Genomic DNA, 57,671 nt, shown 5'->3' on the forward strand with positions numbered 1-57,671 from the left:
GAGTCGCATGGGAGAGGGCTCGGGTTGCGGTGTTCCCCCACGAACCTTGAGGACGGGGCGGGAGGAGGCGTGCCGGACACACCGCCGGCTCCCGCGGTCCGCGTCGATCCGTCGGGAGAGGACAGGCTTGCGCGGACGGCGGGACCACCCGACGGCCGTCGGCGAGGAAAGGGGCGTTCGTACGACGGAAGGGGCGCAGGGGGTCCCCGGGATCAGAGGGGCGTGGCTGTTCCCGAGGCCATGGCGAAGCCGCCGGGTCAGCGGGGGAGGCGAACCCGGGGACAGCGCCGGCTCTCTTGGGCCATGAGGAAGGGGCGAAGGACCTCTTCGATCCTCGCCGAGGCGTCCTCGAAGGCGGTGCCGGACTCGATCATGCGCGAAGCCTTGTGGATCACGGCGTTGACCAGTTCCGCCGTTGCCGGGGGATCCGGGACCCCCAGAAACTCCAGCGCCTCCGTCAGAGGGGCCGCGAGCTGTTCGTGCATCTCGCGGCTGCGCTCGGCGAAGTCCGCGCCGGGAGAGGCGGCGGCCAGTGCTCCGGCCACCGCGTGCTCTCCGTCGGCCACCAACCGCAGGTTGGCGTCGGCGTAGGCGAGCACGCGGAGGGCTGGAGAGGCTTCCCCGGCCATCGCGCCGGTCACCAGTTGCGACCAGCGGGGGAAAAGGTCCTCGACCAGCGCGTCGAGCAGGTCCTGTCGGGAGCCGAAGTACTGGTAGAGGCTGGAGCGGGCCAGGCCGACCCGGGCGGCGACCCTGCTCAGGGAGAAAGCGTCGCCGCCGACCTCTGCCAGGACCTCCTTCGCCGCGTCGAGCACGGCCCGGCGCTGGTTGGCCTGGTGATCAGCGAGCGTGGCCGCTGTGATCCGAGGCAAGAACCCCCTCCGTGCTCATTCCGATAGGCGACCGTCCGTCATCCGCACTGTCCGGTCGCAGTACTCCAGGACATCGTGGTCGTGGGTGACCATCATCGTAGCCACATCGGACCGCTTGGTCTCCTGTGCGAGCAACCGGACGATCTCGTGGCTGCGGGCGCGGTCCAGGGCCGCCGTGGGCTCGTCCACGAGCAGGACCGCGGGCCTGCCCATCAGGGCGCGTGCTATCCCCACCCGTTGGCGTTCACCGCCGGAGAGCTGGTGCGGTCGCCGGTTCGCCTTGTCGCCCATGCCGACCTCTTCCAGGAGGCGCTGGACGTCCTGCTGTGTGCCTCCTCGTCCGAGGTGGGTCATCATGCGTAGTTGGTCGGTGGCGGTGAGGGCTCCGAGCAGGTTGCCCGACTGGAACACGAAGCCGATGTGTTCACGGCGGAAGCGCGCCCGGGCCCGCTTGGACAGGCCGGTGATGTCCCGGCCGTCGGCACGGACCGTGCCGGAGTCAGGCACGGTGAGGGCGCCGGCGACGGCGAGCAGACTGGACTTCCCGGCTCCCGACGGGCCGACCACTGCGACCAGTTCTCCGGGGCGGACGGCGATGGACACCTCGTCCAGGGCGGTGACCGTGGTGTCCCCGTCGCCCAGGCGCAGGGTCACGCCTTCGAGAAGGAGTCCTCTGTCGCCCTCGTGGATGGGTTCTGTGTTGGATGCGGCCGTGATGGTCATCGTTGTCCTCCCAGGGCGGTCAAGGGGTCGATCGAGGAAACGCGGATGATGGCGGCCATCGCACCGAGCAGTCCGAGAACGATCAGCAGGACCACCGCCGTTGCGACCGCGGCCCCCTCCAGGAGGAAGGGCACACCCGAACCGGTGATCAGGGAACCCGTTCCCATCCCCACGCCGAGCCCGATGGCGCAGGACACGACCAGGATGACGAGGGCCTGCCCAAGGCCGTCGCGCACGAGGTAGCCGGTGGAGGCGCCCATCGCGCGCAGCACGGCCAGCTCGTGCTTGCGCTGGATCGTCCAGACGGTGAAGAAGGCGCCGACGACCAGCGCGGAGATCGCGTAGAGGAAGGCCTTGATCAGGTCCAGGGTCGAGGTCTCCGCGCTGTAACCGGGGGATGCGGCGAAGGTCCCCTCCAGGGGCAGGCTCATGGTCCCGGCGGCGCTGTCGCCCGCGGAGTGGTCGATCTCTTCGCCGGGCTCCGCGAGCAGGGCCACGGCGGTCGCCTCGGTGTAGACGGCGGGGTCGGCCTCCTGCCCGGTGGAGACACCGGCGTAGATCTCCTGCCAGGTCTTCAGTGGCAGGTAGGCGACGTCGACGTGGCCGTAGGTGTGCTGGTTCTCCAGGGCTCCGACGACTTTCAGTTCGGCCCCCAACCGGTCCACTGTCAGAACGTCTCCGACGGCGATGCCGGCCTCGACCGCGCTCTGGGAGACGACCAGACCGTCCTGCCGCCCCAGACCTTCGCCCTCATGGACGGCGGGTTCGAGGAAGGAGCCCTCCTCGACACCGAAGAGGGCCAGGTCGATGGGGACATCGTTGTCGCTGCGGGCGTTGACGAGCAGGTTCCCGAAGAGTGCGGCTTCTGCGACCTCGGGCTGGTCGCGCCACTCCTGGAGCTGCTCCTCGTCCACGCGGCTGCGGGAGAAGGAGGAACCGATCTCTGTTTCCTCCTCGAAGGCGAAGCCGTCGACGGGGAGCTGTTTCAGGCCGGACACCCCGTCCTCCACGAGGCCTGAGGACAACCCCGACAGCAGGACCATCAGCACCGCGATCAGGGCGATGACTCCTCCCATCAGTCCAAAGCGCGAACGCGCGAACCACAGTTCGCGCATGGCTAGAAACATGTCCGACCTCTCTCAGTACATGCGGGAGCGCCGCTTCCCGACGCTGTGTCGGTAAATATACCGACGTAGCGTCGGGAAGAATTTCGGGGGTACTCCAAGACGTGTCCGGTGGCTCCTGGGCGGCGGGTCGGTCAGGGCCCGCGCGTCGCTGGAGGAGGGTCGGCGACGATCCCGAGGGACGCTCGGCGGGACGCAGTGGACTCCCCCCAACGCGTGGTCGGAGTCCTGGACCGCCTACCCCCTGTTCACCGGCCGCTCGGCCCTGACACAGCGGTGAGCGATCCCGACCACCCCGCCGTGGCGAAGCGAGGGAATGGCCGGCAGGTCGTCGACGTACCCGGATGGCGAGAAGTGTGGACGGATCGGCGAACCTCGGCCATGGACACGCCAGGCCGGACGACCTGCTCCTGGTCGGGGGCTTGTCCTGGATCACGCCCAATGACGTCGGACACCACAGACGGTGACGGCGTACAAGCGTGGTGACCGAAAAGGGGGTGTGTCCACTCCCTGCCTCGACGGTCGACGGACTCCGATGTCACCTCCGACCACCGAGAGCGCCCACAAGAGCAGGAAGTCACCACAGGTCATGGCCCTTGCGTCGCATCGGCATCGTTTCCGGACACACGGGGCGGGTCAGTGGCGAATCGAGGACTCCTCCGGGCGAACCCGCACCAACTGGCTGAGGAGCGCCAACACCGGGAGCTCCAGCAACGGACCCACCACCAGGGCCACCGCGATGAGCGGGCGGTCCGGAAAGGCCGCCACGGCGATCGCCAAGGCGGTCGGCGAGTTGCGTGCCACCGTCGTCATCGTCAACGTGACCCGCTGGTCGGCGGGCAGACGGAGCAGGCGCGCGGCCAGCACCGCCACCAGCGGAGCCACCACGAAGAACAGCAACAGAGGCGGCAGCAGCGCGGCCAGTTCCCCGAAGTGGGAGAGCACCGTGCGCGCCTGCCAGGCGAACATGGCCAGCACCGCCGTGTACAGGAGTGGAAGCACGGCGCCGGCGACCCGCGGGATCAGGACCGTGTCCCGCCAGTCGGTGCCCTTCCACCGGCGCGCCACCCCGCGCAGCACCACCGCCAGTAGCAACGGCACCAGCAGGACCAGCAGAACCGCCTCCAGCAGTGTCCCGGCGTCCACCATCGCGGCCTCGCCACCGAGCAACAGCACGTACACCGGCAGCAGGAGCAACTGCAGGACAAGGTTCACCGGCAACACCGCCGCGGCCACACCCATGTGACCCCGGGCCAGGCCGGTGAATACCAGGTACCAGTCCGTGCACGGGGTGACCAGCAGCAACAGCAGGCCGATCCGCAGGTCCGGGGAGTGACCCAGGAGCCCCGCACCCAGAGCCCAGGCGAGCAGGGGGGTGAACACGAAGTTGAGCACGAGACTGGTGACGACCACCCTGCCCGCGGATCCGGCCTCGCGCACCTGACCGACGTCGACCTGCGCGAACACCGCCGTCAGCATGAGCATCAGGGCGGGGAGCACCAGGTGCCCCGCCGCCTCGCCGACCGGCGGGAAGAGGCCCGCACCCAGTCCGGCGAGGGCGGCCAGCGCGACGAACACGCTCTGGAACTTCTCTGACGTGGACACGTGGCTCTTCATGGTGGGGTTCGGGACAGGACGAAACCACGCTAGCCGATGCCCGCTTCGCCTCAGGCGTGCCCGGACGTCCCCGCCGGTGCGAGCCCCGGCCCGCCCGCGGAGAGGTTCGTGTCCGAGCGTCCCGGGAACGAGGACCGCATGATCGACCGGACCCAGGCCTTCGACCGACTCAGCCGGGACTACGGCCGCTTCCGCCCCGGGTATCCCGCCCCTGTTCTGGGCCGCCTCCGTTCCCACGTCCGGGAGGGGGCCCACGACTCCTGGCCCCGACCCTGGCTCCTGCTCGACGTCGGCTCGGGAACCGGGATCTCCACCCGTGCCCTGCGCCGGGCCTTCGGGACCGAACCCCGTGTGGTCGGTGTCGAACCCGGCCACGCGATGCGCGACACGGCCGACACGGCCGACACGGCCGACCGGATCGAGTACGTGGACGGACGCGCGGAGGAGATCCCCTTCCCCGACGCCTCGGCGGTCCTGGTGCTCGCCGCCCAGGCCGTCCACTGGTTCGACCGGCCGGCCTTCTACGCCGAGGCGGCGCGCCTGCTCGTGCCCGGAGGCACCGTCGCCGTGCTCGCCAACGACCGCGACTGGACCGTCGGCACGTTCGTCGACGCCTACGAGTCGCTGATGGAGGAGCACGGTGACGACTATCGGCGTGACTACCGCGTCCACGACACCCTGGGGGAGATGGAGGCCCAGGACGGCCTCGGCGAAGCGGTCGGGTTCACCACCTCCTGGACGCGTGAACTCGGTCTCGAACAGTTCCTCGGCAACGCGATGTCCTCCACCAAGATGGCCGCGGTGAGGCGCGGCCTGGGGGAGGAACGCACCCGTGACGCCCTCACCGCGCTCGCCGGTGAGCACTTCCCCGACGGGAACGTCCGCATCCCCTACGTCACGCGCCTGTTCCTGGCCCGCAGAACGTCGTAGCCGCTCTCCGGCGCCGTGACGAACACACGGCCCGGCGCGGGCCCACCCGCCCCCTCATGGGGGCGGATCTGAGGGGAACGCACGTCGAGGACGCTCTCTGGCCCGGCGAGCCGAGTCCACGGGGACCGCGTCGGCCCCGCTCACGCCGAAGCGCCTCCGAGCTCCTTCTTGAAACCGACGTGGGAGGCGGTGTACCCCAGCCGCTCGTAGAAGCGGTGCGCCTCCCCACGGGAGGCGTCCGAGGTCAACTGCACCATGGCCGCGCCACGGCGCCGGGCCTCCTCCTCCGCCCAGAGCAGGAGGTCGGTGCCCAGGCCACGGCCGCGCTCGCTCGTATGCACACGTACCGCCTCCACCTGGGCGCGCACGGCGCCCCGGCGGGACAGGCCGGGGATGAACGTCAGCTGTAGGGTCCCCACCACGCGACCCTCGCGGCGGGCCACCGCCAGGAACTGGTTCGGGTCCGCGTCGACGGCCTCGAAGGCCTTCAGGTAGATCCCAGGCTCCTGCGGGCTCTCACGTCGAGCGCCCAGCGTGTCGTCCGCGAGCATGGCGACGATCGCCTCCACGTCCTCCGCCCGCGCGCGGTCGATGATCAGGCCGTTGTCCATCTGCGAAACTCCCTGGGGTTCGGGGCCGGTCAGGGCCCGGGATTCGGGGGCCGGTCAGAGCAACAGCCCGGCCACGGCTTCGAGGTCCTCCACGACGGTGGTCGCGTGCGACAGGTCCGTGGGCGCGACCGTGGAGGCCACTGCCACCACCGGCATCCCCGCGTCCAGTCCGGAACGGACGCCGGAGGCGGAGTCCTCCACCACCACACAGCGTTCGGGCGGTACCCGCATGCGTTCGGCGCCCAGGAGGTAGGGGGCAGGGTGGGGCTTTCCCTCGGACACGTCGTCGGCGGTCACCAGCACGCGGGGGAGGGGCAACCCGGTCGTCGTGATCCGGGCATGGGCGATGCGATCGCCTCCGGAGGTGACGACGGCCCAGGGACGCCCCCGCCCGTCGAGTGCGTTCAGCAGCTCGTGGGCGAAGGGCATGGCGCGCACCCCGTCCCCGGCCGTGGCCTCGTGCGCCTCGATCCGCGACGCCTCGGACACCGGGTCCAGATGCGGGGCGAGGAGTCGGACCAGGTCCTGGTCGGTCCGCCCGTGATGGTGCGCGAGCACCGTGTCCACGTCCAGACCGCGTTCGACCGCCCACGCGGTCAGCCCCGTGACGATGCTCTCGGCGGAGTCCACCAGAACACCGTCCAGATCGAACAGCACGGTCGTCCCGTCGTAGTCGCCCACCTCGTCCCCCGTTCCGGTGATGCCTCGTAGGTGCGAAGAGACTATCCGTGAGCACGGATCGTGCGGGGGCGGGCCATGCCGTGCCCGACCCCCGCACGTTGATTACCTTTGACACATGGACGCCGAACAGATGACCGCCCTCGTTCTGGCCACCGAGGACGAGGACCCGCTGGCGGGGCTGGACGCCGCGGTGCGACTGCGCAGGGAGATGGAGCGCGTCGAGGCCGTTCTCGTCCGACGCGCCCGCAACCAGGGGTCCACCTGGGCGGAGATCGCCGGAGTCCTCGGGGTGTCCAAGCAGGCCATCCACAAGAAGTACGGCGGGCGGGGCCTGTTCCGGTCACAGGAGTAGGTTCCGCACCGACGGACACGCTCCGGTCGGCCGCTCAGCGCAGGGCCGCGGCGAACCGCTCCATACGCCCGCCGAACCCCTCCGCGTCGCCGAACCACACCGCCACCGCGTCCGCCCCGGCAGCGGCCAGTTCTCGGAACATCCCGACGGCGTGGTCGAACTCCCCGCCCTCTCCCGCGCAGGAGAGTCGGGTCCCAGCCGACACGGGCCGGGGCGTCAGCTCCCTCAGCCGGTTCCGGGCCCTGACGAAGCCCTCGGAATCCAGGCCCACGCCCTGCCAGGCGTCGGCGAACTCGGCCGCCCGCCGCAGCGCACGCTCCGACGTCCCGCCGACCATCACCGGTACACGCCGGGTCGGACGCGGCTCGAAGACGCCGTGTTCATAGGAGTGGAAACGCCCGTGGAAGGCGCCCTCCCCCTCGAACAGGTGCCGCAGCAACCGCAGGGTCTCGTCGGTGCGGGCCCCGCGCGTGGTGAAGTCCGAGCCGACCGCGTCGAACTCCTCCCGAGACCAGCCGGTCCCCACTCCCAGGACGAAACGCCCCTCCGCGAGGGCGTCCAGGGTCGCCACCTGCTTGGCCAAGGGGAAGGGGTCGCGCAGGGGCGCCACGAGCACCGACGTGCCGAGGCGGATCCGCTCGGTGCGAGCGGCCAGGTACGACAGGGTCACCAATGGCTCGTACACGCCTCCGAACGTCGTGCCGTACGGTGCGGGCGGCAGCAGGTGGTCGGGCAGCCACACCGTGTCCACGCCCAGCTCCTCGGCCCGTACGCCCAGATCGACGAGGACGCGCGGGGGCATCCGCGGCGACTCGTCGGGCAGGACCACCTGGAGGCGGGTGCCCGTCATCGGTTCCGTGAGTTCGCTCATGGGTCGACGGTAGACCGTGCGCCGGCGCCGAGGCGGACCCGCCCTCGGAGGAGCCGTTCGCCGGATCGCCCTCGGGCAGGGCGATCTCGACGAGCGGCGAAGGCCCGATCCGCCGACATTCCCACGACGCACCCCACCGGACCCGTCGATGGGCGGATACGTTGGCGCAGAGCGTCCGCCGAGCCGCGGACCCCGCGAGCACCACCGCCCGCATGACGGCTCCGCCGTCCACTCGATCACCGAAAGGTCGCCCATGTCCGTCACCAGCAGGGAGATCCACCTGGTCTCCCGCCCCGTCGGAGAGCCCCGGCCCAAGAACTTCGCCCTCGTGGAGACCACCGTCGAGGACCCCGGACCCGGACAGGTCCTGGTGCGCAACGACTGGATGTCCGTGGACCCGTACATGCGCGGACGCATGAACGACGTCAAGTCCTACGTGCCGCCCTACCGTCTGGGCGAACCGATGGAGGGCGGTGCGGTGGGCGTGGTCACCGCCTCGGGCAGCGACGACCTCCCGGTCGGCACCACGGTCCTGCACTCGGCGGGGTGGCGGGAGTACGCTCTGCTGCCCGCCGAGGTCGTGCGCGCGGTGGACGCCTCGCCGGCCCCCGCCCAGGCCTACCTCGGGGTGTTGGGCATGGTCGGCCTCACCGCCTACGCGGGCCTGACCGAGGTCGCCGAGGTCCGACAGGGCGACGTGGTGTTCGTCTCCGGCGCGGCGGGCGCGGTCGGCTCCCTGGCCGGGCAGATCGCCCGCCGCCTGGGAGCCTCCCGGGTGATCGGCTCGGCGGGAGGGCCGGAGAAGAAGCGTCGCCTGCTGGAGGAGTTCGGCTTCGACGCCGCCATCGACTACAAGGAAGGCGGATTGGAGGAGAGGCTCGCCGAGGCCGCCCCCGAGGGCGTCGACGTCTACTTCGACAACGTCGGTGGCGACCACCTGCGCGCCGCCATCGCCGCGATGCGTCAGCACGGCCGGATCGCCCTGTGCGGCGCGGTCTCCCAGTACAACGCCACCGAGCCCGCCCCCGGCCCCGACAACCTCTTCCTCGCCGTCGGCAAGCGCCTGACCCTGCGCGGGTTCATCGTCAGTGACCACGCCCACCTCATGAAGGAGTACGCCGAACGGGCCTCGGGGTGGCTCGCCGACGGGGACCTGCGCACCCAGGAGACCGTGGTCGAGGGCATCGACAACGCGGTGCGGGCCTTCCTGGACATGATGCGGGGCGCCAACACGGGCAAGATGCTGGTCCGTCTCACGTCCTGAGGACAGGCTCGAAAGGACCTCGGGCGAACGCGGGCCAGCGGTGGGGCCGTCTTCGGGGAGGCGGGGACACCACTCCCGGGGGGAGGCCACCGTCTTGGTCGAAACGGACGTCCAACGCTTCTCCCCACCGGGAAAAGGGCCTTGACGGGACCCGCTCCACACAGGGCGGGTCCCTTGGGAGGCGGGCCTGACACACATTCCCGCCCCGAGTGGCGTGGTGCCGGACGGAGGCGTACAGTCCTCTCTGGTGCGTCGGTGAGCAAGGACGACGACACCGCTCTCTTCTAGGCGAAATCAGATCCGATGACCGTCGTTCCCCTTCGCGCAGCACGTGTTTACCGTTCGGAGGACGCCGAGCGTGTCGTGCACGCGTGGTGTCACCAGGCTCTGAGCCGGTGGCCCGAGCTCGTTCCCCTTCCTCCTGTGGAGACACGGCTGGGAAACACGCAGGCCTTCCGTGCCGGGGGTGGCCTCGGCACCCCGGTCCTGATCCTGCCGGGCACCAACCTCAGCGCGGCCACCACGGTGCCCGCCGCCCGTGAACTGGCCGCGGACCGTTCGGTGCTGCTGGTGGATCTGCCCGGACACCCCGGGCTGAGTTGTAGTCGGCGCGTCGGTGGTGCCAGGACCGAGACCTACGGTGCCTGGTTGGAGGAGCTCCTGCCCCGGATCACCGACCGACCCGTGCTCGTGCTGGGACACTCGCGCGGCGCCGCCGTCGCACTCGCCTCCACCCCCTCCCCGCTGATCGCCGGGATGCTGCTGCTCAACCCCGCAGGACTCACCGCGGCCGGTGTCAGCTCGGAGTCGATGCGCGCCATGCTCCCGTGGACGGTCCTGCCCAACGAGCACACCAGCGCCAAGCTGCTGGAGTTCCTCAGCGGTTCGTCCACGACGTGCGACTGGAAGGCCGAGGTCGAGTGGCTGACCCTCGTGGCCCGGTACTGCCGCACGGGTTCCGTCCCCGGTCCGTTGCCCGCCGAGCACTTCGGCGCCTGGGCGGACACCCCGGTCGTGGTCGCGACCGGAGCGAACGATCCACTCTTCTCCTCGGCACGTCTGCACGGGCCGACCCGCCGATTCCTGGACACCGACGTCCACACGATCGAGGGAGCGGGCCACCTGTCGCTGCACGAACAGCCCGGAAGGGTACGGGAGCTGCTGCGGGGACTCGACGCCTGACCCCGCCCGAGAGGATGTCGGAGGCGTCCCGGGCGCCTCCCGAAGGCCGGCCCGTGGTCGGCGGTGGGTCGCCGGTGCTTCCGCCGTGCGGTGCGAGGAGGCGAGGGACGGTCGGAGCGCTCTCGCGACACGTCGATCGTACGCGGGACACGTGCTGCTCCCCCGAACCGTCAACGCATAGTATGCACAGCCGTGCGATAACACTGCCCGTGCTTTCTTCCATGCATTTTCCTTGACGCTTTCGTGTGTCGACAATTCACCTGGGTAAGAACGGCTCTGACTTCTCACGAAGGGAAGGAGAAGCAGGGAAGCCCTGTTCAAGGCGGGTTCTTGTCCGAAGTCGGCGTGGGCTGACGGGATTCCATCCCCCGTGGAAAGCCTCCGAAACATCAGAAAGCGGTCGGCATGCTTGAAAAGCTGGCACAGAAGATGGGCCTCAACACGAACCCGGCGATCTTCTTCACGTCTGCCGCGTTGACCGTCTTCTTCGTGGTGTCCGCCGTTCTCTTCACCGACACGGTGGACCTCGTCTTCGGTAGTGCCTCGAACTGGATACTCACCCACCTCGGCTGGCTCTACATCCTCGGCGTGACCACCTTCCTCATCTTCCTGATCTGGATCGCGGCCGGCCGGTACGGTCACGTGCGCCTGGGACCTCCCGACAGCAGACCCGAATACAGCAACGGCAACTGGTTCGCCATGCTGTTCGCCGCGGGCATCGGCAGCATCCTGATGTTCTGGGGCGTGGCCGAGCCCATCAGCCACTTCGCCGAGCCGCCGCAGCGCAACGTCGAACCGGAGTCGATCGCCGCGGCCCAGGAGGCGATGGGATTCACGCTCTACCACCTCGGCCTGCACACCTGGACCATCTTCTGCCTGCCCGGGCTCGCCTTCGCCTACTTCGTGTACCGCAAGGGCCTGCCGTTCCGGGTGAGCTCGATCTTCCACCCCTTCCTCGGAGAACGGATCCACGGACCCCTGGGGCGGACCGTCGACATCATCGCGGTCCTGGGCACGCTGTTCGGGGTCGCCGTCACCATCGGCCTCGGCACCCTCCAGATCAACAGCGGTCTGCACACCCTCTTCGGAGTGGAGGAGAGCCGACTCACCCAGCTGATCCTCATCGCGGTCGTCACCACCATCGCGGTGATCTCGGTGGCCACAGGGCTCGACGTCGGCATCAAGTGGCTGTCCACGATCAACATCGTCATGGCGGTGGCGCTGCTGATCTTCGTCTTTCTGGCGGGGTCCTCGCTCTATCTGGCCAAGGGCGTCATCGAGACCACGGGCGTGTACCTACAGTGGCTCATCCCGCTCTCTTTCTGGAACGACACCTTCGGTGACACCGGCTGGCAGGGCTCTTGGACCGTCTTCTACTGGGCGTGGACCATCACCTGGTCGCCGTTCGTCGGCATCTTCATCGCACGCATCTCCAAGGGACGCACCATCCGCGAGTTCGTGCTCGGAGTGCTGGCCGCGCCCACCGCGTTCAGCATCGTGTGGTTCAGCGTGTTCGGGCTCTCGGCCTTCGACATCGAGATGAACCAGGGCGGCGAACTGGTCCAGGAAGTGGTGGTCGACGAGGACATCCCCGGTGCCCTCTTCGCCTTCCTGGAGCACTACCCGCTGACCACGTTCGTGTCGGCGGTGAGCATCCTCATCGTCGTCATCTTCTTCACCACCTCCTCGGACTCGGCCTCCCTGGTGGTGGACATGCTCTGTTCCGGGGACGCCCAGAGCCCGACCCGACAGAGGGTGTTCTGGGGGATCACCGAGGGCGTCGTGGCCGCGACGGTGCTCACGGCCTCCGGTGTGGGAGGCCTGGACGCACTGCAACAGACCATCATCGTGTTCGGCCTGCCGTTCTTCGTCATCGGTTTCTTCATGATGGCGGGGTTGGTGCGCTCACTCCAGGCCGAGTTCGCGGAAGGATCGGGCGTCCAACGCGAACGCAACGCCCCGCTGACCACCAGGGCGCGCAGGCTCAAACGGCGGATCGCACGCGGCGAGACCGGGAAACGTTCCGGCGGCCGAAACGGCAACGGCGGCGAGGGTAGAGGCGGGCCCCCGGAGCGTTGACCGGAGACCCACCGTAGGAGGAGCCCGGGACGGAGACGTCTTCGACGGCGGCGCCCGGCCGCGGCGGGGACGGACCCCGCCCCGGCGCAGGCCTACCCCTGCCAGGCCATGTTGACGACACCGCCGAGCGTGACGTACCCGGCCCTGGTGAAGGCCTCCGCCATCGGGACGTTGCCCAGGTCGGTCGCGGCCCGTACGAGTTCGGCGCCCTCCTCGACCAGGACGCGCGTGCCCTCGGCGAGGATGCCGTCGACGTATCCGTTCCCGCGGTGCTCGGGCAGGACCGCGATGTAGCCGATCATCGGGTGGTAGTCGTTGCGCGCGGGCAGCACGAACCCGACCGGTTCGCCGTCCGGCAGCGTCGCGATCCGCCACCACTCCCGGGGCGTGGTGTACCGGGCGAACTCGTCGGCGTAGTTGTCGGCCGCGATCCGCTCCGCGCTCCTGTGCGCGAGGTCGGCGCGGTCATGGGCGTCCAGGGTCCCCTCCAGCGCCCGGACCATCAGACCGAGGATCTCCTCCTCGTCCCGGATCGGCCGGAACAGCAGGCGGTCATCGGGTCGCGGCGACGGACACGCGGAGGTCCACTCGAAGCGCAGGCGTTCCACGAGCAGGGACCCGCCGGTGCGTTCGACGGCGGTCATCCTCTCGTGGACGGAACGCCGGTCACCAGGATCCTCACGCCAGTCGGCGGGGACGAAACGCAGATACTCCGGAGGGGTCCGGCCTTCGGGCAGGGTGGCCGCCGACGCGGTGCGCAACAGCCGTTCGAGGACTTGCACGCGGTCGACGTCTTCGGCGGTGTCGTCCACGTCCAGGACGTCCAGGAGAAGGGGCTCGGTGTCGCTGTTGCGACACCACCAGGACAGGCGGGCCAGGAGTCGGTCGCCCTCCAGGGCGACCCACATCCAGGAGGGGTGGCGGCGGCCCTCGACCAGGTCCGCGGTGAATTCGGGGTTCTGGGGGTAGGGGAGCCGGTTGAAGAGGTCCAGCTCCTCCGCTCCGGTGATGGTCCGGATGGTCAGGTCGGGCGTGTTGAAGGTCAAGGCGACACTTTCGATCTGTGCGCCCGCCCACTCGGGGATCAGCTGTCGTGGTCGTCCCCGGAGGACACGAGCGCGGTGGTCACGGTGAACACGGCGGTGCCTCCTTCCGTCGTCGGGTCCCGGCGCTTCCGTGGCCGGGTGCCGCTCATTCCTACCAGTGTCCACGTCGTGGGCACAAGTTCTTTTCCGCGCCCGGACGTACGAGGATCTCCGGCGCTCCGGCCGAAGGCGGACTATTTCGGTGGCGCGTGCACCCGCGACCGGGGAGGATGCCCCGCATGCGACGATCCTTCGACGAACTCGTGGCCGAGGCCGAAGCCGAACCGACCGAGGGGTGGGACTTCTCCTGGTTGGAGGGCAGGGCCACCGAACAACGCCCCTCATGGGGTTACCAGCGCCTCATGGCCGAACGCATGGCGCGCGCCGACGCCGCACTCGACATCCAGACGGGCGGAGGCGAGGTACTGGCGGGTGTTCCCCGACGCCCACGCCTGACCGCCGCCACGGAGTCCTGGCCGCCCAACATCGTCAAGGCCACCCGGCTGCTCCACCCGCTGGGCGTGGTGGTGGTCGCGGACGAGGACGAACCTCCGCTGCCCTTCGCCGACGGGGCCTTCGACCTGGTGGTCTCCCGGCATCCGGTGAAGGTGTGGTGGGAGGAGATCGCCCGGGTCCTGACGCCGGGCGGCACCTACCTGTCGCAGCAGGTGGGACCGGCCAGCGTCTTCGAGGTGGTGGAGTTCTTCCTGGGACCGCAGCCCGAGGAGGTCCGCCGGTCCCGCCACCCCGACCGGGAGCGGGACCGCGCACGGGCCGCGGGGCTGGAGGTGGTGGACCTGCGCATGGAGCGGCTGCACACGGAGTTCTTCGACGTGGGCGCGGTGGTGTACTTCCTGCGCAAGGTCATCTGGATGGTCCCCGGATTCACCGTGGAGGCCTACCGCGACCGTCTCCGGGACATGCACGAGCACATCCGTCGCGAGGGTTCCTTCACCGCCACCACCTCCCGGTTCCTCATCGAGGCCCGTAGACCCGGCTGACCTGCCCGCCCCGGGAGAGGGCGGGCTCCGGCTCAGGACCGGGCGGAGACCCGCTGCACGACCTCGAAACCCCACAGTTCGCTGTCGGTCGCGGCGGGGCCGCCCCGTCCGTGCCCGTGTCCGTGCCCGCCCGGCGAGCCCTCCTGCCGGGACTCCGTGGCGGCCTGGGCGTGGCCCCTCTGGAACGCCTGGCCCTCCACCCAGTTCCGGAAGTCCTCCTCCGACCGCCACCGGGTGTACACCAGATACTTGTCGGTCCCCTCCACCGGACGCAGCAGCTGGAACTCCTCGAACCCCGGCTGCCCCTCCACCAACCCGGCCCGTTTGGCGAACCGCTCCTCCAGCGTGGCGCCGGCGCCCTCGGGAACGGTCAGGACGTTGAACTTGACGATGCTGCTCACGCGGCATCCCTTCTTCGGTCGTTGTCGGCCTGCACGCCCAACCTAACGGGCCGAAAACACCTGGGGCGCGAACCGGGGGCCGCGTCGGACCGGGTCGTGTTCATCCCAGCCCGTGTCTGCGGGCGACCATCCGCAGGATGACCGATCGGGGAAGGAGCCTGCGCAGGGCGAACACCACCGGGGCGTTGCTGCCCACCGCGTAGAGCGGCCGGGGAGGATCGGCCTCCACGGCGCGCGCCACCGTCCGGGCCACGGTCCCCGCGGAGATCCCCTTGGCCTCGTTGGCGTTGAGCGCTCTCAACATCGTGTGGTACTCGTCCGTGAACGGTGAGCCGTCCCGCAGGTACTGCGTCCGCCGCTCGCTGATGCCGGTGTTGATCGACCCGGGTTCCACCGTCGTCACCCCCACCCCGTAGGGGGACACCTCGCGGCGCAGTGCGTCGGCGAAACCCCTGAGCGCCGCCTTGGACGCCACGTACGAGGAACGGTAGGCCAGCGGGAAGCTCGCCAACATCGACCCCACCATCACCACCCGCCCGTACCCGCGGGTCCGCATCCCCGGCAGCAACAGCTGTGTGAGACGCACCGCGCCGAACACGTTGATGCGGAACAACCGCTCCAGCGCGTCCGAGGGCAGCTCCTCGAACGGTCCGCTCTGACTCTCACCGGCGTTGTTGACCAGCACGTCCACCTCGCCCACGGCTTCGGCACAGGCTCTGACGGACGACTCGTCGGCCAGGTCCAGGGCCAGGTACTCCACCCCCGGGACCGGATCGGCCACCGCATCAGGTCTGCGGCTGGTCCCGTACACGCGGTGGCCACGACGGAGGAGTTCGGCGGCCACGGCCGCGCCGATGCCGGAGGAGGCGCCCGTGACGAGCGCGGTCCGCGAAGGGGAGGGCGTGTTCATGGTGGGTCCTTCAAGGGTCGGAAGGGAGTGGGCGGGCGCTCGCGCCGCGCGTGAGAGCGATGATCGCACGCCGTCCCTGCCCGGTGAAGGGCACCCCGTCGCACCTCGACGTGATGACCGTGCCCCGTTCAGTCCCACCGGTGGGGGTCGAACATGGCGATCGGCATGTCGGTGCGTCCGTCCCGGGCCAGGTCGGCCAGGGCGATCCCCACCGCGGAGGCGAACTTGTAGCCGTGCCCGGAGAAGCCGCCCGCCAGGACCAGCCCGGGCAGCTCCCGCCGGTGTCCGATGAGGAAGTGCTCATCGGAGGTCATGGTGTACATGCACGCCGCCATGCGCTCGGGCAGCTCGGCGACACCGCGCAGCCCGGCGGCCAGGGCCCCCAGCCGCCGTGCGTCCGCGGCGTCGGGTGCGCGCGGTCCCACGTCGGGGTCCACCGGCTCGCCCCACTGCGCGCCCTCGGCCCTGTTCCCGGGGGTCTCCGCGTGCACACCGATCTTGACGGTCCGACCGCCGTCCAGGCTGGGGAATCCGTACCACGTACAGTCGTCCTCGTCCCGGGCGAACACCGGCCCGTGGACGTGCGGGGAGGGGTCCTGTGTCGTACGGAACCATCCCAGCACCCGGCGTTCCACACGCAGCCCGCCGCCCAGGTCCGCCACCTCCGGCAGCAGACGAGGCAGCCAGGAGCCGGCGGTGACGATCACCCGACGGGCCAGGATCCGGCCTCCGTCGGACAACAGTACGCTCGGACGGTCGGGGTCCGGCACGATCCGGGAGACCGTGGTCCCCGTGCGCACCCGTGCGCCCGATCGCTCGGCGAGCCGCACCGCCGCCCGGATCGCGGCCTCGGGCAGGACGGCACCCGCCTCCTCCTCGAAGACCCCCACCTCACCCGGACGCGTCACGTGCTGGGGGAAGCGCCGCGTGAGCCGTTCGTGGGACAGCACCTGGTGGGCGAGGTCGTGACGCTCGGCCGCGGCGATCGAACCGGTGACCGCGGGGTCGTCCGGGGAGCCGAGCATCAGTGCGCCCGTGCGTACCAGCAGGCGCTCGGCCGCGGCCTGTTCCAGTTCCTCCCAGGCGCGCCAGGCCGCCCTGACGAACGGCACGTACTCGGCGCCCTCCATGTACGCGGTGCGGATGATACGGGACTCCCCGTGGCTCGATCCCCGGTCGTGGCCGGGGGTGAAGCGCTCGATCCCGATCACGTCCACCCCGCTCCGGGCCAGACGCCACAGGGCCTGCGCCCCCATCGCCCCGAGGCCGACCACGACGGTGTCGGTCTTCGTTGACTCCGCCACGCTCTTCCCCCATGGTCGTGCTCCATCCCTCGTCGGAGGGCTCGACGGTCATGATCGCAGGTCCCGCGCATGGCGGACGCCCGACCACCCCACAGGGCGGCCGGGCGTCCCGTCTCGGAAGGGGAACCGAGGATGCGGACTACTGGATGGGCGGGTGGGCGTTGGCCAGCAGCTCCTGGAACTGCTCGGAGAACCAGTGGCCCGAGACCGGCGCGTTGGGCAGCGCACCGCTCATGTTGTTGCCGTTGCGCGGGTTGCCCTCATAGGTGGGGTCGCACATCCGGTCGAAGCCCTTGCCCTCGTCGTTGGGGATCTCCGTGCTGGACCCGTCGGACTCACCCGGGGGCTTCATCCACACGTAGGCGTCAATGCCCGGCTCGGGAGCGGCCTGGGGACGCTCGCCCAGTCCCGCACCGGCCTGGTTGCACCAGTTGCCGGAGTTGATCCGTCGGTCGAAGCGGCCGCCGTCCACGTAGGCGTCGACGTCGGTCTGCGGACCCGGCCCGGTGGGACGGTCCGGTCCACCCCACCCGTTACGGGAGGTGTCGATCAGCATGCCGATCCCCGGGTCGAAGCCCTGACGGACCAGTTCCTGGCGCAGGCCCTGGGCGAAGGACAGCTCGTCGATGTAGTTGTTCCAGTCCACCCAGCTCGACTGACGCACCGGCGTGCCGGCGATGGTCTGGCCCAAGGAGAAGTGCTCCTCCTTCAGCGCCGAGTAGTTGGCGGTGTTGGCGATGAACCCGTGCACGTCGTCCGGGGTGGCTCCGGCGGCGTTGGCGGCCTGGTAGAACAGCTGTGCCGAGGGCACGAAGTTGTCCTCCCAGCCGATCCAGCCGTGGTGGCCGGCGTCGACGTAGTTGTACACGTTGTCGATCGCGCCGAGCTGGGCCAGGGCGTAGCCCACACCCTCGACGTAGTTGCCGTTGGCCAGCATCACGTCGCACTCGGGGGTGGCGGTCTCACGCGGGGAGACGTTGGTGATCAGGTTGGGCAGCGAGTCGATCTCGATCGTGGTCACGATCCGCAGCTCGGTGTCCTCGTAGTCGGACAGGATGTCGGCGATGGGATCGATGTACTCGTGCTTGTACTTGTCGATCTCGTCCGGGCCGAGTTCGCCGTTGGAGGCCAGGGCGGCGCAGTCACGGCCGGGCAGGTTGTAGATGACCACCTGGAACACCAGGGGGTCGCCGTCGGCCTGCTCCAGGGCCTCGTCGAGGTGGTCGCGCAGGCCCATGTTGCCCGTGGTGGGGCTGTCGTTGCCCTCGATGGCGCTGGTGCGGTCCAGCCACACGCCGGTGGGCTGGTCGGCGATGGCCGCTCCACCGGGCTCGGCCGCGGCGTTGGCGGACCAGATGGGGTTGACGTACACGTCGGCGCCCACGTACGGGTTGTCCACCCGGTCACCGGTGCCGGGTTCTCCGGGCTCACCGGGTTCTCCAGGTTCTCCGGGCTCTCCCGGCTCCCCGGGTTCACCGATGTCGCCGCTGCACAGAACACCGTTCAGCGTGAATGCGGTGGGCACCGCGTTACTGCCGGAGTAAGAGCCCTGGAAACCGAATTCGACGCTTCCATTGGTGGCGATGGAGGCGTTGTGTCCGACGTTGGTCATCGCGACACTCTGCCCGGACTGGGAGGCGGTCGCGTTCCAGGCATTGGTGATCTGCTGGTTCCCGGAGAATTCCCACTCCAGGGTCCATCCATTGATCGCGTCACCGAGGTTGCTGATGTTCACGTTCGCCGTGAAACCCGAGCCCCAGTCATTGAGCTGGTAGTCGACCTCGCAGCCGGTCGCCGCGGACGCGGGTGAGGAGGCGGTGACCGCGAGGGCGGCGCTGAGCGCCAGAGCGGAGGTCGCGGCCAGGCCGCGTCGTGCCCACGAACGTAGGTTCGTGCCACGGGGGGGTGTGGTCATTTCTTCTTTCCTTGTGGAAGCGGATTGCCAGAAGGAGCATGCGGAAGGTGCCGGGAAGGGACACGGCAGACGTGGGAGCGGAAATTCCCTGTTTTCATGGAGGCGAGCGGGACATGTTTCTCGTGCCCTTGGTTCAGAGAAAAGCCTGGTGAAGGGACCGGAAGGGTGGGAGCGCTCCCAGTCAGAAACGAGCGGGGTTGTGGAGGATGATTCGAACGAGGTGCGCCAGAGCGCTGTCGGTTCCGCGACTGGGGGTCGCGGGCCGAACTGCTTTCCTGAACGGTAACCTTCTAATGGTGATATGTAAACACCATAGAACGTGAATATTTTCGGTACGCCGTTCCTTTATGGAAGAAGTGCAGGTGGTGACCTGGTTCACAACCGTTCAGTAATGACCTTCCGGTGTCGCGCGGGAACGCAGAGTGCTCGCCAGGGCGTGGTCCGGAGCCGGGCTCGTGGTGACGGGCGCGCGGCACGGCGGCGTGCGGGCACGGCGGTCGCCCGACGACGGCGATCCCGGCGTCATCGCGGGGCGGTGAAGGCGGCGCCGGAGGGAGGTCACTCCAGGTCGTCCCTCGGGTCGGGTCGCCTGGTGGCACGAAGGGGCGGACTCCGCGACAGCGGGACGTGTGTGGTCAAGGCCGCGAACCTTTTGACCTCTCTTTGTTTCGACGCGACTCCAGTGGGTAACATTCGGCCCGGGAGCGCTCCCCGTCGGTCGGCCCCTCAGGCCGAGGAAGACGGAGAACGCAATGAACAGCACGACGACCACAAGCCGTAACTGGATCGCCCGCGCGTTCGTCCTGGCGTCCGCGCCCCTGCTCGCACTGACCACCATGTCCGCACCGGCGGCCGCACACGGCTCGATCATCGACCCGGCCACCCGCAACTACGGTTGCTGGGAGCGCTGGGGCTCCGACCACCTCAACCCGGACATGGCGCAGGAAGACCCCATGTGCTGGCAGGCGTGGCAGGACAACCCCAACGCCATGTGGAACTGGAACGGCCTGTACCGCGACAACGTGGGCGGCGACCATCGGGGGCAGATCCCCGACGGAACCCTGTGCAGCGGTGGCAACACCGAAGGGGGTCGCTACGACTCCCTGGACGCGGTCGGTCCCTGGAAGACCACCGACATCGGCACCGACTTCACCCTCCACCTGTACGACCAGGCCTCGCACGGCGCGGACTACTTCCAGGTCTACGTCACCAAGCAGGGCTTCGACCCGACCACGCAACCGCTGGGATGGGACGACCTGGAACTGGTGGAGCAGACCGGTTCCTACCCGCCGGCCCAGAACATCACCTTCGACGCCAGCGCTCCGGGCAGGTCGGGCCGGCACATCGTGTTCACCATCTGGCAGGCCTCCCACATGGACCAGGTGTACTACCTGTGCAGTGACGTGAACTTCGTCTGACCCCGGGTCGGCTCCCTGGTCCGGCCGAGCCGCTCCACGAAAAAGGGTGACCGGGCCCGTCGGGACACGGCGGGCCCGGTCATGGTGCGGCCCCAGCCGTCTCCCGCACTCGACGCCCGTCCTCCCCGGCGCGGTCGATCTCCTCAGCCGTCCTCGCCGAACAGACGGTCCCGTGCCGCGTCCGCGGCGGCACCGCCCGGGTCCTCCAGGACCCCGCCCACGGCGTCGGCCCGCTCCTGGAGTCCCTCGGCGACCCCGGTCGCACCGCCGAGGACCTCCTCACCGAACCCCTGGGCGGTCTCCGCGGCCCCGCCCACGACCTCCTCGCCGAACGCCTGAGCGGCGTCGGCGGCGTCCGCGACCGTCTCCTCGGCCACCCCGCCGAACAGACCCCGGAACCAGTTGATCACGTCGTCGAACATTCCTCGCCCCTCCTGTGGTCATCTCTGTTTACTCTCGCGAGATAAACCCTGAGTAAGGGGTGGATGCGCAGGGTGATCATGGTGGGCCGAAATGCGCCTTCCGTGCCGTGGTCCCGCACACGAGTGGGGTCCGGCACGCGCCGGACCCCACCGTCATCGAAGCGATCCTCTACCTCACGGCACGTACCTCGGGTTGCTCGGCGCACTCTCGTGGTGCAGACGGTCCAGGGCGGTCACGTAGTAGGTGCGGGCGCCGCCCCCGTCGGGTGCGATGAAGACCGTCTCGCCGCCCTCGGCCGCGCGTACGGTCCCGACCATGGCGCGCGGGTCCTCGATCCCGCACACGACCCCGCTCCGATCGGGAGCCCCGTCGAAGGCGTAGACCGCGTAGTAGGCGGTCTCCTGGCCGCGACCCTGGCGGATGGTCAGCCGGACGCCATCGTCACCCCGTTCGGCGGCACCGACCTTGGGCGGCATGGGCGCGCCGCCGCCGAGGTCCTCCTTGACGGGGATCAGCGCGGGCCGGGAGTAGTGCTGCTCGACCACGGCGTCCATGGCCGTGCGCGCGTTGGTGCGCAGCGACGTGGCGCTGAAGTAGACGTCGCCGTGCACCCCTGGATGAGCGCGGTTGAACTCCAGGTGCCGAGCCAGCTCCTGCGGATCGGACCAGGCGCCGGCGTTGCCCACCTTGTAGGCGGCCTGGCCGATGTACAGGTGCACCCCGGTGCCCTCGGTGACCCGCTCCCACCACGGGACCAGGACCGCGTAGTCGGCCACCGGAAGCCCGATCTCCCAGTACACCTGGGGGTTGATGTAGTCCACCCACCCCTCGCGCACCCAGGCGCGGCTGTCGGCGTAGAGGGCGCTGTAGGACTCCAGGCCGTTGGTGGCCGATCCCGCCGGGTCGCTGGAGGCGTTGCGCCAGATCCCGAACGGGCTGATGCCGAACTTCACGTGCGGCTTGACGGCGTTGATCGCCTCGTCCATCCCCGCGACCATGCGGTTGACGTTGTCGCGCCGCCAGTCCTCGATATCGGAGAAGTCCCCGCCGTGCTCGGCGAAGGTGTCCCGGTCCGGAATGGCCGCGCCGCTCACCGGATAGGGATAGAAGTAGTCGTCGAAGTGGACGCCGTCGAGGTCGTAGTTCTCGACGGCGTCCATCATCGCTTCGATGACGAACTCGCGGGCCTCGGGGATCCCGGGGTCGTAGTAGAGCTTTCCACCGTAGGAGAAGACCCAGTCGGGGTTCTGCCTGGCCGGGTGGTCCGCCACCAGGCGTGAGGGGTCGTCGTGCATGGCCACCCGGTAGGGGTTGAACCAGCCGTGGAACTCCAGGTTGCGGGCGTGGGCCTCCTCGACGGCGAACTCCAGGGGGTCGTACCCCGGATCCTGCCCCTGCCGGCCGGTGAGCCACTCGGACCAGGGCTCGTGCGGTGAGGGCCAGAAGGCGTCCGCGGTCGGCCTGATCTGGACGAAGACGGCGTTGAGGCCGTCCTCCTTGGCCCGGTCGTACAGGTCGGTGAGTTCGGCCTGTTGTGCGGCGGGTGTCAGGCCCTGCTCACTGGGCCAGTCGATGTTGACCACCGAGGAGATCCATTCGGCGCGCATCTGCCGCTTGGGCGGCGCCTGGGGATCGACCACGCAGGTGTCGTCCTGCTCCTGGACCTCGGCCACGGCCGTCGGCATGTGGAGCAGGGACGCGGCGACCGCCGCGGCGAAGGCGCCACACAGGGCACCGGTGCGGGGGATCGAGGTCCGGGCCCCGGCGGCTCGGGGCGCGGGACGGCTCCGGTTCGGGTACGCCAAGGTGGCTCCTTCCGGCTTCTGTCGTCGGACAGGGGTACGGGCCGGACACGCCTGGACACGGTCGCCGAGCGACGCCCGACCGAACCCCTGGAGAAAACCTTCATGATTTGACCGGAATAAGCAAGACTCCTACGGCTGTTCGATGCGTATGTGTCGCGAGGGAGGGGGTGGGGACGGGGTAGGACCCGTCACGGGCCCACCCGCCTCCGCGGTGGGCCGGACGGAAGCAGGGAGGGCGTCGTGTTCGTCTTCTTCAGCGGTCGGCTGGGGTGTCTCCTGTCCCTCATGATCTCGACGGCGCTGACGATTCTTCTACTGTTGGTCCTCGGCGTTCTGGGATGAGACACGGGCCCCGGGCGGCCACGCTCGCCGCCGCGGCACCGGAGGGAACGGGCGTGGTGTCCCGGAGCGGGGACCCGCTCGCCACCGCGCACGACATCGGTGAGGGACGCGGCCGGAACCGTTCCTGAGGGGGAGCCCCCCTTGCGATGGCCGGGCGCTCCATGAGAGGTCCCATGCCTCAGGGGGTGGACCCGCCCGGTACGGGGCCGACCACACCGGGTTCTGGGGCGGGGGTCGCCCGGGATCCGCCCTCACCCGCTCCCGAGCCCCGCGCTCCCCTGTGAGGTCGCCCGACCGGGGCTGAGGTCCACCTGCCCGCCCTGGCGGGCACCGCCCCCGCCCCCGCCGTCGCTCGTCGACCGCCTCTCACGCCGGCTTCGTCTCGCCGCGCGAACTTTCCCTGAATGTATCTTGCAAGGAAGATATTTCCTTGTTATCTTCGAGGGGAGAGAAGGGCCGCCCCCTGAGGGCGGATCCCCGAGGGCGCGGGTCGCGTGGTGGCGAGCCTTTCCCCGTCTCCTCCCTCCCCCGGGCACCGGAACCGACCACCGAAGGAGCAGACCATGGCGATCAGGACGAGCGGATTGCACCACGTCACCGCGATCGGCGGCGACCCGCGGCGCAACGTCGACTTCTACGCACGCGCCCTCGGGCTGCGGGTGGTCAAGACCACCGTGAACTTCGACGACCCTGGCGTGTACCACCTGTACTACGGAGACGAGGAGGGGCGGCCGGGCACTCTCATGACGTTCTTCCCCTGGCCGGGTGTGACGGGAGGCAGGCACGGCACCGGGCAGGCCACGAGCACGGCCTTCTCCGTTCCCGAGTCCTCACTCGGCTGGTGGGAGCGGCACCTGGCGGAGGCCGGGGTCCACACCACCCGGACCCGTACCCATGGGGAGGAGGAGGCTCTGACCTTCCTCGACCCGGACGGGTTGCGGCTCTCCCTGGTCGCACACCCCCAGGGCGACCCGCGTGATCCGTGGGACACGCCGGCGGTACCCGCCGAGCACGCCGTCCGCGGCCTGCACTCGGTGACCATGCAGGTGGCGAAGGAGGAGGCCACCACGGAGATGTTGACCGACGGGCTCGGTCTGCGCCACGTCGGCGGCAGCGGCGACCGACTACGCTTCGCCGCGGGGGACGGCGGCCCCGGCGCGCTGGTGGACGTACTGGTCACCCCGGACGCCCCGCGAGGCCTGGTGGCGGGAGGCACGGTGCACCACGTCGCCTGGCGGGTCCCCGACGACGCAGCCCAGCGCGCGTGGCGCGAGGAACTCCTCGGCAAGGGCGTGCGGGTCACCGAGATCCTGGACCGCCAGTACTTCCACTCGATCTACTTCCGTGAGCCGGGCGGCGTCCTGCTGGAGATCGCCACCGACGACATCGGCTTCACCGTCGACGAGCCCCTGCTCGAACTGGGCCGCGCGCTGAAGCTTCCGCCGTGGCTGGAGCCCAGGCGGGAGGAGATCCGAAGCGCCCTGCCCGCGCTGGGCCTTCCGGACGAGAACAACCCCGAGGTCGCCGAGAGGGCGGCGCAGCGGGAGGCCGAAGAGGTCGAGGCGGCGGGATGAGGATCCCGTGGGACCGGTGACCGCGGACGGCGGTCACCGGATGCGGGGTGGTGCGGTCGTCGCCGACCTCCTCAGGGGCGGCCCTCCGTGGACCCGCCGCCCGCTTCGGCGAGTCTCGGTTCGGGACCGCCCATGTCCAGGCGGAAGGGCGGATAGCGGTCCGTCATCAGCGCGCTGTAGACCACGACCCGCATCACCCAGCGGTTCAGACCGACCACGAGGTCGAAGATGCCCCGTGGGTAGAGCCCGCCGAAGAGCAGGGAGAGGGCGGCGAACAGCACGAGGAGGCCGATGAGTCCCGGCGACTGGTACACCATGTTCGTCGCGGTCTCCGCGGTCTCCTTCGCCGTCCCTCCGGTCCCGTCCACCCTGAAGCCCATGCCTCCGCGGACGAAGAGGGACAACACCAGGTAGTGGGGGACGGCCAGCAGCCACCACTTGATCAGGACCAGTCCACGGGACAGCCGTTCCGGCGGCCGTATCGTCAGCCGCGCGGGGTAGTCGACGTCAGCGGACAGGGTGAAGGGCGGGTACCGGTCGGTGCCCAGCACCCAGTAGGAGTAGAAGCCCACCCTCCAGCTCCAACGCAGGACCCCGGTGTTGAACTCGAAGATGCCCCGCGGGTAGCGACCCGTGAACAGAATCGCGAAGAAGGCCACCACGGTCAGGACGAAGAAGGCGATCCAGAGGAAGAACAGCACGACGTAGTGGGGGAGCGCGAGCAACCACTTGATCAGCCAGAGCCAGCGCCCCACCGCCGGGTCCCGTGTCGCCTCCATCCGCACCGGGTGGGGTATGCGATCCGCCATGTCGGACACCTCTTTTCGGGGCGGTCCCGCCAAACCACGGTGGGTCGACCGCGAGGTCGGGGCGCCCCGAGCGTCCGGCCACCGCGCCCGCCTCGTCCGCGACCTCGACGCCCTCCCTTCGGGGAGGGACGTGATCCCGAGCCGCGCCATGTCGTGATCGTCGACCAGGAAGACGCGGACCCCCCGTGTTCCCCTCCGGTGCCGGCCCCGTCCCCTCTCCGAGTACGCGTCCGGCACCCCGGCCGGCCGTCTCCGTCCGACTCCGGCCCTCGGCCCGCGCCTTGTCCTGCGTTCTTCGCCCCTACCCCCGTGAGGGCCCTCCACCACCTGTCATCGGTCTCCTGACCTGGACGAGAGGTTCTCGTGACGGTCACCGTGGGAAGCGGGTTCCCTCGGAGGGAGAGGGGACCGCCGGAGGTCGGCGTCCGGTGTGATCGGTCGGGGGAGGAGGCCCGCGGACACCTTAGAATGCGCCTGCATTCGCCATCCGGTGACAACCAGCGGACGGAGCATCGGGCGTCCCCGTGGGACCGCCCGGTCACGACACGTTCCGGTCACCCGTCCCAGGAGGGGTCTTTCGTGGTCGGAATCCGCCGGCAGCGCCAGAGGCGCACCCGCGAGGCACTGCTCGACGCCGCCGCGTCGGTGTTCGCCAGTCACGGCTACGTCGGAGCCTCGGTACCACAGATCGCCCGTGAGGCGGGGATGTCCACGGGAGCGATCTACGCCAACTTCGCCGGTAAGCAGGAGCTGTTCCTGGCCATGATGCGGCGGGTGGTCGAGGCGGGGGCGACCGCGCGTGAACGGTCCTTCGAGGACATCGCCGACCGCGACGAACTGCTCGAACGGATGGTCACCACCTGGACGTCCACGGTCGACACCGCTCCCCACGTCGTCCTCCTGATGGCCGAGTTCTGGCTGTACGCCCTGCGCAATCCGCCGCACGGTCGGATCGTCGCCGAACTGCTGGCCGACGTGCGGGCCAACCTCTCCGCGAGCATCCTCGCCGCGGGTGTGGTGGGCGACGCCGACAAGGCCAGGAGGATCGCCGGCGCGGTGCAGGCGGCGGCCTACGGTTACGCGATGCAGCGCCTGGTGGACGAGGAGTCCGTGTCCCCGGAGCAGCTGGTCGAGACCGTGGGGTGGATTCTGCGGGGGGCCGCTCCCGCGCGGTGAGGGGTTGTCGTCGTGACCAGCACCACATAGCATCTATTCGCCGAATGATCATTATTTGAGGTGGCGGCGTAGGAGGTCGTGGTGAACGGTGACGGACGGCGGGCCCCGGACCCCGCGAAGGGACCCCCGGGCGGCCCGCCCCTGGAACGCTTCGAACACCGCGGACTGGAGATCGCCGTACGCCGGGCCGGAGAACACGGCCCCGGTGTGCTGCTGCTCCACAACGGCGGCACCTCACACGGCATCTGGCGTCACCAGATCGCCGACCTGGCCGCCGACCACCGCGTGGTGGCCGTCGACCTGCCGGGTTTCGGCGCCGCTCCGCTGCCCAAGAAGCCCGTCGACCTCGCGGCGCACGTCGAACTGCTGGCGGCCCTGGTCCAGCACGACGAGCTGTCCCCGGTCACGCTCGTCGGCAACTGCATGGGATCGACCATCGCGGCCGGCATGGCGGCCCGCCGTCCCGGTGCCGTACGCGCGCTCGTCCTGGTCAACCCGCTGACGGACGCGACGTTCCGCGCGGGAGGGCTGGGCCTGCTGATGGACCCCGGCGGAGCGTGGTCGGCGGTGACGACACCGGTGCGGGCGGCGCTCCGCCGCCTGCGCGTCCCCCGCGCGGCTGTCCCCCTGGCCCTCCGCTTCCAGGTGGGCCCCGCCGGTGCGCGCGCCGGAGTCCACCGGGACCCCGAACTGACGGCGTGCATGCTCCGGGCCGAGCAGGCACCGGCCCTGACCGACGTCCTCGCCGACCTGCCCGACAGCTACCGCATCGTGCGAGGCCCCGACGGGCCTCCCCTGTGCACCATCTGGGGTTCCCGCAACCGGATCCTGTCCCCGAACGTCGGCGCCCGCCTCGACGCCGTGCTGCGTCCCGAACGCCGCGCGCTCGTGCTGGACACCGGCCACATGCCGATGCTGGAACGGCCCGACGAGGTGACCGGCGTGATCCGCTCCTTTCTGGCCGACGTCGCCGCCGCCGAGGGTGGACGGCCCACCCCCAGGACACAGGTGATCCGATGACCGACGCGGCGGGCGACAGGGAACACCGGGCGGACTCCGCCACCGCGCACGACCCCATCCGGGTGGCCGACCTGGTCCTGGAGGTGGCGCGCACCGATCCCGGACGCGTCGCCCTGACCCGGGTCACCCGGCGCCGCCACGGTGGCCTGCTCCACCGACAGTGGACCTACGGCGAGCTGTCGGACCGCGCGGAACGGCTGGCGGTCGGCCTGCGCCGGGCCGGTGTCCGAGAGGGCACCCTGTGCTCCTTCATGGTGCCGCCGAGCTTCGACGCGCTCGTGCTCGGCACGGCTCTGTTCCGGGTCGGTGCCACGCTGGTGGGCATCGAACCGTTCAGCCACGGCCCGAGGCGGGTGACCCGCTGTCTGGACCGGGTCGGCCCCGAGGTGTTCTTCGGCACGCCGCGCGCGCACCTGGCCAAGAGCCTCTTCGGCTGGGGGAGGCGGACCGTGCGCCGGCAGTACGTCGTGGACGGCCGGTGGCCCGGCGTGAGGACGCTGGACGATCTGCTCGCGCTGACCGCCCCGACCGAGCCGGAACCGGCGGACGTCGACCCCGGTGACCCGGCCGTCATCGCCTTCACCACCGGCAGCACCGGAACGCCGAAGCCCACCGTGCTCCGCCGGCGCAACTTCGCCGCCATGGTCGAACTGGTCTCGGGGCAGTGGGACCTCGGTGACGGCCGCGACGTGGTGGACATGCCGACGTTCCCCATGTTCTGGATCATCGCGCTGTCCTCGGGCGGACAGGTGGTGGTCCCGCCGATGGACTTCACCATGAAGGGACCCGGCGACGCCGACCCGGCCGCGCTGCTGCGCACCATCGAGGAGCGCGGAGTCCGGTCGATGTTCGCCTCGCCCGCGCTGCTGCGCAACCTGTCGGCGCACGCCCGCCGAAGGTCGATCACGGTGCCGACCGTACGCCGCATCGTGGCGGGCGGAGCCGAGGTCCACGGTCCGCTGTACGCGGCGGTGCGGGACATGCTCGGCCCGGAAGGGGAGCTGTACTCCAACTACGGCGCCACCGAGGCGCTTCCGCTGTGCGAGATCGACGGGACGACGGTGCTGGAGGAGACCTGGGAACGCACCGAACGCGGCGAGGGTCTGTGCGTCGGCCCGGGGCTACCCGGTGTCGAGTTGCGGATCGTACCGGTGACCGAGGGGCCCATCTCGCGGATCGACGACGTCGAGGCGCTGCCACCGGGCGAGATCGGTGAGATCATCGCCCGGAGCCCGCACATCAGCGAGGACTACTTCCAAGACCCGGACGCGACGGCCGAGAACAAGATCGCCGATCCGGACGGGTCGGTGTGGCACAGACTGGGCGACGTCGGCTTCCTCGACGAGAAAGGACGCCTGTGGCTCGGCGGGCGACGTTCGCACCGGGTGCCCACCCCCGAGAGGGTCTACCTGCCGTTGCAGGTCGAACCCGTCGTGGCGACCCACCCGGCGGTCCGTCGCGCGGCACTGGTCGCCGTCCCCCGGGCCGGAAGCGTGGTCCCGGTGGTCTGTGTCGAGCGCACCGACGACGATCGGCGCGACGCCGCGACGGTGGCCGCCGAGCTTCGCGAGTTGGTGGACCGCCATGAGACGACCCGGGGCATCACCGAGTTCGTCGAGGTGGAACGCCTGCCGGTGGACCGCAGGCACAACGCCAAGATCGACAGGCCCGCGTTGGGCGCCAGGCTGGCCCGTCGTCGAAGGTGAGGGAGCGAGGGGCCTGACGATGCCGGAGGCAGGACCGACATCGTCGGGTCGGTCGCGTTCCCGGCCGACCCCGCCAAGGACCGTCGTGTCCCGATCGGCCCTTCGGCCAGGCGCTCGCCCGTCGTGCGGCTCAAAGCGGTGAGGGCTCGCGGCGCCGCCCCAGGACTCCGGAGAAGACGATGACCACGAGTCCGACGGCGGGCACCAGGGTCAACCCCCAGCGCACGCTCGTCGACTCCGCGATCACACCGATGATGGGCGGCGAGAGCAGGAACCCCATCCGCATCAGCCACGAGACCACGGTGAGTCCGGTGCCGGGACGTAGTCCGGGGAGTTCGTCGGCGGCGTGCATCGCCGCGGGCACGAGGGTGGCCACCCCGAGACCGGCGGCGGCGAAGCCCAGGACCGTGCCGGGCACGCTGGGGAAGGCCAACGCCAGCCCCATGCCCACCACGGTGAGCAGACCGCCCGCACGCGCCACCGCGCGCTGACCGAACCGGTCGACGCACCCGTCCCCGATCAGCCGCCCGACGAACTGGGCCCCCACCAGGGCGATGAAACCGCTCGCGGCCACGGCGGCCGAGGCGTTCAGCGAACCCGAGAGGTAGACCGCGGCCCAGGAGTTCCCGGCGTCCTCGACCACGGTGCCCGCCGTGGCGATGAGAACCAGCGCGGCCAGGGTCCCCACGAGCCATGCGCGTGTTCTCTCCGGGGCGGGGGTGGAGGGTGCGGGCCTCCCGGAAGAGGCCGGCTCCTCCGCGGTCGGGCTCTCCGGTCCGGGCAGGCACCAGCGCAGGGCCACGACCGCGACCCCGGAGAAGATCACGGCGCTCAGACCCAGATGGATCTGGCGGGGCAGGTCCAGGGCGATGGCACCCGCGGCCATGACACCGCCGGTGACGGCGCCGATGGACCACACCGCGTGGAAGGAGTTCAGGATCGAGCGGCCGTAGCGGCGCTGCACCCGTAGGCCGTGGGCGTTCTGCGCCACGTCGGTCAACGCGTCCATGGCCCCTGCGAGGAAGAGCGCGACGGCGAACCCCCACAGTGTCGGTGCGCTCGCCGCAGCCAACACGCAGACACCGGTCAGGATGGTGCCCAGGACCGCCAGACGGGCCGAGCCCAGGCGGCGGACCAGTACACCGGCCGCCAGTCCCGCGGCGATGGCCCCGGTGGGGAAGGCCGCCAAGGCCAGGCCGTAGGCGCTCTCGCCCAGACCCAGGTCCGCCTTGATCTGGGGATAACGCGGGATCAGGTTGGCGAACAGGGCCCCGTTGGTGAGGAACAGCGCGGCCACCGCTGCCCGTGCCCGGCGGTCCCGCGTGTCCGGACCGATCGCTTCTTCCAGTTTCACGGGTACGAGCGTACACATGGAAGCGTACGAACGTACACATGGCTTCGGCCACTCCTGCCACCACCCGAAACCGGGCGACGGCCGCGAAGGTCGCCCGGTCCGGCCACCGGGGCGCGAGCGCTGAGGGTACGGTTCCTCCGATGCCCTCGAAGGTTCCGCCGCGCCCATGCCCTCCCCGCTCGCGGGCCGACGGAGGAACACGAAGGAAGGGGCCGACATCGGAAGGGTGTGCCCGTGTCCAAACGTCGCCACGATCCCCACCGCCGCGACCGCATCGTCGAAGCCTGCCTGGAGGTCATCGCCCGGGAGGGGGTGGGCGGCACCTCCCACCGCAAGGTGGCGGCCGTCGCCGACGTGCCCCTGGGCTCGATGACGTACCACTTCACCGGAATGGACCATCTGCTGCGCGAGGCGCTGACCCGCTTCGGCAAGGAGGTGAGCGACCGTTTCGAGGAACGCATGACCAAGGCGAGGAACCGGGAGGAGGCCGTCCGTGAAGTCGTCGCCCTCATCACCGAGGACGTCCTCGCCGATCACCGCGACCTGGTGATCACGCACGAGCTCTACACGTTGGCCGCCCGTGACCCCTCCTACCGCGACATCACCGTGGACTGGATGAGGCGCAGCAGAGCGGCGCTGGAACGGCACTTCGACCCGTTGACCGCGCGCATGCTCGACGCCCTGATCGAGGGACTGACCATTCACAGTGCCCTGGACACCGTCCCCAAGGATCGTGCGGAGGTCGTCGAGGCGGTCGAGCGCGTCACCGCCCGTGCCTCGAAGGCCGGTGGTCCCGCCACCGTGTCCGGATGAGGGCGCGAGGATCCGGCCGGGCGGAAAGGCGGGACACGCCCCGCTCGGCCCGCCAAGGATCCCTGATGTCGGCGGACGCGCAGCCCCCATGACGGAAGGCGCCCTCCTCCACACGTCAAGACGGGGTGGACGGGCCGTCCCCGATGGAGTACAGCTCTTCGTCGCGCATGGGACGACTATGGGGTCTCAAGCGGCTTGAGGTTCAAGCCCCGACCACGTGTCCCGCGCTCGGAGGGTCACCGGAGACGAGTACCTTTCGAACCGGTGGAGGGAAGGCCCCTCCGCACCCACCGGCCCCCGCACAGCAGAAAGGTCGCGACTCGCCGACCGAGTCCAGGTGAGGGATGACGGACAAGATCGACTTCAAGAAGACCCTCGACGCCTACCAGGCCCGACGAGGCCGCTTCCGGATCGTGGAGGTGCCGGAACTGCGGTACCTCATGATCGACGGGCACGGAGACCCCAACACCTCGCCGGCCTTCACCGAGGCGGTCCAGGCGCTCTACCCGGTGGCCTACACGCTGAAGTTCGCGAGCAGACAGGACCACGGGCGCGACTACGTCGTCATGCCCCTGGAAGGACTGTGGTGGGCCGACGACATGGCCGCCTTCACGACGGCGCGTGACAAGTCGAGGTGGTCCTGGACGCTGATGATCATGGTCCCGGACTGGATCGACCAGGACATGTTCACCACCGCCGTCGAGCGGGTCGCGGCGAAGAACAGGCCCACACGTCTCGAAGACGTCCGTATGGAGTCCCTGGCCGAGGGTCGCTGCGTGCAGACGCTGCACGTCGGACCCTTCGACGAGGAGGCGGACGTGCTCAGCGCGATGCACGACGCGTTCATCCCCGACAACGGGCTGCGCATGACCGGCAGACACCACGAGATCTACCTCAGCGATCTCCGCAGGACCGCACCGGAGAGGCTGCGCACCATCCTCAGACAGCCGGTCGGCCCGGCGGAGCCGCGGGCGCGGAAGGCCTCCGGCTGAGACCGGCGGGTACCGTCGGCGTGACCGTCGCACCCGAGGGAGCGCCGGCCGACGGCCCGCTCACGAAAGGGGCGGGCGGCGACGTCTACCCGCCGACTTCGACCTGGGTGCCGCGGTCCTCAAGGCGCGGTCCGCGCCAGTCCAGGCACATGACGGTGGCGTCGTCGATCAGTTGTCCACCACAGGCCTCGGCGACCGCCCCGGTCAGCCTCCGTGCGACCTCGCGGGGATGTTCCTCCGCGGTGTCACGGATCAGAGCGGGCAGGTCGACGGTTCGCGCCCGGCCCTCCTGCATGCCGTCGGTGTAGAGGACGAGGCGGTCGCCGGGACGCAGGTCGAGGTTCTGGACACGGTAGGTGGTGGAGGCGGAGATGCCGAAGGGCAGGTCGATGTCCAGGTGGACCTCGTTCACCGTGCCGTCGCGTAGGAGCAGGGGCCAGGGATGCCCGGCGTTGACGAGCCGTGCCCCTGCCCCGGTCAGGGAGATGCGCACCAGTTGGCCGGTGGCGAAGGTGTGGTCGCCATGGTCGAGGAGGGACTGGTGTGTTCGGCGAGCCTGCTCCTTCAGGTCGGCGCCGGAGCGGCGGGCACTGCGGGAGGCGTTGACCAGCAGAGTGGCCATGAGGGCGGCGTCGACGTCGTGTCCCATGGCGTCGGTGATGGACAGGTGCAGGGTGTCACGGTCGACGGAGTAGTCGTAGGTGTCCCCGGCCACGGAGGCGGCGGGCACCAAGGCCGAGGCGAGGGCGAACCGCGCGGCCTCACAGGAAGGTGCGCCGGGCAGAAGTTGACGCTGGATCTCGCTGGCCAGACTGACCGGGGTGGTGCGCTGCCCCCAGTGGTAGAGATCGGTGAAACGGCGGTCGGTGACGATGATGTACGCCAACGCGTGCGCGGCCTCAAGGACCTCTTCCAGAACATCCTCGGTGACCTGTGCCAAGGTGAGTTCGAGAACGCCGATGGCGTCACCGCGGTTGGTCACAGGGGCGAGGACCCGCTGCTCACGACCACGGTCAGGGGCCCGCACCGATTTCTGGGTGCGCAGCACCTGGTCGTAGACGCTGCCGTCCAGGGGGATGCGTTCGGCTCGGCGGCCCGCCCGCGCGAGGACCCTCTCGTCGATCCTTACCACCTGTTGACCGGCGAGGTCGACGAACAGGAACGAGACCCTGTGGGCGTCGAACCGGTCGCGTAGATTGCGTGCCACCACATCGAGGGATGCCATCGGTGCCGCGTCCTCCGCCGCGGTGAGCATCCCGGCCAGTCCGATCTGATCATCTGCCATCGTCGCTCCCAGCGCTTTTCGCACACGCCTCACCCGACCACGGACACCACTCTTCTCCCTCCCCCCCGCCCCCACTCGCTACACCTGGGACGACAGACGAACACACTCGGGTATCCGCGCGAACGACCACGGGGGCCTGGCCGAGGTGCGGACGGACGGTTCGCCCGCCCATGGTCGACACACGCTCCTCCGCCGACCCCGGCGGACGTCTCGGGGCCGCACGGGGGCGCGGTCGTCGATCTCCCGGCCGCGCCCCGGATTTCGCGCCCCCACACCGTGGCCGTGGACGGTGAACCCCCGCATGAAATCATCGAAGGTACTGATATGCGATTCACCCCAGAATTCGGTGCGATTTCGAAAGTGCATTCGTTAATCGCGTGGAACAGTAGATGATCCGCCCCCGGAGAAGGTTCGGTTCGAAGGTGTACGGCCATTTCCTCCCGGATCGTTCCGCCTGAGGCCGTGGTCCAGGACCCGGCGGGACGACTGTGCTCCTGCAACGGTCGATGTAGAGGGCGGGGCCCGCGTGGGGATCGTGACGTGCACCGCCGGGGTCGGGCGGCGGGGCGGACGGGCCGACCGAAGAAGGCGGTGCGTCGGCTCGGGACCTGGGGCGAGTCGCGGAGAAGGCGACCTCGAACACGTCGGGCTCCGCGGCCCGGAAGTGGGCGACCGTCCGGCTCGGGAGCGAGGGCCGGCGTGCCCTCCCCAGCGTGATCCGTGTCGGACCGGGGCGCCGGCCGCACGGCGCTCCCTCCGGTTCTCGGAGGAGACACGGAAAGCATCGCCACGGTGATTTGTGACATAGCTCTAATTCGAGCGCTGTTCTTTGACTCCTTCGAGGGTGAGGAATACCATATATCGGATGCGTTCTGCCGCCTTTTCTTCACCGCCGATTCCTGAGAAGCAGGCCTGGAAAGCTCTCAGCGCATTGTGCGTCGGGTTGTTCATCACCCTGCTGGACCAGTCACTGGTGGTCGTCGCCCTGCCTCGCATCACCGAGGACCTCGGAGCCAGCGTCAACCAGGCGGTCTGGGTCTCCGCCGTCTACCTGTTGACGTTCGCGGTTCCTCTGCTGGTCACCGGACGCCTGGGCGACCGTTTCGGGCAGCGCAACATGTACCTGGCGGGCATGGCCCTCTTCACCCTGGCCGCAGCCGCGTGCGCCTTCGCCCCGACGATCGAGGCCCTCATCCTGGCACGGGCCGTCCAGGGCTTCGGCGGCTCTTTGCTCAATCCACAGTCCCTGAGCGTGATCAACCGTGTCTTCGCCCGTCACCGCCGAGGCGCGGCAATGGGCGTCTGGAGTGCGGTGGCCGGCTCCGCGGGTCTCTTCGGCCCGGTCATCGGTGGACTGCTGGCCGGTGGAGTCGGATGGCGATGGGTCTTCCTCCTCTACCTCCCCCTGGGCCTGGTCGCACTGGCCCTGGTCGCCCGCTGGGTGCCGCGTCTGCCGACCGGCGTGGGACGTATCGACCTGCTCAGCGCCGTGGTCTCACTGGTCGCCGTGCTGGGAATCGTCTTCACCCTGCAACAGGGACCGGAACTGGGCTGGCCGTTGTGGCTGTGGGGCGTCCTCGCCGTCGGTGTGCTCGCGTTGGTGCTCTTCGTTCGGTTGCAGAGGCGGGCGGACCTGCGTGGCGCCGAGGCCCTGGTTCCGTTGAGGCTCTTCAGGATCCGTAACTTCCGCTTCGGTTCCCTGTCCGTCGCCACGTTGGGCTTCGCCGTCTACTCGGTGAACCTGCCCATCATGCTGTACCTGCAACTGGGCGCCGGCCTGTCGGCCCAGGCCGCGGGGCTACTGCTGCTGCCGACGGCCATCGTCTCGGTGGCACTGGCGCCGGTGGTCGGCCGACTGACGGACCGGTTGGAACCAGGACGTATCTCCAAAATCGGCTTCACATCGATGATCACCGCCATGGTGTTGTACGTCGTGTTCATCAGCCAGGAACTCCCGTTCGTCTGGCTGATCATTCCCCTGATGCTCATGGGCGCCGCCAACGCCATGTGCTGGTCGGCCAACTCCACCATCAGCATGCGCCAACTCCCGGCCGAACTCCTGGGCGCCGGTTCCGGCGTGTACAACACCTCCCGCCAGGTCGGAGCGGTACTGGGCGCCGCCGCACTCGGCGCGGCCATGCAGATCGGGTTGCAGTACACCGACTTCGCCAACGCGATGGGGTTCTCCCTGATCCTGCACATCGCGGTCCTGGTCCTCGGCCTCGTCATGGTCTCGAACTTCAGCGACGACCGACCGGAGGTGGCCCCCCGCACGTCCGGCTAGCCGGGCCACGCGGCGACCACCGGTGCCTGGAGCACGGGCCCAGGGACCGGACCCGGGAGGAGAGAAGCCAGAGGTCTTGGGGCTCCGACGAGGCATGCCGCGGAGCGGATCGAGGTATGTTTCCCCCACCGGGGCCGGAGGTCGGGCCGGCGCGATCTCCGTGACCGCCCTCTCCAGGGAGCCGAGCCCACGGGCCCGGTCCGAGAAGTCCCTGATCGCCGTGGTCCTGGCGAGGAGAGGTGGCCGGAGGGCTCATGGACGACACACCCCTGTTCCGCGAACTCGTGCACAGACTCGACTCGAACGACGGCCTGGCCGACGAGGCCTCGGGCCGACGGAGTGTCCTGCTTCGCAGGTGGCGGGGGCGTGAACTGGATCCTCCGTACGTGTTGCACGTGGACCCGCCGACGCTGCGGGAGCACCTGAGATCCATGGGAGACACCGGCGGACTGTTCCCGGACGTCTCGCCTGAGATCGGTGCGCTTCAGTTGTTCCTCGTCCATATCGAGGAAGCCGTCGACACCGCCCCCGAGGGGCACCGCCACCTGGTGATCGGTCCCGGGGGAGTGTACGCGCGCTCGGAGGCTCCGCCACGGACCGGCGGCGGTAGGTGAAACGGAACCGGTGCCGACCCGGGCGCCGCCCGGCTCGTTCCGGCCGCGAAGACGATCGTGGAACGAGCCGAGGCACATGACCGCTCGTCTCACACGGGACACGGTGAAAGGACGACCTTGCAGGACACGTGAGACGGAGCAGGCTCACGGAAGAGGCTTCTGTCAAGGCCGAAGAACGTGCGGGGAAGTGATCATCCGGTCCACTTGCGGAAGCGACCTGGGAGGACGATCGCCGAACCACGCGTCTTCGAGACCGGAAAGCATGCCCGACTCGTTCCACAGGATTATTTCCCCGAAAAGTTCACCGTCTTCGTCGACCACCACGCAATCCACCGGAACGACCCCGTGGGGAACAGGGGCGCGAGGAGCATCACCCACGACTTCCAGGTCCACACTCACAGAACCCTCATCCCAGAGCGCCACCACCCGAGTTCGGTCCAGTTGGAGCCGGAGTTCCTCCACTCCCGGAAAATCCACGTGCAGAACGCGACTCACCACCGATCGCTCCTTCGCGGTCAGGGGTCTTGGACCAACGGGGACCCGCACCCGTGCACCTCCGGCGGACTCGGTTCCGCGACGACCTTCGCCTGTGGCCGTGGCCATGGCCCGTCCCGACGGGATTTCGGCCGCCACCACTTCCCCGAGTGTCACCCGGCCGAGCCCGTCCTCACGACGAAGCCTTCGTCCCCGATCCCGTACGGCCCGCCGTCGTCGATGCCGTGGACCCGGGCGTGTGGCTCGCACGGGGGACGGAACCGACGTGACGACCGTCCACTCCGGGGGGAAGCCGAGCGGTGTGCCGGCACCGTAACTTGCTGCTCGTAGCTGCCCCGAGACACGGGTGCGCCGAAGCGGTGGGAGAAGAGACCATGAGACCGTCCAACGGGCGACAGCCCTCACCCGACCAACGGGAGAACCCCCGGCCTTCACACGAAGGGGCCTCGTCCGGACGCCCACGGTCCACCTGGACACGACTGGCGATCATGTTCCCGGTGCTCCTTGCGGTGATGGTCGTCACCGCCCCCGTCAACCACGCGGCCTCCGCGAGCCCGGCGACCGCGCTGCCGGTGGGCGCCGGCACCGCGGTGCTCGCTCTTTGTTGCTACGTCGGTCTCGTCCGATGGCTGGAGCGGCGGAGCGCGACCGAGCTGGCCTTGGCCGAAGCCGCTCCAGGCCTCGGCCGGGGAGCGCTCCTCGGATTCGGGGCGTTCACCACCACGATCCTCCTGATCGCGGCCCTTGGCGGGTACCACGTCACCGGGTGGGGATCCTTCGACGGTCTGCTCATCACCCTGGGACTGATGTCCTGCGTGGCGGTCGTGGAGGAACTGCTCTTCCGCGGCGTGCTGTTCCGACTGCTGGAGGAGAAGCTCGGCACGTGGGCCTCGATCGGATGTTCCGGCCTGGTCTTCGGCGTGGTGCACGTGCTCAACCCGGACTTCACCCTGTGGGGCGCCCTGGCCATAGCCGTCGAGGCGGGGTTCATGCTCGGCGCCGCCTACGCGGCCACACGCAGCCTGTGGCTGCCCATCGGTCTGCACCTGGCCTGGAACGTCTCCCTGGCCGGGATCTACGGAACGGGCGTCGGCGGCACGGACGTCGGTACCGGCAGTCTGATCGCGGGCACCATGAGCGGCTCGGACGCCCTGTTCGGGGGGTCCTCCGGCCCCGAGGCGAGCCCGTTGGCGGTCCTGCTGTGCAGCGTGCTCACCGTCACCTTCCTGGTCCTGGCCAAGCGCCGGGGCCGTCTCCACCGCCGAGGAGAGGTACCGACCACCACCCACTGAGCCGTGGGGCCGCCCACCGTCGACGGGGCCGATCGACGCGCTTCGAAGGTCCGCTAGAGTCGGCCCGTGCCCGGTCTGGAAACAAGAGCGCTCCCCAGCGGCGCGACGGAGATCCTGGGGCGATGGAGGGCGCGGAGCGTCGCCCTGCGCGACGGCGTTCCGGTGTCCGCGCTCACCGCCCTGGCGTTCGTGCCCGGCCTCGTGGACAACGGGGTCATGGTGGGCGAACTCCCTCAGCGGCCCCTGGACGCGGTGGGCCTCGTCCTGGTGCTGGGGCAGTGCCTGCCCCTGGTCGCGCGCCGGCTGAGCCCCCTCACCTGCCTCACCCTCGTGACCCTGTGCTTCGCCGCCGTCCAACTGCTCGCCTACCCGCCGACGTTCGCCAGTGTCGGCGTCATCGTGGCGCTCTACAGCGCCGGTGCCCACCAGAGTCGCTTCCGGTTCCCCACCGTGGTGGTGCTGACGGTCGGCTACCTGCTCCTCACCCTGGGATTGGCCGCACGCGGGTCCTCCGAGAGCGTCGCCGACTATGTCGCCTTCTACTGCGTCATGCTCGCCTGCGCCGGGGCCGGTGCGCTGATGCGCTCGTGGCGTGCGGGCGAGGCCGAACGCCAACGCCGTGGCGCCGAGCTGGCCGCCGCCCGAGAACGCACCAGGATCGCACGGGACCTGCACGACGTGGTCACCCACCACGTCACCGCCATGGTGGTGCAGGCCGACTCCGCCCGATTCCTGCCCGCCGACCGGCACGCCGACCTGATGGCCGGGATCAGTGACAGCGGACGCCAGGCGATGAGCGACCTGCGTCGGCTCCTCGACGTGCTCCAGGCCCCCGACCCTTCCCACGCCCCGGACGTCGTCGGCGGATCCCTCGCCCATCCGACGGCAGGGGCCCTCGACCTGGCCGCGGACCGGGTGGGCGACCTGATCGAGCGAGTCCGGCGGACCGGCCAACCCGTCGAACTGAGGGTGCGGGGAGAAGGATCCGCCATGGACTCCGGGACGGGCCCGATCGTCCACCACGTGGTCCAGGAAGCCCTGACGAACGCGGTCAAGTACGCGCACGGTCGACCGACCCGGGTCCTCATCGACCACGACGAGGACCGGGTCGACGTCCAGGTGACCACCGAGGGTCCTGGCCGGACACCCGTACCGAGCCTGCCCTCCGGCGGGCACGGACTCCTCGGGCTCGGCGAGCGTGTGCGGGCGTGCGGCGGCGAGTTCACGGCGGGAGAACTCCCCCGGGGTGGTTTCGTGGTGCGCGCCCGCCTGCCGTCGGGGGGCGACCGATGACGGACCCTTCCACGCCCATCCGGATCCTGGTCTGCGACGACCAGGCGCTGGTGCGTGCCGGGTACACGGCCGTCTTCGACGCTCAACCCGGGCTACGGGTGGTCGGTCAGGTGGGAGACGGCCGAGCCGCGGTGGAGGCGGCCGCTCGGCTGCGCCCCGACGTGGTGGTCATGGACGTACGGATGCCCGTGCTCGACGGGATCGAGGCCACCCGGCGGCTGGCCGGGCCGGGGACGACCGGAATCGCCCGGGTCCTGGTGGTGACCACGTTCAACCTGGACGACTACGTCTACCGGGCGCTGAGGGCCGGGGCGAGCGGGTTCCTGCTCAAGGACGCCACCCCCGAGGCCCTGGTGGCCGGCGTGCGCACCGTCGCCCGCGGTGAGGCACTGCTCGATCCGGCCGTCACCCACCGGCTCATCGGGCGCTTCGCGGAGCGACTGCTGCCCGGAGACGCGCGCCCCGAAGCGACGCGGGTACTGGACAGGCTGTCACCCCGAGAGACGGAGGTCCTGGGCCTGCTCGCCGAGGGGCTGTCGAACGCCGAGATCGCCGACCACATGGTGCTGAAACCTGAAACGGTCAAGACCTACGTCTCTCGTATCTTCACCAAGCTCGATCTGCGGGACCGGGTCCACGCGGTCATCCTGGCCTATCGGACGGGGCTGGTGCGCCCGACGGACTGACACGGCTCATCCACGCCATTCGCAAAAGAGCACGGTGGCGTCGTCGTTGAGTTCTCCGTGGTGGTGGGCCATGACGGAGTGGACCAGACGGCGTAGCGTCTCGGGAACCGACATCCGCGCGGCCTGGTGGAGGATGATGAAATTCGTGAACTGTTCCAGGCCGAATTCCCGTCCCTGAGGATTACGGGCCTCGATGATCCCGTCGGTGTACAACAGCAGACGGTCACCGGGTTCGAGTTGGGCGTGACACACGGCCACGGGCAACTCCAGGTCCGTGCCCAGGGGGTGGGTGGGTTCGCACTCCAGCTCCAGGGCCTTTCCACCGCGCAGGAGTACGGGCGGCATGTGGCCGGCGCTGATCCAGGCCAGCTCACCGCTGTTCATGTTCAGCTCCGCCAGGATCGCGGTGACGAAGCGCGTACGGACGAACTCCTCGGTCATGATGGCCTCGACACGCCGACAGGTCTCCTCAAGGGAGGTGCCACTGCGCCGTGCGTTGCGGAAGGCGCCCACGGCCAGGTTCGCGAGCAGGCCGGCGGCGTTGTCGTGTCCCATGGCGTCGAAGATCGCCAGATGGGCGATATCGCCGGACAACGCGTAGTCGAAGGCGTCCCCGGCGTTGTCGTAGGCCGGTTCGGTGGCGGCCGAGATCGTCACTCTGCCGTTGGAGAAGGTGCTGGGCGGCATGAGCGTTCTTTGCATCTCCGCCGACACGGACATGGGTCGGGTGCGGATCAGCCGGGCGTAGGTGTCGCTGTTGGTGCGCTTCTCAGCGATCAGGAGCCCCACGATCGAAGCCAGCAGTTCCACCGAGTGCAGGTCCGAGGGCCCGACATCGTAGGCCACGTACAGTGCCCCCAGACGCTCGCTGCCGTCCAGGAGAGGGACCCAGTACTGCGGTCGACCCGCGATCTGTACGGCTTCGCCGGTGACGTAGGCCGTTCCCGCCGGTGTGCCGTCGATACGCAACTGCTCGCCGCCCTCGTGGGCGTCCGGCCCACGCCCGGTGGTCTGGCGCAGGACCAGCTGTTGATGATCGGCTATGTAGATGCGCACATCGGTCATGCCGGCGTGAGCGGCCTCCGCGGCCACCATCTCGGGGATCGCCTCAAAGGGCAGGTGATGGCTGCTGATCATCAAGGACGAGACCACGCTGTCGACACTGCGCCTGTCTGCCATGGCGCGCACTCCGGTTCCTTTTCGGCCTGTGTCTTCGGGGGAGTACCCGACCCCATGCGGAACTACACGACATCGACACCGGGCCCGACCAGGGCCGGCCGTCACCGAACCCGGTGTGTTCCGTACCGAGCGTGACGGAGGCTCGGGTGTGGGCGAGGGCGCCTCTCGTCACCCACGGCACCGAGTCGGGGCCCCTTCGTTCAGAACGGCCGAACCTCGGATCGGCTCGGAAGGCCCGGCCCTCCACTCGGCCCGTGCCGCGAGCCCGACGCCCCCGACGGCGTCAGGGCCGTTCCCGAGCGCGCCGGCCTTCTCCGTCGTTCGGAATCGTGGCTCTCCCAGGTCGACCGCGGCATCCCCCCAGTGGGCTCCCGCGAGTGGGAGCGAGGCGGCACCTCCACAGGCCGCTCCGTGTCGGTCGCAATGGGCGGAACCCGTCGAGGTCCGATCCGCCCGCCATGGGGGTGATGACGTCATCATCGCCGGTTACGGGGGGTCGGGCCAGGCACTGCTGGGCAACATCCTCGTACTCCTCGGCATGAACTATGTCGACCCCTATACCGCGGAACTCAACGCGGACGGAACATCCCGCGGACGCCCGGGCAACGCTGGTTATCGTGCGCGTATCGCCACCCAGAACGGCTCGGACAGGGGAACGGTCGCACCGGCCTCTCTCGCTCCACGCCTATGCAAGACGCACCACTTCGCCCCCGTCTTCGACGACGTCCGCTTCGGTGGAGTCTGGATCCTCGTGCGGGACCCTCGTGACGCGCTCTACTCGTGGTATCGATGGCGTCTGTCCTTCGCGGAGGAGGACTGGGACCGGTTGCCCGCAGGCGAAGAAAAGGAAACCTTCTTTCTGGAGGCCGACCACACCGGCCGTACGCCCATCGAAGACTGGGCGCGCTTCTATGATCAATGGGAGCACAGCCCTGAGGAGCGTCAAGTGGCAAGGGCCCTCACACGGTTCGAGGACCTGAAGTCGGATCCCGTGCCCACGGTCGCCGACGCGCTGGCACGTTTCGGTCTTCACCCGCCTCGACGCCACATCGAGGAAGCGGTGGCCGGAAGCACGTTCGACGCGATGCGTGCGCATGAGGACCGCCACGCCAAGGGAGCGGGTCGAATCATGCGTCAGGGGCGGGTCGGTGGCTGGGCGAAATGGATGACCGGTGAACTGGCCGCCCACTTCGCGAAGGAACCGATCGTTTCGACCGCCGGAAGGTACGGTTACGACCTTACTTCCGAAGAAAGGGCCGATCGGTCACGATGGTGAGCTTCCGTCCGCGAAAGGCCGGGTGGCCCACAGCGGTCGTCCTGGGCAGCGCGGTCTTCCTCGCGCTGTTCGACAGCACCGCGGTGGCCACTGCGCTGCCGGCCATCGGGCGGGAATTAGAGATCACCTCAGCGAACCTGGCATGGGTGGTCAACGCCTATTCGCTCGGACTGGGTTGTTTCGTCCTGGTCGGCGGTCGTATCGCCGACCTCATCGGTCGTCGTCTCACACTGGCCATCGGGCTTGGCCTGCTGGCCGCGGCGTCGGTCTCGGCCGGCACGGCACCGGTCTTCGGCGTGTTGTTGGCCTCCCGGCTGGTGCAGGGAGTCGCGGCGGCGCTAGCCCTGCCCGCGGCCCTGGCCTTGACCGGACAGTTGTTCGTCGAGGAGCCGATGCGCAGTCGTGCCTTCGCGATCAACGCGGTCGCGGGCAGTGCCGCCGGACTGCTCGGGGCCGTCGCGGGCGGAACCATCACCACGCTCGTGGGGTGGCGTTGGATCTTCTTGGGCGTGGCCGCGCCTGCGGTTCTCGCCGTATTGGCCGCAGTCGCACTCATTCCCCGTGACGGCGGAGGTTCCCGGCGTACGACGCTGGACCTGCTCGGCGCCGCGCTGGCCGCCGTTGGCCTGGCGGGGGTGCTGTACGGGCTCACCGCAGCCGGTCAGGAACAACCCCTGCGTGCATGGGCGCCTGTGGTCGCCCTCGGTGGCGCGTTCCTGGGGCTCTTCCTCCTTCGTCAGGTCAAGACCATCGATCCGCTTCTGAACCTGTCGTTGTTGAGGTCCTCGCGCACCCTCGGGGGCAGTCTGGGCATCGCGGCACACTCCGCGGCCTACACGGCCGTGAGCGTGATCGGGAGCATGCAGATGCAGCTGACCGCAGGGGCGACACCCGCGCAGGCGGGACTGTTGCTGTCTCCTGTACTCCTCATCGTCATCATCGCCAGCGCACTGATCGGCCCCGCGCTGCGACGCTTCGGCACCCGCCTCGTCGCGGGAGCCGGTCTTCTGTTCAGTGGAGCGGCCCTGGCCGTACCGGCCTCCTTGTGCTCCTCGGCACCGCTGTGGGCCTATGGCCTGGCACTCGCCACGTGGGCGGTGTTCGGCGGTGGGATCAACCACGTCGCTCTTACGCGTGAGACCATCGGCAACGCACCTCCGGACCAACGTGGTGCCATCTCGGGCGTCTTCGAGACCGCCACGCACATCGGTGGGGCCCTCGCCCTCGCCGTCTACGCCGGGGCCCTGGCCACAGGGGGCTTCTCCGTCGCCTACCTCTGGGCCATCGGTTTCTCGGTCACCGGAGCCATCTTGGTCCTTCTGCTCATCCCTCGCCCGTCCGCGCATCGACACGACACCGTTTCCGGCGACCGCTTCACGTCCTGATACGACCAGTGCTCGGTCGGCGAGAACCCATGGGGCCCATGAGGAGACGGTCGAACACCGTGGCTCGCCAGAAGGACGAGGCACAGGCCCAGATCGACGGAGTCCCCGCCGCACCGAAGAGGACGATCAGGTTCCGTCGCACGAAGCGCCACTCACGACCGGCCAAGACGACAGAGGTGAACAGGGCCGGGAGCGTGCTCGGGCACCCCCGGCCCTGCCGGCAAGGGTGCTCCTACCAGCGCACTTCGCGGCTGCTCGGCACAGGGATCATCCTTCGGCCTTCTCGAACGGGGAGGGGAAGGGAAAACGTGCCTGGAGGAACTCCCGCACCATCCGCGCCGCGGCCTCTTGCGCCTCCGGAGGGGTGTCCAGATCGTTGAGGCAGAAGAAGTCCACCTCTGTGGCGGCTTCCAACGCCTCCAGCTTTTCCCGGGCATCAGGTGCGCCGATGTCGATGTAGCGCATCTTGAACTCGCCCGGTACGGCTCGACCGGTGAGCAGCGCGTAGTGGTGGTGCATCGTCGCCGCGAAGCTCACGTCCTCGGGAGAGCGGAAGCGCGAGCGCGTGGTGCGCTCCACCTCCTGGGCGTACTTCTCCTCCAGTTCCAGCATGACCGTGCGGATCTGTGGATGCGGGGTGTGCTTGAACTTGTGGGTGATCGCGCGCCCGAAGTCCTCCAAGAACAGGGCACGTACGTTCTTGCCCGCCGAGTTCGGCGCGACCTCCCCTCCAAAGGCCTGCCCACCCCGAACTGGAAGGGGGAGAAGGGCACCTGGGCGATGCCGTTGGCGTGGAAGAAGTTCTGGGCGCGCACCGGTCGGGCCAGGAACACGTCGTCGTTGAAGTACAGGTAGTACTCCGACAACCCCTCGATACGGTGCAACCGTGCCTCGATCGCATGGGAGTTGAAGGTGGGCAGAGCCTCGTGGTCGGCGAAGATGTCGCGGTGGTCCACCACGGTCAGACCGGGCGCGTCGGTGTCCAGCCAGGCGGGGACTTGAGAGTCGGTCACCAGGAAGACGTTGCGTACGAACGGCGCGTACATCCTTAGCGAACGCAGGGAGTAGCGCAGCTCGTCGTGGTCGGTGAACCGGGAGGCATTGGCGGCCAACTCAGCCGTCGTGGTGCCGTCCCGGTAGCGGGCGCGCTTTGCCGCGTGCTCGGGGTCGTCGCCGTCCACCCAGGTGTAGACCACGTCCACCGAGAAGTCGACCTCGTCCACCAGTTTCCAGGTGAAGGGTTCGAAAGTGGGGTACTCACGTCCGGCCACGGTCAACGTGGCGGGCTTTCGCTCCTCGCGGGGCAGTACGTCGGCGACCTTGTTGCGGCGCGGAGCCACCAGGCAGTCCGGCAGCACGTCTTGGGGGACCACGACCCGCAGACGGGAGAGGACCTCGTCGGCGTCCTGGCGTTGGACCAGGGCCGCTCCATCACGCCAGAACTCCACGTCGCAGCCGTATTCGAACCCAGCCAGGACCCGGCCATGGGGTGAGAGCAGTTGCTCGGCGAAGCGGATGGTCAGCCCGGATTTGACATGCTCGTCCAGCGCACCGTCCACGTAGGCGGAGAAAGCCGTGACGCTGCCTTGAGGGCCCGGTCTTGCGGCGTACAGCGCGCTGGTTCCGTACAGCTCGCGCATCGTTTCCAGCAGGCGTTTGCGCTCGGAGCGGTGGACCCCGACCACGTACCGCAGCGCCGAACGGCCCCGGACGAGGAAGTAGTCGATACCCGCGTGTTCCAGGGCATGTGCGACCAGCTGCAGGTTGCGTTCAGAGGCGCCGGCGGCGGTGAAGTCCTCCACCACCCGGCCCAGCAGTTCGGCATCGCCCGAGGCGAAGGATCGCACCGCCGGGTCGCTGTCAAGAAGTTCCCGGCGGCGGCGGGCGATCCTGGCCAGTCGTTTCTCCTCGGCGGCCAGGGCAGCGGCTTGGCGGCGTTCCTCCTCCAAACGTGAGCGTGTGGCGGGAGGGAGGAGGCGTTCTCCGGCGCGCTTGACTCGGTGTGTCAGGGCCATGGAGGGGTCCTTCCGTTGAGGTGGGGGATGACCCCGGGGGGAGTCAAATGCGCATTAAAGGCGCATAGGCATTAGATGTCCATACAAGCGACGAATTGGGCACTTCTAGCGTTGGCCTCGCAGCGTGATCGAGACCAAGGTGATACCGAAGGGCGTATGGCCGTTCGTGGAACGCAGCGGGTTCGGCCCGCAGTCAATGGTCTTTGCACGTAGGCGATTAGGGATTATGCCGAAGGTGGAAATAAGGACAACCAAAACCTGGTGCCTCGCTGATTTCCGAAGGCGTGGGCGACCACCCAAAAACGGCCTTGGTGGAAAGTGGGGTGAGGAAGTTGTTCGTCTGTGTGAGACAACGCGTCAGGGGGCCGTGGCCGGAAGCGGCCACTGAGGTTTAGTGCCAGATCACCGCATGTGCCCCAAGGAAAACTTCGACCGTTCCAGGCAACGGGGCCTCGGTGCGGCTTGTTCAGGATGTGAGCTGACAGTAAGTTTCTGTCCGGTTTGACGCCACTGGGACCGAGTTCCTTTGGGTTCGGTATCTCGTACAACACCACATAGACAGGCATCCCCCATGCGTTCCCCCTTGCCCCGGGCGGCAGCGGCGACCACCGCTGCCGCGCTGGCCCTGTCCCTGCTGTCCGCGGTCCCGGCCACGGCAGAGAAGGACGAGACCGAACAACCCACCAGTGAAGAACTCCAGGAGGAGTTCGACGCACTGGCGTTGGCCGAGCAGACCGGCGAGCCGGTGGAGATCCCGTCTTTGACCGACGAGAAGACCCAGCACTTTGCCAACCCCGACGGCACGCTGACCGCACAGATCTCCGCGATCCCGGTACGGGTGCGCTCTGCGGACGGCTGGGTGGAGGTGGACACCACCCTGGTCGCCACCGACGACGGCCTGCTCCGCCCCAGGGCGGCGGGTATGGACATCGCCTTCTCCGGCGGCGGGGACACGCCCATGGCCCGGATCGGCATCGGCTCCAACAGCGTCGAACTCGACTGGCACGAGGACCTGCCCACCCCCACCCTGGACGGGGACCAGGCCACCTACGCCGACGTACTGCCGGACGTGGACCTCGTACTGACCGCCGGAGTTGAGGGCTTCACCCAGGTGCTGGTCGTGCACACCCCCGAAGCCGCAGCCTCTGAGGACCTGGCCGAACTCGAACTCGCCCTGCAAGCCACCGGGGTGAGCCTCAGCGCCGATGAGCACGGCAACATCGAAGCCGTAGGTGACGCGGGCGGGAAGAGCGTCTTCACCGTCCAGGCGCCGGCCATGTGGGACTCCACCGGCCAAGACGAAGCCCTGGGCGAAGACCCTCTGGTGGCTCCCACCACCGGAGCGCGCACCGCGCTGGTCGACACCGAGATCACGGTCGACGCCATCCGACTGATTCCCGACCAGGGAATGCTCATCGACGAGGACACCGAGTACCCGGTCTACATCGACCCCTCGGTTAACGCCAGCCGCCCCAACTGGGCCTACGTCGACAGGTCCCACCCCAATCAGGCCTACCACAACCCCAAGGTCGACAGCGTCGGAATTGGGCGTCTTTCCGACAGCAGCGGTACCTACACCCGACGGGCCATGTTCCAGTTCACCGTGATGGCACGCACCAACCAGGCCAACACGACGATCAATTCGGCGACACTGCGTACTGAGGTGACCCACGGGTACACCTGTAACAGCAACTCCTACATTCAGTTGCACCGGGTGGATGCATTCAACAGCAAGACCACCTGGAACAACCAGCCCGCCGCCCGCGCCTTGGTGGACACCCAGAACGTGGTGGGAGGTTGGGTCAACTGTCCGCTTGACTCAGGTGTGGAATTCGACGCCACCGACGCCTATCAGTGGGGTGCGGACAACGACCAGTCCCACATCTACCTGCGGTTGAAGGAACGCAATGAGTCCTCCAACTCCGCTTGGCGGCGCTTCGACACCAAGAACAAGCCGCCGGTACTGGTGGTCAATTACAACAACCCCCCCCCGCCCAGATCAGTACGGCGAGCATGTCCGACTCCTTGGGTGGAATGTGCTCCACGGACAAGGACAACCCGAGGCTGATCAACACCACCACCGTCACGTTCCGTGCCACGATCCGTGACTACGACGCGCGTGCCGCTTGGGGAGGGCAGAAGCTGAAGGTCCGTTTCGCATGGTGGGCTGAAGGTGAGGGAGCCCCCTTGGGACAGTCGGACTCCACATTCGCCGACGTCGGCTATTGGCCCAATGGTTCTGAACGCAGCGTCACCGTGTCCGGCCTCCCTGAGAGGCAGCTTCTGGGGTACCGGGCCACCGCCAACGACGAGATCGCCTGGGGGCCGTGGTCGTCCTGGTGCTGGATCGAGATCGACACCACCAAACCCGACACCGGGCCCACGGTGACCTCCACTGACTACCCCTCGGACGAAGAGCTGCACGGCAGCGTCGGACGTACCGGCGACTTCACCTTCGCCAACAACGGTGTTGAGGAAGCGGTCTCGTATCACTACAGCCTCAACGACCTCACCTGCACCACAGAAGTGCAACTCGACGAGCCCGGTGCGAGTGCGACCATTCCTCTCACACCGCGCCGCCGCGGGGCGAACATGATCTACGCCCGCACCGTGGACGCCTACGGGAACTCCTCCCCGTGTGAACTGGCCTACTACTTCTTGGTCGCTCCCCCGAGCGGTCCGGTCTCCCACTTCACCCTTGACGAGGGCGAAGGAGACTCGGCCGCCGACTCCGTGGACGCAAGCCGGATCGCCACGGCCGACGGTGATATCGGCTGGACCCGAGGCCGTGTCGGGAGCCTCACCCAGAACGGCTTCCAACTGGAGGGCGCAAGCCTCGAAACGAACGACGGAGCACACGTCCGCACCGAGGAACCGGTGATCGACACCAGCAAGGCCTTCTCAGTGTCCGCCTGGGTGCGGTTGGACGACGCCACAGGAAACCACACCGCGGTGTCCCAGGACGGTGAGCGTCACAGCGGTTTCTACCTCGGGTACAACCACACCGACGACGGCAACTGGGTGTTCAAACAGGCCCCCTTCGACGGGGACGAGACCAACATCGCGCGTCGCGTGTACTCGAACGAGCCCGCCGAGTTGGGAGTGTGGACCCACCTGATGGGAACACACGACCCCGAGACCGGGGAACTGGTCCTCTACGTCGATGGTGTCCGCCAGGGTGCAATCGTCCAGGAATCAGCGTGGAACGCCGAAGGCCCCCTGGTCATCGGAGGAGCCAAGTACAGAGGCCAGTTCTACGACGCATGGCCGGGCGCGGTCGACGACGTACGCGTGTGGAACCGCGTGGTCACCGACCAGGTCGAGGTCGAAGACGCGGAAGCACGTTCGGAAGTCTGGAACCTGGCCAATCGCCCCATCGCCCTGGAGGGTCGCTGGCGCCTGGACGAAACCGAGGGGACCGTGGCCGCGGACTCCTCCGACCACGGCCTTGACGGAACACTGCACGCAGACCCCTTGACCGCGTGGAACCATGCCGTCAACAACGTGACCTCCGCGCCTGGAGTCAGCCTCGACCACGCCAACGACGAGCACATCACCACCACCTCTCCGGCGGTTCGCACGGACCGCAGCTACAGCGTCGCGGCCTGGGTACGCCTAGACGAGATCGGAGCCAACGCCGCCGCTGTAGCCCAAAACGGCGACGACCACAGCGCTTTCACCCTCGCCTACCAGCACACCTATGACTGGAACAACTGGGTGATGAAACTGCCTCCCGAGGACAGCACAGGGGCCACCGGATGGCACCGTGCCCTCTCCGACCACGCGCCGGAGTTCGGCCGCTGGACCCATCTGGCGGCGACCTACGACCACACCTCCCGTCAAGCCACCCTCTATGTCGACGGAGTCAAGAACGGCACCGCCGAGGTTCCCAACGCCTGGCATGCCAACGGCTCGGTCGTGATCGGAGGCGGTCGCTTCGAGCAGGAGTTCACCGACGGATGGCTCGGTGACATCAGTGATGTCTTCCTCTACCAGGGTGTCCTCGACGAGGACGAGATCAGGGCAGTACGGGAAGGGATCGCGCCGGCGCCCACCCTGTGAACGGTAGACCGTTCTTCCCACCCCCTTTTGAGCTTCGGCTGATGTCAGAAAGGCACGCCGTGTCCGACCTCCCCCCGAACGCGTCGAACTCTGCCGAGAGAACCCCCCATACAGGGCAGGAAAAGGCCGCGACCCCCGAGACACGCACCATGGCCAACAGCCGTGTCGTGCGTTTCATCAAGGGACCGCTGACCTACACCACGGTTCTGGTGATGGTCGGGAGCCTCCTCCAAGCGGCTCCCGCCTCCTCCCTGACCTACAACACCCGCCCCGACGTGGTAGATGAGGAGTCGGTCCCCGGCAGCGACACCATGGACGCGCTCCAGGCCTTCTCCGCGGAAGACGCCGTCGCCGACGCGGCCCTGACCGGCCCCTTGGAGTTCTCGTGGCCGACCGGTGAGGTCGGTGAAACCGCTCTGACCGGCCCGGGCGAGGAACATACGGTCGTGGAAGGTCTGATCACGGCCGCCCAGGTCTCCGACGAGGAACGCGACGCGTGGGAGGAGGGACTGGAGGACCTCCCTGTCGGGGGTGAGGCCTCGGACACCGAACAGGAACCCCCGCCACAGGACTCCCCGGACACCGTGGCGGAAGGCGGGGAGACCGAAGTGCAGGACGCTCCGCAAACCGCTGAGGAGGGCCAGCCCGAAGAAGACAGCTTGGAGGAAGACCCCCAGACGCCCACAGAAGGCGATGCCGAAGCCGCAACAGAGGCCGAGGCGCCCGTCGAGGAAACAGCAGAGCCCCACCCCGGTTCCAGCAGTGTCGAGTCGGTACAGATCGAGGTCCTCGACCGTGCCGTCGCAGAGGACGCGGGGATCGACGGCCTGCTCCTGCGCGTGACTCGGACCGACGAGGAGACCGGGATCGGCCCGATCGGCCTGACGATCGACTACTCCGACTTCGCGGACGCCTACGGCGGCGACTACGGCGGACGTCTCGAACTGGTCGAGGTCGACACCTGTCTGCTCGACGACTCCGTCGAGTGCCAGGACCGCGTCCCGCACACCTTCACTACGGACAACGACGCCAACGCCCAGACCCTTACCGGCACCGTGCCAGCCACCGGCGGTGAGGGCGTACTCCTGGCAGCGGCAGCGGACGGAGAAAGTTCACGAGGCGACTACAAGGCCACGGACCTTTCCTCCTCATCCAACTGGGACGTCGGCCTCCAGACGGGTGACTTCTCCTGGAACTATCCTCTCGACATCCCTCCGGTCGCCGGCGACCTGACTCCGGGTATCGAGCTGGGCTACTCCTCCGGCTCCGTCGACGGGCGGGTCTCCTCGTCCAACAACCAGACCTCCTGGATCGGCGAGGGCTTCAACTACTCTCCCGGCTTCATCGAACGCAGCTACGTCCCCTGTGCGGACAGCCAGCCGGACTCGGCCAAGACCGGCGACCTGTGCTGGTCCCGGCACAACGCCACGTTCTCGCTGAACGGCCGCTCCGGTGAGATGTTCCTGGACGAGGACGGCACGTGGAGGATGCGCCACGACGACGCCTCCCGGATCGAGCGCCTCACCGGCACCACCAACGGCGATAACGACGGTGAATACTGGCGGATCACCACCACGGACGGCACCCAGTACTACTTCGGGATGAACCGGCTGCCCGGCTACAGCAGCGGCAAGGCCGAAACGAACTCGGCGTGGACCGTCCCGGTGTTCGGACGCACCTCAGGGCAGCCCTGCAACGGCTCCAACTTCGCCAACTCCTGGTGCCAGCAGGCATGGCGATGGAACCTGGACTACGTGGTGGACGTCCACGGCAACGCGATGACGTACCACTACACCAAGGAGCGCAACCACTACGGCCGCAACGGGCAGGCCAACTCTCCCACCCCCTACGACCGCGGCGGATACCTGCGCCGCATCGACTACGGACTGCGCGCCGACGACGTCTACGGCACCGCCCCGGCCCGGGTGAACTTCGACGTCAGCGAGCGCTGCATCCCCACCAGCAGCTTCGACTGCGCCGAGGACAAGTTCACCAGCGCCAACGCCGGCCACTGGCCCGACGCTCCCTTCGACCAGCACTGCGCACAGGGACAGAACTGCACCAACAAACTGTCCCCGACCTTCTGGACCCGTAAGAAGCTCGACTCCGTCACCACCCAGGTACACGACGGCTCCACCTACACAAAAGTCGACTCCTGGACACTGGAGCACGCCTATCCCCGGACTGGCGACGGCACGCCCCCGGACCTGTGGCTGGAGTCGATCACGCACACCGGCCACGTGGGCGGTACCGAAGCCATGCCCAAACTGGAATTCGGCGGCACCCAGTTCGAGAACAGGGTCGACACCCAAAGCGACGGCTTCGCCCCCATGATGAAGTGGCGGATCACGAAGATCCTGACCGAGAGTGGCTCGCAGATCGACGTCGGCTACGCCGGAGGCGAATGCGACCCCCAGGACTTCCCGACCCCGCACACCAACGGCACCCGCTGCTTCCCGGTCGTCAACAGCACCGCGGACGGCAAGGGCCAGTACACCGACTGGTTCCACAAGTACGTGGTCACCCAGGTGAGCGAACACGACCTGGTCACCGACCAGCCGGAGAACATCACCACCTACGAATACGCGGGCGATGCGGCCTGGCGCTACCAGGACGCCAACGGCACCACCCGTGACAAGTACCGCACCTGGTCCGACTGGCGCGGCTACGCACAGGTCCGGGTCATCGAGGGCACGGACAACGACACCCAGTCCGCGACCGAGCACCGCTTCTTCCGCGGCATGCACGGAGACCGCCTGCCCAGCGGTACCCGCACCGCCAAGGTCACCGACTCCGAGGGAACGGAACACACCGACCTCAACGAGTACAAGGGCTTCACCCTGGAGGAGAGCACCCTCAACGGCCCCGACGGCGACATCGTGGAGAAGACCATCTCCCAGCCCTGGAACCGAGTGACCGGTGAACGCACCTATTCCTGGGGCAAGATCGAGGCCCGTATGACGGGCATGGCCTCCAGCACCCAGTACACAGCCGTCGACGACGGATGGATGCGCACCAAGGAGAGCGCCGAATACGACTCCCTAGGCCGCATCACCCAGACACACGACCACGGCGACCCGGACGACCCCGGCGACGACCAGTGCACGCGCTACACCTACGCCGACAACCCCAACCTCCGGATCCTGGACACAGTCGCCCGCACAGAGAAGCTCGCGATCGCCTGTGGGACCACCCCCACCTACCCCGACGACGTGATCAGTGACGAGCGCTCCCTCTTCGACGGAGGCGGATTCACCGAGGCCCCCACTGTCGGGCTGGAGACCAGCTCCCAGCGGGTCATGGAGTACAACGGCTCCACCCCCACCTACCAGGTCGTCAAGGAAAGCGAGTACGACGCCTACGGGCGCACCGTCTCCGAGACCGACGCCCTCGGCAACGTCACCGAAACGACCTACACCTCCGCCGTACCAGGGGGGACCGCGACGACCGTCACCACCACCAACCCCCTAGGCCACACCGAGACCGAACACCTCGATCCCGCCCGCGGACTCCCCTTGGCCGAGATCGACGCCAACAACAACCGCACCGACATGGCCTACGACCCCCTGGGCCGCCTGACCCAGGTGTGGACCCCTGACTGGAAGAAGGCCGACGGGATCGACCCGGCGATGCGGTTCGAATACCACGTAAGCAACGACGCCCCCACGGTCGTGGCCACCCACATCCGCCGGGAGGACGGCGGCTACAACTCCACCTACCAGCTCCACGACGGCCTGCTGCGCCAGCGCCAGGAACAGGCCCCCGCACCCGGCGGTGGACGCCTGATCACCGAGACGTTCCACGACAGCCGGGGCCTGCAGACCAAGACGCGCCACGCCTACTACAACGAGGACGATCCCGGACAGGCCCTGTTCCTGCCCGACGACAACGACGACCACATCCCCCGGTACACGCAGACGGTCTACGACGGAGCCAAACGCCCGATCGAAGCCCGCACCATGTCCAGGGGCAGAGAGATGTGGCGGACCTCTTCGGAGTACCGGGGCGACCGCCAACTGGTCACCCCGGCCGACGGGGCGATCCCGACCACCACGATCAAGGATGTGCGCGGCCAGACCGTCGAGCTGCGCCGGCACCAGGGCGACACCCCCCAGGCCGACTACACCTCGCTGACCTACACCTACACCCCCGCAGGGCAGGTGGAGACCGTCACCGACGAGGAAGACAACGTCTGGCGCAACCACTACGACCTGCGAGGCCGCAAGGTCCGTACCGACGAGCCCGACCGCGGCACCACCACGTTCGTCTACGACTCTGCGGACCAGGTGGTGGCCCGCACCGACGCGCGCGACGAGACGATCGTCTACATCTACGACGAACTCGGCCGTAAGGTCGAGCAGAGGGAGGGCGGTGCCAACGGCCCGCTGCTCGCCTCCTGGACCTTCGACACCGTGGCCAAGGGAGAGCTGACCCGCGCCGTCCGCTACGCCGATGGACTGCAGTACACGACGTCCATCGGCGCCTACGACTCGCTGGGCAGACCGCTCGCCACGACGATCAACATCCCCTCCGACCCGGCGTACGGAAACCTGAGCGGCTCCTACCGGTTCCGGAGTACCTACAACTCCGACGGCTCCATCAGGACGAACACCCTGCCCGCAGCGGGAGGCCTGCCGGAGGAAGTGGTCAGCTACACCTACAACGAACTGGGCATGCCCATACGGATGCGGGGTCTGAGCAGCGCCGAGACGGTGTACTACGTCAACGACACCGCCTACTCCAAGCTCGGCATGGTCCTGCAGAGGGAGCACTACCGGGCTGACGGCTCCCACCAGGCCAAACACACCTGGTCCACCCGGACCTACGAGGCGGCCACCAACCGCCTGCACACCTCACGGGTGCACGCCGAGATCGGCCACGGCACACTGGTGGAGCAGAGCTACTCCTACGACGCGGCCGGCAACGTGCTCAGCATCAAGGACGAACCCACCGCTGAGGGACTCCTTCCCGACCTGCAGTGCTTCGCCTACGACGACATGCGCCGCCTCACCCACGAGTGGACCACCGCAGCCGGCGGGGAACAGGCCTGTGACACCGACCCCTCCCGGGACGACATCGGCGGAGCCGCCCCCTACTGGTACAGCTACGCCTACGACGACCTGGGCAACCGTCTCTCCGAGACCAGGCACGGCCTGGTCGAGGGCAGCGACGTCGAGCGCACCTACCACCGCCCCGGATCCGGCGAGGCACAACCACACGCGGTGACTCGGGTGGACTCCAACGGCGCCAGCGGCGACGCGGTCTACACCTACGACGAGGCCGGGAACATGGTCTCCCGGCAGAACGACAACCGCGCCCAAACCCTGGAATGGAACGCCGAAGGACAACTCACAGCCGTCCACGAAGGCCAGAACACCTCGGAGTTCGTCTACGATGCCGAAGGCGAGCGGCTGATCCGCGACGACGGAAGCACGGTCACGCTGTTCCTGCCGGGGATGGAGATCAGCTACGACAAGAACCAGCTCCTCTCCCAGGCGACCAGGCTTTATGAACACGCCGACGAGGTGGTCGCCAGCCGTTCCAACACCGGCAGCGTGCACTGGATCCTCTCCGACCACCACAAAACCGGCCAGCTCGCCCTGGACTCCCTGACAGGTGAGGGAATCCGGCGCAGGTTCACCGCCTTCGGCGCCGACCGGGGCACCACGGGCGGAGCATGGCCGAACTCTCGCGGATTCGTCGGCGGTGTCATCGACGAACAGATCGGACTGACCCGCCTCGAAGCCCGCTCCTACGATGCGGAACTGGGCTCGTTCATCTCACCGGACCCGGTGGTGGACTTCAGCGACTCCGAGCAGATGCACGGGTACGCCTACTCCAACAACAACCCGGTGTCCTTCACCGACCCTGACGGGATGTTCCTGAGGAGGACCTTCTCCCAGGCCCGCAGGTGGGCTGCTTACCGGGCGCGCCAGGCCGCGATCCGCGCCTATCACGCCCGCCAGGCCGCGATCCGTGCGTGGCGCATCCGCCAGGCCGCGATCCGTGCGTGGCGCGTCCGTCAGGCCGCGATCCGCGCCGCCAGGATCCGGGCCGCGCAGATCCGTGCAGCCAAGATCGCGGCTGCGCGCAAGGCTGCGGCTGCGAGAGCTGCTGCGGCGCGTAAGGCTGCGGCTGCGAGAGCTGCTGCGGCGCGTAAGGCTGCCGCGCAAAAGGCCGATCGAGGGAAGGCTGCTCGTGCCAAGATGACTCAAGAAAAAAACGCGGCTGTGCAGCAAAAGGTGGTATTCACTGTTGCGAGGCGAGATCCGCAACGTCCGGAGGTTTCTGACGAACCGCTCCCTCCCCCTGTGGACCCGAGAGTCTGCTCAGAAAACCCTTCAGCCTCTGGGTGTGAGAATATGGGTGACGGCTATGACTGGCGGGCCTACCATGACCGCTTTTTCGGTAAGGACGGATCTAACAACCCATCCTGTACTGACTATGTGGCAGCTTCAGCGGCAGCGGCTGGACTTGTCGGTGCTGGGATCGGTTTTTTGGCTGCGGGTGTAGGTGCCGCTGCAGGAGGAGGAGTTGGTGTTATTTTGGGCGGAGGGGCTGCTCTCGTTTGGTGTGGATACGCTAGACTCTAGGTGAAAATAAGAGAGGTTATATTTTCGAGTTCTAGGTCGAAGTTCGATTCTCTAGCCCAGGTTGCATCTGATTGGGGGCTCCTTGAGGAGCTTGACTCTAGTTGCCTTGTCCGTGCAAATAATCGGATCGTCTATCCTTTTTTCAAAATTTCTTGAAGGCGGCACCCATTTATATTTTATTGGAGGTCTAATTTCTTTTGCTGCTGCATGTTTATTTGTTCTAGTGCTTTACTCTTCTCGTCCTCGCCTGCGATTTCGTTCGAAGTGGTTCGCTGTTTTTTATTTGATGGGGGCTCTGCTTTTTATTGTTATGGCATGGGAGGTTTTCCTGGAAGGTTTTTTGGGTGGAGGTTTTTGGTTTATTCCGATATTTTTCTCTGTTGCCTCCTTTGTTCTCTCTCTGTTTTTCTTCTTCTGGGGTTGTTTTAGCTTACCTCAACGGAAGTGAGGTAGTCTCGGCGGTTTTTCGATTGAGGTGATCTCAACGAGCTCAGAGGCCGGGAAGAAGGTCGCGAACAGCTGAAAGATGATGCCGGGGTGTGAACCGTCGTTCCCCTGACATGGGCGTGGAGCCCCAGGAAAAAGGCGAAGTGACGAAACCATGCCGGTCCACCTGAAAGGCTCAACGTGGTTCCCTATACTGCCACCCTCGACGTGGACCAGGCCACCGTTTGGCATGTTTCCGCCCTGCTGCTGAGCTTTAATTCGTGATGTTACGAATCCAGGAACAGGCCGGTCTCGGCCAGACACCCCCTGAACAGCCCGGGCCGGTACTGCATGGGTTTGAGTCGGGCACGGATCAAAGCGGCGAGCTGGTCGACGCCGCCAGGTACCAGGTTGGCCAGACCGCTGCGCATG

At 68.5% G+C, this 57,671-nt stretch carries 45 protein-coding genes (1 of these 45 running past the window's edge); 24 read left to right on the forward strand and 21 right to left on the reverse strand.

The features are described 5' to 3' along the window. Window positions 1-257: 257 nt before the first annotated feature. The 4 genes from PFX91_RS15715 to PFX91_RS15730 form a co-directional block, all read right to left on the reverse strand. A complete protein-coding gene (locus PFX91_RS15715) occupies window positions 258-872 on the reverse strand; it encodes a TetR/AcrR family transcriptional regulator (protein ID WP_285732584.1) in 615 nt (204 codons plus the stop codon). Window positions 873-887: 15 nt separating this feature from the next. Beyond that, the gene (locus PFX91_RS15720) at window positions 888-1,595 is read right to left on the reverse strand and encodes an ABC transporter ATP-binding protein (RefSeq protein WP_285732586.1); all 708 of its coding nucleotides are present in this window, start codon (window positions 1,593-1,595) and stop codon (window positions 888-890) included. After that, window positions 1,592-2,710, reverse strand: a complete 1,119-nt coding sequence (locus PFX91_RS15725; RefSeq protein ID WP_285732587.1) for an ABC transporter permease — start codon at window positions 2,708-2,710, stop codon at window positions 1,592-1,594. Before PFX91_RS15725 ends, PFX91_RS15720 begins: the two co-directional genes overlap by 4 nt. 645 nt (window positions 2,711-3,355) lie before the next feature. Further along, window positions 3,356-4,324 carry an arsenic resistance protein gene (locus PFX91_RS15730; protein WP_285732589.1) on the reverse strand — a complete coding sequence of 323 codons (969 nt, stop codon included), beginning with the start codon at window positions 4,322-4,324 and terminating at the stop codon, window positions 3,356-3,358. Window positions 4,325-4,474: 150 nt separating this feature from the next. Between PFX91_RS15730 and PFX91_RS15735 the strand changes: the two genes are divergently transcribed. After that, window positions 4,475-5,266: a class I SAM-dependent methyltransferase gene (locus PFX91_RS15735; protein WP_285732778.1), complete on the forward strand. Its 792-nt coding sequence runs from the start codon at window positions 4,475-4,477 to the stop codon at window positions 5,264-5,266. A 140-nt stretch (window positions 5,267-5,406) separates the two neighbouring features. Here the strand turns inward: PFX91_RS15735 and PFX91_RS15740 are convergent, their stop codons facing one another. Continuing rightward, the gene (locus tag PFX91_RS15740; protein ID WP_285732591.1) at window positions 5,407-5,877 is read right to left on the reverse strand and encodes a GNAT family N-acetyltransferase; all 471 of its coding nucleotides are present in this window, start codon (window positions 5,875-5,877) and stop codon (window positions 5,407-5,409) included. A 54-nt stretch (window positions 5,878-5,931) separates the two neighbouring features. After that, entirely contained in the window at window positions 5,932-6,558 is a 627-nt protein-coding gene (locus PFX91_RS15745) for an HAD-IA family hydrolase (RefSeq protein ID WP_285732593.1), read from the reverse strand. A 115-nt stretch (window positions 6,559-6,673) separates the two neighbouring features. On the opposite strand from PFX91_RS15745, the gene PFX91_RS15750 reads away from it, so the two are divergent. Next, the gene (locus tag PFX91_RS15750; RefSeq protein ID WP_285732595.1) at window positions 6,674-6,910 is read left to right on the forward strand and encodes a hypothetical protein; all 237 of its coding nucleotides are present in this window, start codon (window positions 6,674-6,676) and stop codon (window positions 6,908-6,910) included. Between the two features lie 34 nt (window positions 6,911-6,944). Here PFX91_RS15750 and PFX91_RS15755 read toward each other — a convergent pair whose 3' ends face one another. Then, window positions 6,945-7,781: a TIGR03619 family F420-dependent LLM class oxidoreductase gene (locus PFX91_RS15755; RefSeq protein WP_285732597.1), complete on the reverse strand. Its 837-nt coding sequence runs from the start codon at window positions 7,779-7,781 to the stop codon at window positions 6,945-6,947. A 253-nt stretch (window positions 7,782-8,034) separates the two neighbouring features. Here PFX91_RS15755 and PFX91_RS15760 point away from each other — a divergent pair, with 253 nt between their 5' ends. The 3 genes from PFX91_RS15760 (at window position 8,035) to PFX91_RS15770 (ending at window position 12,306) form a co-directional block, all read left to right on the forward strand. Continuing rightward, on the forward strand, window positions 8,035-9,045 hold the full coding sequence (locus tag PFX91_RS15760) for an NADP-dependent oxidoreductase (RefSeq protein WP_285732598.1): 1,011 nt from the start codon (window positions 8,035-8,037) through the stop codon (window positions 9,043-9,045). Window positions 9,046-9,348: 303 nt separating this feature from the next. Then, window positions 9,349-10,227, forward strand: coding sequence for an alpha/beta fold hydrolase (locus tag PFX91_RS15765; protein ID WP_285732600.1), 879 nt, complete (start codon window positions 9,349-9,351; stop codon window positions 10,225-10,227). Window positions 10,228-10,632: 405 nt separating this feature from the next. Continuing rightward, a complete protein-coding gene (locus tag PFX91_RS15770) occupies window positions 10,633-12,306 on the forward strand; it encodes a BCCT family transporter (protein WP_285732602.1) in 1,674 nt (557 codons plus the stop codon). A 92-nt stretch (window positions 12,307-12,398) separates the two neighbouring features. Here the strand turns inward: PFX91_RS15770 and PFX91_RS15775 are convergent, their stop codons facing one another. Beyond that, on the reverse strand, window positions 12,399-13,352 hold the full coding sequence (locus PFX91_RS15775; protein WP_285732604.1) for a GNAT family N-acetyltransferase: 954 nt from the start codon (window positions 13,350-13,352) through the stop codon (window positions 12,399-12,401). A 278-nt stretch (window positions 13,353-13,630) separates the two neighbouring features. Between PFX91_RS15775 and PFX91_RS15780 the strand changes: the two genes are divergently transcribed. Then, a complete protein-coding gene (locus PFX91_RS15780; protein ID WP_285732606.1) occupies window positions 13,631-14,392 on the forward strand; it encodes a class I SAM-dependent methyltransferase in 762 nt (253 codons plus the stop codon). A 32-nt stretch (window positions 14,393-14,424) separates the two neighbouring features. Here PFX91_RS15780 and PFX91_RS15785 read toward each other — a convergent pair whose 3' ends face one another. The 4 genes from PFX91_RS15785 to PFX91_RS15800 all read right to left on the reverse strand — a co-directional run bounded on the left by PFX91_RS15785 (window position 14,425) and on the right by PFX91_RS15800 (window position 18,922). Next, entirely contained in the window at window positions 14,425-14,793 is a 369-nt protein-coding gene (locus tag PFX91_RS15785; RefSeq protein WP_285732608.1) for an antibiotic biosynthesis monooxygenase family protein, read from the reverse strand. Between the two features lie 100 nt (window positions 14,794-14,893). Further along, the gene (locus PFX91_RS15790; RefSeq protein WP_285732610.1) at window positions 14,894-15,703 is read right to left on the reverse strand and encodes an SDR family oxidoreductase; all 810 of its coding nucleotides are present in this window, start codon (window positions 15,701-15,703) and stop codon (window positions 14,894-14,896) included. A gap of 128 nt (window positions 15,704-15,831) precedes the next feature. Further along, window positions 15,832-17,007, reverse strand: coding sequence for an N-methyl-L-tryptophan oxidase (gene solA, locus PFX91_RS15795; RefSeq protein ID WP_285732612.1), 1,176 nt, complete (start codon window positions 17,005-17,007; stop codon window positions 15,832-15,834). Window positions 17,008-17,146: 139 nt separating this feature from the next. Beyond that, window positions 17,147-18,922 (reverse strand): glycoside hydrolase family 6 protein, encoded by a 1,776-nt coding sequence (locus PFX91_RS15800; RefSeq protein WP_285732614.1) that lies wholly within the window; start codon window positions 18,920-18,922, stop codon window positions 17,147-17,149. A gap of 752 nt (window positions 18,923-19,674) precedes the next feature. Here PFX91_RS15800 and PFX91_RS15805 point away from each other — a divergent pair. Further along, on the forward strand, window positions 19,675-20,340 hold the full coding sequence (locus PFX91_RS15805; protein ID WP_285732616.1) for a lytic polysaccharide monooxygenase auxiliary activity family 9 protein: 666 nt from the start codon (window positions 19,675-19,677) through the stop codon (window positions 20,338-20,340). 143 nt (window positions 20,341-20,483) lie between these two features. Here the strand turns inward: PFX91_RS15805 and PFX91_RS15810 are convergent, their stop codons facing one another. After that, window positions 20,484-20,762 carry a hypothetical protein gene (locus PFX91_RS15810; RefSeq protein ID WP_285732617.1) on the reverse strand — a complete coding sequence of 93 codons (279 nt, stop codon included), beginning with the start codon at window positions 20,760-20,762 and terminating at the stop codon, window positions 20,484-20,486. A 174-nt stretch (window positions 20,763-20,936) separates the two neighbouring features. Further along, on the reverse strand, window positions 20,937-22,568 hold the full coding sequence (locus PFX91_RS15815) for a glycoside hydrolase family 10-like protein (protein WP_285732620.1): 1,632 nt from the start codon (window positions 22,566-22,568) through the stop codon (window positions 20,937-20,939). A 905-nt stretch (window positions 22,569-23,473) separates the two neighbouring features. Between PFX91_RS15815 and PFX91_RS15820 the strand changes: the two genes are divergently transcribed. Further along, window positions 23,474-24,484 carry a ring-cleaving dioxygenase gene (locus tag PFX91_RS15820; protein WP_285732622.1) on the forward strand — a complete coding sequence of 337 codons (1,011 nt, stop codon included), beginning with the start codon at window positions 23,474-23,476 and terminating at the stop codon, window positions 24,482-24,484. A gap of 71 nt (window positions 24,485-24,555) precedes the next feature. On the opposite strand, the gene PFX91_RS15825 is transcribed toward PFX91_RS15820, so the two are convergent. Then, window positions 24,556-25,293 (reverse strand): DUF4389 domain-containing protein, encoded by a 738-nt coding sequence (locus PFX91_RS15825; RefSeq protein WP_285732624.1) that lies wholly within the window; start codon window positions 25,291-25,293, stop codon window positions 24,556-24,558. A 579-nt stretch (window positions 25,294-25,872) separates the two neighbouring features. On the opposite strand from PFX91_RS15825, the gene PFX91_RS15830 reads away from it, so the two are divergent. The 3 genes from PFX91_RS15830 (at window position 25,873) to PFX91_RS15840 (ending at window position 29,195) form a co-directional block, all read left to right on the forward strand. Next, entirely contained in the window at window positions 25,873-26,469 is a 597-nt protein-coding gene (locus tag PFX91_RS15830; RefSeq protein ID WP_285732626.1) for a TetR/AcrR family transcriptional regulator, read from the forward strand. An 81-nt stretch (window positions 26,470-26,550) separates the two neighbouring features. After that, window positions 26,551-27,489 (forward strand): alpha/beta fold hydrolase, encoded by a 939-nt coding sequence (locus PFX91_RS15835; RefSeq protein WP_285732628.1) that lies wholly within the window; start codon window positions 26,551-26,553, stop codon window positions 27,487-27,489. Continuing rightward, complete coding sequence (locus PFX91_RS15840) at window positions 27,486-29,195, forward strand: fatty acid CoA ligase family protein (protein ID WP_285732630.1); 1,710 nt, start codon at window positions 27,486-27,488, stop codon at window positions 29,193-29,195. Before PFX91_RS15835 ends, PFX91_RS15840 begins: the two co-directional genes overlap by 4 nt. 130 nt (window positions 29,196-29,325) lie before the next feature. On the opposite strand, the gene PFX91_RS15845 is transcribed toward PFX91_RS15840, so the two are convergent. Continuing rightward, window positions 29,326-30,549 (reverse strand): MFS transporter, encoded by a 1,224-nt coding sequence (locus PFX91_RS15845; RefSeq protein ID WP_285732631.1) that lies wholly within the window; start codon window positions 30,547-30,549, stop codon window positions 29,326-29,328. 234 nt (window positions 30,550-30,783) lie between these two features. On the opposite strand from PFX91_RS15845, the gene PFX91_RS15850 reads away from it, so the two are divergent. Next, entirely contained in the window at window positions 30,784-31,362 is a 579-nt protein-coding gene (locus PFX91_RS15850; RefSeq protein ID WP_285732632.1) for a TetR/AcrR family transcriptional regulator, read from the forward strand. A 344-nt stretch (window positions 31,363-31,706) separates the two neighbouring features. Further along, a complete protein-coding gene (locus tag PFX91_RS15855; RefSeq protein WP_285732633.1) occupies window positions 31,707-32,354 on the forward strand; it encodes a GyrI-like domain-containing protein in 648 nt (215 codons plus the stop codon). A gap of 85 nt (window positions 32,355-32,439) precedes the next feature. Here PFX91_RS15855 and PFX91_RS15860 read toward each other — a convergent pair whose 3' ends face one another. Continuing rightward, window positions 32,440-33,639 (reverse strand): PP2C family protein-serine/threonine phosphatase, encoded by a 1,200-nt coding sequence (locus PFX91_RS15860; RefSeq protein ID WP_285732634.1) that lies wholly within the window; start codon window positions 33,637-33,639, stop codon window positions 32,440-32,442. A gap of 865 nt (window positions 33,640-34,504) precedes the next feature. Between PFX91_RS15860 and PFX91_RS15865 the strand changes: the two genes are divergently transcribed. The 5 genes from PFX91_RS15865 (at window position 34,505) to PFX91_RS15885 (ending at window position 40,303) form a co-directional block, all read left to right on the forward strand. Further along, window positions 34,505-35,923, forward strand: a complete 1,419-nt coding sequence (locus tag PFX91_RS15865) for a DHA2 family efflux MFS transporter permease subunit (RefSeq protein ID WP_285732635.1) — start codon at window positions 34,505-34,507, stop codon at window positions 35,921-35,923. Between the two features lie 254 nt (window positions 35,924-36,177). Next, window positions 36,178-36,537 carry a hypothetical protein gene (locus PFX91_RS15870; protein ID WP_285732637.1) on the forward strand — a complete coding sequence of 120 codons (360 nt, stop codon included), beginning with the start codon at window positions 36,178-36,180 and terminating at the stop codon, window positions 36,535-36,537. A gap of 983 nt (window positions 36,538-37,520) precedes the next feature. After that, entirely contained in the window at window positions 37,521-38,324 is an 804-nt protein-coding gene (locus tag PFX91_RS15875) for a CPBP family intramembrane glutamic endopeptidase (RefSeq protein ID WP_285732639.1), read from the forward strand. A 66-nt stretch (window positions 38,325-38,390) separates the two neighbouring features. Continuing rightward, the gene (locus PFX91_RS15880; RefSeq protein WP_285732641.1) at window positions 38,391-39,617 is read left to right on the forward strand and encodes a sensor histidine kinase; all 1,227 of its coding nucleotides are present in this window, start codon (window positions 38,391-38,393) and stop codon (window positions 39,615-39,617) included. Continuing rightward, window positions 39,614-40,303: a response regulator gene (locus PFX91_RS15885; RefSeq protein WP_285732643.1), complete on the forward strand. Its 690-nt coding sequence runs from the start codon at window positions 39,614-39,616 to the stop codon at window positions 40,301-40,303. Before PFX91_RS15880 ends, PFX91_RS15885 begins: the two co-directional genes overlap by 4 nt. Before the next feature lie 6 nt (window positions 40,304-40,309). Here the strand turns inward: PFX91_RS15885 and PFX91_RS15890 are convergent, their stop codons facing one another. Next, complete coding sequence (locus PFX91_RS15890) at window positions 40,310-41,482, reverse strand: PP2C family protein-serine/threonine phosphatase (RefSeq protein WP_285732645.1); 1,173 nt, start codon at window positions 41,480-41,482, stop codon at window positions 40,310-40,312. Here PFX91_RS15890 and PFX91_RS15895 point away from each other — a divergent pair. Both PFX91_RS15895 and PFX91_RS15900 read left to right on the forward strand, forming a co-directional pair. Further along, entirely contained in the window at window positions 41,481-42,758 is a 1,278-nt protein-coding gene (locus PFX91_RS15895) for a sulfotransferase domain-containing protein (RefSeq protein ID WP_285732647.1), read from the forward strand. The two genes, PFX91_RS15890 and PFX91_RS15895, sit on opposite strands and share 2 nt — an antisense overlap. After that, the gene (locus PFX91_RS15900) at window positions 42,752-44,143 is read left to right on the forward strand and encodes an MFS transporter (RefSeq protein ID WP_285732649.1); all 1,392 of its coding nucleotides are present in this window, start codon (window positions 42,752-42,754) and stop codon (window positions 44,141-44,143) included. The genes PFX91_RS15895 and PFX91_RS15900 overlap by 7 nt, the downstream gene beginning before the upstream one ends. Before the next feature lie 267 nt (window positions 44,144-44,410). Here the strand turns inward: PFX91_RS15900 and PFX91_RS23265 are convergent, their stop codons facing one another. Further along, window positions 44,411-44,755, reverse strand: a complete 345-nt coding sequence (locus PFX91_RS23265) for a stealth conserved region 3 domain-containing protein (RefSeq protein WP_502888323.1) — start codon at window positions 44,753-44,755, stop codon at window positions 44,411-44,413. Next, window positions 44,677-46,158: a stealth family protein gene (locus tag PFX91_RS15905; protein ID WP_502888324.1), complete on the reverse strand. Its 1,482-nt coding sequence runs from the start codon at window positions 46,156-46,158 to the stop codon at window positions 44,677-44,679. The genes PFX91_RS23265 and PFX91_RS15905 overlap by 79 nt, the downstream gene beginning before the upstream one ends. A gap of 571 nt (window positions 46,159-46,729) precedes the next feature. On the opposite strand from PFX91_RS15905, the gene PFX91_RS23150 reads away from it, so the two are divergent. From PFX91_RS23150 to PFX91_RS15920, 4 genes are all read left to right on the forward strand, one after another. Beyond that, window positions 46,730-48,226: a DNRLRE domain-containing protein gene (locus PFX91_RS23150; protein ID WP_352231688.1), complete on the forward strand. Its 1,497-nt coding sequence runs from the start codon at window positions 46,730-46,732 to the stop codon at window positions 48,224-48,226. After that, a complete protein-coding gene (locus PFX91_RS23155; protein ID WP_352231689.1) occupies window positions 48,172-50,220 on the forward strand; it encodes a LamG domain-containing protein in 2,049 nt (682 codons plus the stop codon). The genes PFX91_RS23150 and PFX91_RS23155 overlap by 55 nt, the downstream gene beginning before the upstream one ends. Before the next feature lie 149 nt (window positions 50,221-50,369). Continuing rightward, window positions 50,370-56,813 (forward strand): RHS repeat-associated core domain-containing protein, encoded by a 6,444-nt coding sequence (locus PFX91_RS15915; protein ID WP_285732652.1) that lies wholly within the window; start codon window positions 50,370-50,372, stop codon window positions 56,811-56,813. 91 nt (window positions 56,814-56,904) lie between these two features. Continuing rightward, the gene (locus PFX91_RS15920) at window positions 56,905-57,261 is read left to right on the forward strand and encodes a hypothetical protein (RefSeq protein ID WP_285732654.1); all 357 of its coding nucleotides are present in this window, start codon (window positions 56,905-56,907) and stop codon (window positions 57,259-57,261) included. A 265-nt stretch (window positions 57,262-57,526) separates the two neighbouring features. Here PFX91_RS15920 and PFX91_RS15925 read toward each other — a convergent pair whose 3' ends face one another. Further along, window positions 57,527-57,671, reverse strand: the final stretch of a protein-coding gene (locus tag PFX91_RS15925) for a transposase (RefSeq protein ID WP_352231693.1). Its footprint extends 155 nt past the window's final position; 145 of the gene's 300 nt are visible here — the last part of the coding sequence; the start codon falls outside the window, past its right edge — the gene reads right to left on this strand; its stop codon occupies window positions 57,527-57,529.

This window comes from Nocardiopsis sp. ATB16-24, from assembly GCF_030271535.1.
Lineage (GTDB): Bacteria > Actinomycetota > Actinomycetes > Streptosporangiales > Streptosporangiaceae > Nocardiopsis.

What these genes read in the sequence shown, in the direction of transcription:
- PFX91_RS15805 (WP_285732616.1), top strand. Translation starts at nt 19,675, where the DNA reads ATGAACAGCACGACGACCACAAGCCGTAACTGGATCGCCCGCGCGTTC.
- PFX91_RS15760 (WP_285732598.1), top strand. Translation starts at nt 8,035, where the DNA reads ATGTCCGTCACCAGCAGGGAGATCCACCTGGTCTCCCGCCCCGTCGGA.
- PFX91_RS15720 (WP_285732586.1), bottom strand. Translation starts at nt 1,595, where the DNA reads ATGACCATCACGGCCGCATCCAACACAGAACCCATCCACGAGGGCGAC.
- PFX91_RS15755 (WP_285732597.1), bottom strand. Translation starts at nt 7,781, where the DNA reads ATGAGCGAACTCACGGAACCGATGACGGGCACCCGCCTCCAGGTGGTC.
- PFX91_RS15790 (WP_285732610.1), bottom strand. Translation starts at nt 15,703, where the DNA reads ATGAACACGCCCTCCCCTTCGCGGACCGCGCTCGTCACGGGCGCCTCC.
- PFX91_RS23150 (WP_352231688.1), top strand. Translation starts at nt 46,730, where the DNA reads ATGCGTTCCCCCTTGCCCCGGGCGGCAGCGGCGACCACCGCTGCCGCG.
- PFX91_RS15885 (WP_285732643.1), top strand. Translation starts at nt 39,614, where the DNA reads ATGACGGACCCTTCCACGCCCATCCGGATCCTGGTCTGCGACGACCAG.
- PFX91_RS15855 (WP_285732633.1), top strand. Translation starts at nt 31,707, where the DNA reads ATGACGGACAAGATCGACTTCAAGAAGACCCTCGACGCCTACCAGGCC.
- PFX91_RS15770 (WP_285732602.1), top strand. Translation starts at nt 10,633, where the DNA reads ATGCTTGAAAAGCTGGCACAGAAGATGGGCCTCAACACGAACCCGGCG.
- PFX91_RS15825 (WP_285732624.1), bottom strand. Translation starts at nt 25,293, where the DNA reads ATGGCGGATCGCATACCCCACCCGGTGCGGATGGAGGCGACACGGGAC.
- PFX91_RS15895 (WP_285732647.1), top strand. Translation starts at nt 41,481, where the DNA reads ATGGCGCGCACTCCGGTTCCTTTTCGGCCTGTGTCTTCGGGGGAGTAC.
- PFX91_RS15860 (WP_285732634.1), bottom strand. Translation starts at nt 33,639, where the DNA reads ATGGCAGATGATCAGATCGGACTGGCCGGGATGCTCACCGCGGCGGAG.
- PFX91_RS15780 (WP_285732606.1), top strand. Translation starts at nt 13,631, where the DNA reads ATGCGACGATCCTTCGACGAACTCGTGGCCGAGGCCGAAGCCGAACCG.
- PFX91_RS15810 (WP_285732617.1), bottom strand. Translation starts at nt 20,762, where the DNA reads ATGTTCGACGACGTGATCAACTGGTTCCGGGGTCTGTTCGGCGGGGTG.
- PFX91_RS15915 (WP_285732652.1), top strand. Translation starts at nt 50,370, where the DNA reads ATGGCCAACAGCCGTGTCGTGCGTTTCATCAAGGGACCGCTGACCTAC.
- PFX91_RS15725 (WP_285732587.1), bottom strand. Translation starts at nt 2,710, where the DNA reads ATGCGCGAACTGTGGTTCGCGCGTTCGCGCTTTGGACTGATGGGAGGA.
- PFX91_RS15820 (WP_285732622.1), top strand. Translation starts at nt 23,474, where the DNA reads ATGGCGATCAGGACGAGCGGATTGCACCACGTCACCGCGATCGGCGGC.
- PFX91_RS15800 (WP_285732614.1), bottom strand. Translation starts at nt 18,922, where the DNA reads ATGACCACACCCCCCCGTGGCACGAACCTACGTTCGTGGGCACGACGC.
- PFX91_RS15740 (WP_285732591.1), bottom strand. Translation starts at nt 5,877, where the DNA reads ATGGACAACGGCCTGATCATCGACCGCGCGCGGGCGGAGGACGTGGAG.
- PFX91_RS15875 (WP_285732639.1), top strand. Translation starts at nt 37,521, where the DNA reads ATGTTCCCGGTGCTCCTTGCGGTGATGGTCGTCACCGCCCCCGTCAAC.
- PFX91_RS15900 (WP_285732649.1), top strand. Translation starts at nt 42,752, where the DNA reads ATGGTGAGCTTCCGTCCGCGAAAGGCCGGGTGGCCCACAGCGGTCGTC.
- PFX91_RS15735 (WP_285732778.1), top strand. Translation starts at nt 4,475, where the DNA reads ATGATCGACCGGACCCAGGCCTTCGACCGACTCAGCCGGGACTACGGC.
- PFX91_RS15840 (WP_285732630.1), top strand. Translation starts at nt 27,486, where the DNA reads ATGACCGACGCGGCGGGCGACAGGGAACACCGGGCGGACTCCGCCACC.
- PFX91_RS15905 (WP_502888324.1), bottom strand. Translation starts at nt 46,158, where the DNA reads ATGGCCCTGACACACCGAGTCAAGCGCGCCGGAGAACGCCTCCTCCCT.
- PFX91_RS15750 (WP_285732595.1), top strand. Translation starts at nt 6,674, where the DNA reads ATGGACGCCGAACAGATGACCGCCCTCGTTCTGGCCACCGAGGACGAG.
- PFX91_RS15765 (WP_285732600.1), top strand. Translation starts at nt 9,349, where the DNA reads ATGACCGTCGTTCCCCTTCGCGCAGCACGTGTTTACCGTTCGGAGGAC.
- PFX91_RS23265 (WP_502888323.1), bottom strand. Translation starts at nt 44,755, where the DNA reads ATGCTGGAACTGGAGGAGAAGTACGCCCAGGAGGTGGAGCGCACCACG.
- PFX91_RS15890 (WP_285732645.1), bottom strand. Translation starts at nt 41,482, where the DNA reads ATGGCAGACAGGCGCAGTGTCGACAGCGTGGTCTCGTCCTTGATGATC.
- PFX91_RS15870 (WP_285732637.1), top strand. Translation starts at nt 36,178, where the DNA reads ATGGACGACACACCCCTGTTCCGCGAACTCGTGCACAGACTCGACTCG.
- PFX91_RS15865 (WP_285732635.1), top strand. Translation starts at nt 34,505, where the DNA reads ATGCGTTCTGCCGCCTTTTCTTCACCGCCGATTCCTGAGAAGCAGGCC.
- PFX91_RS23155 (WP_352231689.1), top strand. Translation starts at nt 48,172, where the DNA reads ATGTCCGACTCCTTGGGTGGAATGTGCTCCACGGACAAGGACAACCCG.